Origin of the sequence: Streptomyces acidicola (genome assembly GCF_009377235.1) — a bacterium.
Taxonomy (GTDB): Bacteria; Actinomycetota; Actinomycetes; order Streptomycetales; family Streptomycetaceae; genus Streptomyces; species Streptomyces acidicola.
In genome coordinates, this window is the sequence record NZ_VMNX01000030.1 from 1 (window position 1) to 55,863 (window position 55,863).

Annotated in this window: 48 protein-coding genes, 1 tRNA gene and 1 pseudogene; 33 read left to right on the plus strand and 17 right to left on the minus strand. The window is 70.4% G+C overall.

Features of this window, described 5'->3' with window-relative positions:
- The first annotated feature begins 56 nt into the window (after positions 1-56).
- Together FPZ41_RS11370 and FPZ41_RS11375 are read left to right on the plus strand one after the other, a co-directional pair.
- A complete protein-coding gene (locus FPZ41_RS11370; protein ID WP_152861655.1) occupies positions 57-2,198 on the plus strand; it encodes a PTS fructose transporter subunit IIABC in 2,142 nt (713 codons plus the stop codon).
- A gap of 297 nt (positions 2,199-2,495) precedes the next feature.
- Positions 2,496-2,768 carry a hypothetical protein gene (locus FPZ41_RS11375; RefSeq protein ID WP_131571984.1) on the plus strand — a complete coding sequence of 91 codons (273 nt, stop codon included), beginning with the start codon at positions 2,496-2,498 and terminating at the stop codon, positions 2,766-2,768.
- Positions 2,769-2,816: 48 nt separating this feature from the next.
- Here the strand turns inward: FPZ41_RS11375 and FPZ41_RS11380 are convergent, their stop codons facing one another.
- Both FPZ41_RS11380 and FPZ41_RS11385 read right to left on the minus strand, forming a co-directional pair.
- Entirely contained in the window at positions 2,817-3,572 is a 756-nt protein-coding gene (locus FPZ41_RS11380) for a DUF6227 family protein (protein WP_152861657.1), read from the minus strand.
- Between the two features lie 224 nt (positions 3,573-3,796).
- The gene (locus FPZ41_RS11385; RefSeq protein WP_152861716.1) at positions 3,797-4,984 is read right to left on the minus strand and encodes a L,D-transpeptidase; all 1,188 of its coding nucleotides are present in this window, start codon (positions 4,982-4,984) and stop codon (positions 3,797-3,799) included.
- A gap of 401 nt (positions 4,985-5,385) precedes the next feature.
- On the opposite strand from FPZ41_RS11385, the gene FPZ41_RS11390 reads away from it, so the two are divergent.
- The gene (locus FPZ41_RS11390) at positions 5,386-5,787 is read left to right on the plus strand and encodes a DoxX family protein (RefSeq protein WP_152861659.1); all 402 of its coding nucleotides are present in this window, start codon (positions 5,386-5,388) and stop codon (positions 5,785-5,787) included.
- 68 nt (positions 5,788-5,855) lie between these two features.
- Here FPZ41_RS11390 and FPZ41_RS11395 read toward each other — a convergent pair whose 3' ends face one another.
- Positions 5,856-6,887, minus strand: a complete 1,032-nt coding sequence (locus FPZ41_RS11395; protein WP_152861661.1) for a P1 family peptidase — start codon at positions 6,885-6,887, stop codon at positions 5,856-5,858.
- Positions 6,888-6,921: 34 nt separating this feature from the next.
- Positions 6,922-8,151, minus strand: a complete 1,230-nt coding sequence (locus FPZ41_RS11400; protein WP_152861663.1) for a low temperature requirement protein A — start codon at positions 8,149-8,151, stop codon at positions 6,922-6,924.
- Positions 8,152-8,281: 130 nt separating this feature from the next.
- Between FPZ41_RS11400 and FPZ41_RS11405 the strand changes: the two genes are divergently transcribed.
- Entirely contained in the window at positions 8,282-8,464 is a 183-nt protein-coding gene (locus tag FPZ41_RS11405) for a hypothetical protein (RefSeq protein WP_152861665.1), read from the plus strand.
- A gap of 28 nt (positions 8,465-8,492) precedes the next feature.
- Here FPZ41_RS11405 and mscL read toward each other — a convergent pair whose 3' ends face one another.
- A complete protein-coding gene (gene mscL, locus FPZ41_RS11410) occupies positions 8,493-8,963 on the minus strand; it encodes a large conductance mechanosensitive channel protein MscL (protein ID WP_322620097.1) in 471 nt (156 codons plus the stop codon).
- A 123-nt stretch (positions 8,964-9,086) separates the two neighbouring features.
- Entirely contained in the window at positions 9,087-9,713 is a 627-nt protein-coding gene (locus tag FPZ41_RS11415; RefSeq protein WP_228022682.1) for a CpaB family protein, read from the minus strand.
- Between FPZ41_RS11415 and FPZ41_RS47010 the strand changes: the two genes are divergently transcribed.
- Positions 9,622-9,810, plus strand: a complete 189-nt coding sequence (locus FPZ41_RS47010; RefSeq protein ID WP_194236066.1) for a hypothetical protein — start codon at positions 9,622-9,624, stop codon at positions 9,808-9,810. The two genes, FPZ41_RS11415 and FPZ41_RS47010, sit on opposite strands and share 92 nt — an antisense overlap.
- A 143-nt stretch (positions 9,811-9,953) precedes the next feature.
- Here FPZ41_RS47010 and FPZ41_RS11420 read toward each other — a convergent pair whose 3' ends face one another.
- The 4 genes from FPZ41_RS11420 to FPZ41_RS11435 form a co-directional block, all read right to left on the minus strand.
- Positions 9,954-10,796, minus strand: a complete 843-nt coding sequence (locus FPZ41_RS11420) for an S-methyl-5'-thioadenosine phosphorylase (protein ID WP_152861667.1) — start codon at positions 10,794-10,796, stop codon at positions 9,954-9,956.
- 109 nt (positions 10,797-10,905) lie between these two features.
- Entirely contained in the window at positions 10,906-11,250 is a 345-nt protein-coding gene (locus FPZ41_RS11425) for an FmdB family zinc ribbon protein (RefSeq protein ID WP_322620098.1), read from the minus strand.
- Between the two features lie 68 nt (positions 11,251-11,318).
- Positions 11,319-12,599 (minus strand): MFS transporter, encoded by a 1,281-nt coding sequence (locus tag FPZ41_RS11430; protein WP_322620099.1) that lies wholly within the window; start codon positions 12,597-12,599, stop codon positions 11,319-11,321.
- A gap of 262 nt (positions 12,600-12,861) precedes the next feature.
- A complete protein-coding gene (locus tag FPZ41_RS11435) occupies positions 12,862-14,397 on the minus strand; it encodes a potassium/proton antiporter (protein ID WP_152861669.1) in 1,536 nt (511 codons plus the stop codon).
- A 235-nt stretch (positions 14,398-14,632) separates the two neighbouring features.
- On the opposite strand from FPZ41_RS11435, the gene FPZ41_RS11440 reads away from it, so the two are divergent.
- Positions 14,633-17,455 (plus strand): penicillin acylase family protein, encoded by a 2,823-nt coding sequence (locus FPZ41_RS11440; RefSeq protein WP_152861671.1) that lies wholly within the window; start codon positions 14,633-14,635, stop codon positions 17,453-17,455.
- Between the two features lie 77 nt (positions 17,456-17,532).
- On the opposite strand, the gene FPZ41_RS11445 is transcribed toward FPZ41_RS11440, so the two are convergent.
- Positions 17,533-18,120 (minus strand): 5-formyltetrahydrofolate cyclo-ligase, encoded by a 588-nt coding sequence (locus tag FPZ41_RS11445; RefSeq protein WP_152861673.1) that lies wholly within the window; start codon positions 18,118-18,120, stop codon positions 17,533-17,535.
- Positions 18,121-18,253: 133 nt separating this feature from the next.
- Between FPZ41_RS11445 and galU the strand changes: the two genes are divergently transcribed.
- From galU to FPZ41_RS11485, 7 genes are all read left to right on the plus strand, one after another.
- Positions 18,254-19,156, plus strand: a complete 903-nt coding sequence (gene galU, locus FPZ41_RS11450) for a UTP--glucose-1-phosphate uridylyltransferase GalU (RefSeq protein WP_152861675.1) — start codon at positions 18,254-18,256, stop codon at positions 19,154-19,156.
- Positions 19,157-19,161: 5 nt separating this feature from the next.
- A complete protein-coding gene (gene glp, locus FPZ41_RS11455) occupies positions 19,162-20,484 on the plus strand; it encodes a molybdotransferase-like divisome protein Glp (RefSeq protein WP_152861677.1) in 1,323 nt (440 codons plus the stop codon).
- Between the two features lie 321 nt (positions 20,485-20,805).
- The gene (gene moaC, locus FPZ41_RS11465; RefSeq protein ID WP_152861679.1) at positions 20,806-21,318 is read left to right on the plus strand and encodes a cyclic pyranopterin monophosphate synthase MoaC; all 513 of its coding nucleotides are present in this window, start codon (positions 20,806-20,808) and stop codon (positions 21,316-21,318) included.
- Positions 21,315-21,986 (plus strand): MogA/MoaB family molybdenum cofactor biosynthesis protein, encoded by a 672-nt coding sequence (locus FPZ41_RS11470; RefSeq protein ID WP_228022683.1) that lies wholly within the window; start codon positions 21,315-21,317, stop codon positions 21,984-21,986. Before moaC ends, FPZ41_RS11470 begins: the two co-directional genes overlap by 4 nt.
- A 20-nt stretch (positions 21,987-22,006) precedes the next feature.
- Positions 22,007-22,651 carry a GNAT family N-acetyltransferase gene (locus FPZ41_RS11475; RefSeq protein WP_322620100.1) on the plus strand — a complete coding sequence of 215 codons (645 nt, stop codon included), beginning with the start codon at positions 22,007-22,009 and terminating at the stop codon, positions 22,649-22,651.
- A 173-nt stretch (positions 22,652-22,824) separates the two neighbouring features.
- On the plus strand, positions 22,825-24,234 hold the full coding sequence (gene sepX, locus FPZ41_RS11480) for a divisome protein SepX/GlpR (protein ID WP_322620101.1): 1,410 nt from the start codon (positions 22,825-22,827) through the stop codon (positions 24,232-24,234).
- Positions 24,235-24,413: 179 nt separating this feature from the next.
- Positions 24,414-24,487 (plus strand) — tRNA-Ala (locus tag FPZ41_RS11485).
- 239 nt (positions 24,488-24,726) lie between these two features.
- On the opposite strand, the gene FPZ41_RS11490 is transcribed toward FPZ41_RS11485, so the two are convergent.
- Together FPZ41_RS11490 and FPZ41_RS11500 are read right to left on the minus strand one after the other, a co-directional pair.
- Positions 24,727-25,323 carry a hypothetical protein gene (locus FPZ41_RS11490; RefSeq protein WP_152861683.1) on the minus strand — a complete coding sequence of 199 codons (597 nt, stop codon included), beginning with the start codon at positions 25,321-25,323 and terminating at the stop codon, positions 24,727-24,729.
- Positions 25,324-25,762: 439 nt separating this feature from the next.
- Positions 25,763-26,806: a LacI family DNA-binding transcriptional regulator gene (locus FPZ41_RS11500; RefSeq protein ID WP_322620102.1), complete on the minus strand. Its 1,044-nt coding sequence runs from the start codon at positions 26,804-26,806 to the stop codon at positions 25,763-25,765.
- A gap of 430 nt (positions 26,807-27,236) precedes the next feature.
- Between FPZ41_RS11500 and FPZ41_RS11505 the strand changes: the two genes are divergently transcribed.
- The 8 genes from FPZ41_RS11505 to FPZ41_RS11540 all read left to right on the plus strand — a co-directional run bounded on the left by FPZ41_RS11505 (position 27,237) and on the right by FPZ41_RS11540 (position 39,359).
- Positions 27,237-27,731 (plus strand): hypothetical protein, encoded by a 495-nt coding sequence (locus FPZ41_RS11505; RefSeq protein ID WP_194236065.1) that lies wholly within the window; start codon positions 27,237-27,239, stop codon positions 27,729-27,731.
- Positions 27,644-28,978 carry an ABC transporter substrate-binding protein gene (locus FPZ41_RS11510; RefSeq protein ID WP_152861687.1) on the plus strand — a complete coding sequence of 445 codons (1,335 nt, stop codon included), beginning with the start codon at positions 27,644-27,646 and terminating at the stop codon, positions 28,976-28,978. The genes FPZ41_RS11505 and FPZ41_RS11510 overlap by 88 nt, the downstream gene beginning before the upstream one ends.
- Before the next feature lie 5 nt (positions 28,979-28,983).
- Positions 28,984-29,955 carry a carbohydrate ABC transporter permease gene (locus FPZ41_RS11515; RefSeq protein WP_152861728.1) on the plus strand — a complete coding sequence of 324 codons (972 nt, stop codon included), beginning with the start codon at positions 28,984-28,986 and terminating at the stop codon, positions 29,953-29,955.
- On the plus strand, positions 29,952-30,788 hold the full coding sequence (locus FPZ41_RS11520; protein WP_152861689.1) for a carbohydrate ABC transporter permease: 837 nt from the start codon (positions 29,952-29,954) through the stop codon (positions 30,786-30,788). Before FPZ41_RS11515 ends, FPZ41_RS11520 begins: the two co-directional genes overlap by 4 nt.
- A gap of 8 nt (positions 30,789-30,796) precedes the next feature.
- Positions 30,797-31,411 (plus strand): hypothetical protein, encoded by a 615-nt coding sequence (locus tag FPZ41_RS11525; protein WP_152861691.1) that lies wholly within the window; start codon positions 30,797-30,799, stop codon positions 31,409-31,411.
- A gap of 58 nt (positions 31,412-31,469) precedes the next feature.
- Complete coding sequence (locus tag FPZ41_RS11530) at positions 31,470-33,266, plus strand: sugar-binding domain-containing protein (RefSeq protein ID WP_152861693.1); 1,797 nt, start codon at positions 31,470-31,472, stop codon at positions 33,264-33,266.
- Between the two features lie 63 nt (positions 33,267-33,329).
- Positions 33,330-36,986: an alpha-glucuronidase family glycosyl hydrolase gene (locus tag FPZ41_RS11535; RefSeq protein ID WP_152861695.1), complete on the plus strand. Its 3,657-nt coding sequence runs from the start codon at positions 33,330-33,332 to the stop codon at positions 36,984-36,986.
- 96 nt (positions 36,987-37,082) lie between these two features.
- Positions 37,083-39,359 carry a family 43 glycosylhydrolase gene (locus tag FPZ41_RS11540; protein WP_152861697.1) on the plus strand — a complete coding sequence of 759 codons (2,277 nt, stop codon included), beginning with the start codon at positions 37,083-37,085 and terminating at the stop codon, positions 39,357-39,359.
- A 45-nt stretch (positions 39,360-39,404) separates the two neighbouring features.
- On the opposite strand, the pseudogene FPZ41_RS50200 reads toward FPZ41_RS11540, so the two are convergent.
- Positions 39,405-39,917: pseudogene (locus tag FPZ41_RS50200) on the minus strand (helix-turn-helix domain-containing protein); the annotation flags it as partial.
- A gap of 241 nt (positions 39,918-40,158) precedes the next feature.
- Here FPZ41_RS50200 and FPZ41_RS11550 point away from each other — a divergent pair.
- The 3 genes from FPZ41_RS11550 (at position 40,159) to FPZ41_RS11560 (ending at position 43,741) form a co-directional block, all read left to right on the plus strand.
- Positions 40,159-41,427 (plus strand): sensor histidine kinase, encoded by a 1,269-nt coding sequence (locus FPZ41_RS11550; RefSeq protein ID WP_152861732.1) that lies wholly within the window; start codon positions 40,159-40,161, stop codon positions 41,425-41,427.
- Positions 41,427-42,071 carry a response regulator transcription factor gene (locus FPZ41_RS11555; protein WP_322620108.1) on the plus strand — a complete coding sequence of 215 codons (645 nt, stop codon included), beginning with the start codon at positions 41,427-41,429 and terminating at the stop codon, positions 42,069-42,071. Before FPZ41_RS11550 ends, FPZ41_RS11555 begins: the two co-directional genes overlap by 1 nt.
- Positions 42,072-42,217: 146 nt before the next feature.
- Positions 42,218-43,741, plus strand: coding sequence for a family 43 glycosylhydrolase (locus FPZ41_RS11560; protein WP_322620103.1), 1,524 nt, complete (start codon positions 42,218-42,220; stop codon positions 43,739-43,741).
- A 36-nt stretch (positions 43,742-43,777) separates the two neighbouring features.
- On the opposite strand, the gene FPZ41_RS11565 is transcribed toward FPZ41_RS11560, so the two are convergent.
- Entirely contained in the window at positions 43,778-44,254 is a 477-nt protein-coding gene (locus tag FPZ41_RS11565; protein WP_152861701.1) for a GNAT family N-acetyltransferase, read from the minus strand.
- Between the two features lie 201 nt (positions 44,255-44,455).
- On the opposite strand from FPZ41_RS11565, the gene FPZ41_RS11570 reads away from it, so the two are divergent.
- Positions 44,456-44,797, plus strand: a complete 342-nt coding sequence (locus FPZ41_RS11570; RefSeq protein WP_152861703.1) for a hypothetical protein — start codon at positions 44,456-44,458, stop codon at positions 44,795-44,797.
- Between the two features lie 190 nt (positions 44,798-44,987).
- The gene (locus FPZ41_RS11575; protein ID WP_152861705.1) at positions 44,988-45,791 is read left to right on the plus strand and encodes an exodeoxyribonuclease III; all 804 of its coding nucleotides are present in this window, start codon (positions 44,988-44,990) and stop codon (positions 45,789-45,791) included.
- Between the two features lie 82 nt (positions 45,792-45,873).
- Here the strand turns inward: FPZ41_RS11575 and FPZ41_RS11580 are convergent, their stop codons facing one another.
- A complete protein-coding gene (locus tag FPZ41_RS11580; RefSeq protein WP_152861736.1) occupies positions 45,874-46,500 on the minus strand; it encodes a MerR family transcriptional regulator in 627 nt (208 codons plus the stop codon).
- Positions 46,501-46,684: 184 nt separating this feature from the next.
- On the opposite strand from FPZ41_RS11580, the gene FPZ41_RS11585 reads away from it, so the two are divergent.
- The 6 genes from FPZ41_RS11585 (at position 46,685) to FPZ41_RS11610 (ending at position 54,423) form a co-directional block, all read left to right on the plus strand.
- Entirely contained in the window at positions 46,685-48,373 is a 1,689-nt protein-coding gene (locus FPZ41_RS11585; protein WP_152861707.1) for a flavin-containing monooxygenase, read from the plus strand.
- Positions 48,370-49,365: an alpha/beta fold hydrolase gene (locus FPZ41_RS11590; RefSeq protein WP_322620105.1), complete on the plus strand. Its 996-nt coding sequence runs from the start codon at positions 48,370-48,372 to the stop codon at positions 49,363-49,365. Before FPZ41_RS11585 ends, FPZ41_RS11590 begins: the two co-directional genes overlap by 4 nt.
- Complete coding sequence (locus tag FPZ41_RS11595) at positions 49,362-50,279, plus strand: SDR family oxidoreductase (protein WP_322620106.1); 918 nt, start codon at positions 49,362-49,364, stop codon at positions 50,277-50,279. Before FPZ41_RS11590 ends, FPZ41_RS11595 begins: the two co-directional genes overlap by 4 nt.
- Positions 50,280-50,435: 156 nt before the next feature.
- Entirely contained in the window at positions 50,436-51,035 is a 600-nt protein-coding gene (locus FPZ41_RS11600) for a TetR/AcrR family transcriptional regulator (protein ID WP_152861709.1), read from the plus strand.
- A 228-nt stretch (positions 51,036-51,263) separates the two neighbouring features.
- On the plus strand, positions 51,264-53,642 hold the full coding sequence (locus FPZ41_RS11605; protein ID WP_322620107.1) for an MMPL family transporter: 2,379 nt from the start codon (positions 51,264-51,266) through the stop codon (positions 53,640-53,642).
- 226 nt (positions 53,643-53,868) lie between these two features.
- A complete protein-coding gene (locus tag FPZ41_RS11610) occupies positions 53,869-54,423 on the plus strand; it encodes a cysteine hydrolase family protein (RefSeq protein ID WP_152861711.1) in 555 nt (184 codons plus the stop codon).
- A gap of 48 nt (positions 54,424-54,471) precedes the next feature.
- Here the strand turns inward: FPZ41_RS11610 and FPZ41_RS11615 are convergent, their stop codons facing one another.
- Entirely contained in the window at positions 54,472-54,819 is a 348-nt protein-coding gene (locus tag FPZ41_RS11615; RefSeq protein ID WP_152861713.1) for an SsgA family sporulation/cell division regulator, read from the minus strand.
- A gap of 280 nt (positions 54,820-55,099) precedes the next feature.
- Between FPZ41_RS11615 and FPZ41_RS11620 the strand changes: the two genes are divergently transcribed.
- Positions 55,100-55,863, plus strand: a 764-nt coding sequence (locus FPZ41_RS11620) for an energy-coupling factor ABC transporter permease (RefSeq protein WP_152861714.1), incomplete at its 3' end; no start/stop codon positions are given.

The following is a 55,863-nucleotide window of genomic DNA, read 5'->3' on the forward strand; positions in this document are numbered from 1 at the left end:
GTTCCCAGCCCCGCCCACGACTCCCCACGGGCGATACGCGTGCGAAGGAGCCCGCGATGAGCGAGATGATCACCGCGGACCTGGTCGACCTCGACCTGTCCGCCGACACCAAGGAAGCGGCGGCCCGTGCGCTCGCCGAGCGGATGGTGGCCAAGGGCCGGGTGACCGACCTGGACGGCTTCCTCGCCGATGTGGCCGCTCGCGAGGCGCAGATGCCGACCGGCCTCGACGGCGGCATCGGCATCCCGCACTGCCGCAGCGAGCACGTCACCGAGCCGACTCTCGCTTTCGGGCGCAGCGCGGCGGGTATCGACTTCGGCGCGGCCGACGGGCCCGCCGACCTGATCTTCCTGATCGCGGCTCCGGCCGGCGCGGACGACGCCCACCTCACCATCCTGTCGTCCCTCGCCCGCCAGCTGATGAACGCCGAGTTCACCTCCGCACTGCGGTCCGTGGACGACGCGGAGCGGGCCGCGGCGCTCATCCGGGGCGACGACGACGCCCAGGGCACCGAAGACTCCGCGGCGGCGCCGGCCGGAACGGCCTCCGCCGACGCCGCCGCGGTCAGCACGGACGACGACCGCGCGGGCGACGAGGGCGCGGGCGACAGCCGGGGCGCGGCGGGGGCCAAGGGTGCCGCGAGCGCCGATGGCGCCGTGAGCGCTGCGGGTGCCGCGAGTGCGGCCGGCGCCGAGGAGGCCCGTCCGTTCCGTATCGTCGCCGTCACCTCCTGCCCCACCGGCATCGCGCACACCTATATGGCAGCCGAGGCGCTGGAGAACACGGGCCGTGACACCGATGGTGTCGAGGTCGTCGTCGAGACGCAGGGTTCGGCCGGATTCTCCCGGCTCGACCCGGCCGTCATCGCCGCAGCCGACGGCGTGATCTTCGCCCACGACGTCCCCGTACGCGAGAAGGAGCGGTTCGCGGGCAAGCCCACCGTGGATGTGGGTGTGAAGGCGGGTATCAACCGGCCCGCCGAGCTGATCGCCGAGGTCCGCGACAAGGCCGCGCGCGGCGAGGGCACCGAGTCCGCCCGGCCCGGCTCCACCCCGGTCGAACGCGCGGGCGAGCCCGGCGACGGCTACGGCACCAAGCTCCGCAAGTGGCTGATGTCCGGCGTGAGCTACATGGTTCCGTTCGTCGCGGCGGGCGGTCTGCTCATCGCGCTGGGCTTCGCACTCGGCGGTTACGAGATCAACGGGGCCAAGCCGGTCACCGAGCACTTCGACTGGGGACAGGTCGACAGCTGGGCAGCGCTGCTGTTCCAGATCGGCGGCGTCGCCTTCGGCTTCCTGATCCCCGTCCTCGCGGGTTACATCGCCTATGGCATGGCCGACCGCCCCGGCCTCGTCCCTGGCTTCGTCGGCGGAATGATCGCCTCCAACATCGCCGCCGGCTTCCTCGGCGGTCTGGTCGCCGGTCTGTTGGCCGGTGCGGTGGTCCTCGGCATCCAGCGGATCAAGATCCCGCCGGTGCTGCGCGGCATCATGCCGGTGGTCGTGATACCGCTGGTCTCCTCGATCGTCGTCGGCTTCCTGATGTTCGTCGTGGTCGGCAAGCCCATCGCCGAGGCGCAGAAGGCCATGACCGACTGGCTGGGCGGCCTCTCCGGGACCAACGCCGTCCTGCTCGGCATCCTGCTCGGCCTGATGATGTGCTTCGACCTGGGCGGTCCCGTCAACAAGGTCGCGTACGCCTTCGCCACGGGCGGTATCGCCGTCCAGGACCCGAGCGGTTCCGCGATGAAGATCATGGCCGCCGTGATGGCCGCCGGGATGGTCCCGCCGCTGGGCATGGCCCTGGCGACCACGATCCGCAAGAAGCTGTTCACCCCCGCCGAGCGCGAGAACGGCAAGGCGGCCTGGGTCCTCGGCGCCTCCTTCATCTCCGAGGGCGCGATCCCGTTCGCCGCCGCCGACCCGCTGCGGGTCATCCCGGCCTCCATGGCGGGCGGCGCGGTCACCGGCGCGCTGACCATGGCCTTCGGCTCGACCCTGCGCGCCCCGCACGGCGGCATCTGGGTCACCTTCCTGATCGGCAAGCCGCTCCTGTACCTGCTGGCCATCGCGGTCGGTACGGCGGTCACGGCCGGCCTGGTCATCGTCCTGAAGGGCATGCGGAAGACAGAGCCGGCCACGGTCACGGAAGCGGCCCCGGCCACCGGCACCGAAACGAAGCAGCCGGTCGCGGCCTGAACCCGCGACCGGCCCGCACAACGGCCGATGGGGCGCACGACGGCCGATGGGATGTACCACGGCCGATGGGGCGTGCGACACGACAGCCCATCGCCATACGGCGAGCCCATCGCCACACGGCGGCCGCAGCCCGTTGGACAGGGGGCTGCGGCCGCCGTGCTTCGTCCGCTTACTCACCGCGGTGTGTATTTGGTGTGTATTTGCCGGTTTTACATCGGCGGTGAGTTTTTCGGGTCACCTGCGAGATGCGTCACGGTCCGGGCCAAAAAGCCCGGACCGTGGTGTCTACTGGGAGGCATGCCTGAGCCCGTGTCGATCCTCCATTTGCTGGGCGTGACCGCCCTCGCCGTGGCGGCGGTCATCTGGGTCGCCATGCTGGTCTGCGTCATGCGCCGCGACCTTCCTGTGCACCGCCGGCAGTTCGCAGCCCTGACCCGCCGCGGCAGGATCCTGCGGGTCCTGCCCTACCAGCGCCACTCCGCCCCCTACATCGAGCACGTCGAACTGACCCCGGCGGAACGCGACGCCTTCGCGGTCCTCGTACGACGGCTCAGCGACGGCCGCCCCTGACCGCAGGGCAGTCAGGAACGACCCCGTGGTCGCCCTGATCGTCTGCGGTCAGCACGGCTCGCCGCTTGCCGCCCGCCGCTCCATCGCGTCCCGGGCCGCGTCCTCCGTCGCGTAGACCTCGCACATGTGGCGCCCGTCCGGCGTCGCCGTGTGCTCGACCTCCCACAGGGAGATCTCCCGGCCGTCCGTGAGCAAGAACGCGTGCTCGTACAGCGAGAAGTTCGGCCCGACGCGGCCCGAGCGGCCGGTGCGGCCGAACGCCTGGGTGATCTCGTGCGCGAACGCCGTCCGCAGCAGCAGCGTGGCGAGCTCGTCCCCCGGCGGGTCCGGGTTCTCGGCGCGTCGCAGCAGCCGCCGGGCGTGGTCGGCCGAGTCGTCCGGCACGTACTCGTGGCGGGGCTCGGGGACCGGCGCCAGTTCCACCGTGACGGGCAGTTCGAACTCCGGCGTGTCCGACGGCAGCGGCAGCCGCGCCGTGGCGGCCCGCAACTCCTCCTCGTCCACGTACACCTCGTGCTGTGGATCGCTGCCCGGCGCCGTGTTGTGCGCCAGCTCCCACAGCGTGAGCGCGCAGCCGTCGGCCAGCAGCCACGTGTGCCGGTACGTCGCCCGGTGCAGCCCCGCGCTGTAGTGCGCCGAGTGCAGCGAACTGTCGTACGCGAGCGCGCAGTCGAGCCGCCGTATGGTCTCGTCGGGCAGCTCGAAGGAGTTCAGGGCGCGACCGAGGAGTCGCGCGAGGTGCTCCTCCGGAGACTCGGGCGACTCGGGTGGCTCGTACGCTGCCGTCTCGTACGGAACGCTCAAGGCTTCTCCCGGCGTTGCTGCATGTCACCTTGTGGGTGCATACCGTAGCCCCTCGGTCGGACATCATGTCCGGGAACCGAGAAAACGTACGTTCTGAAAACGCCAGGGCCGCGCGGATGGTTCCCGCGCGGCCCGCTTGTTTTTGCCGAAGATCTTGGCGTCGTGTCACCAAAGAGTGCTTGTCATGGCCGAGTTGGCCGTGACGTCATCTGCCGTGGCACGGCTCAGAGGGCGCTGCCCGCCGTCCAGGCGCTCCACGGCATGTTCCAGCCGTTGAGGCCGTTGTCCGGGGCGACCGTCTTGTCGGGGGAGTTCTTGACCGTCACGACGTCGCCGATGAGCGTGTTGTCGTAGAACCACTTGGCGGGGGTGTCGCCCTGGGCGCCCTGCACGTCCTGGAGCCCGACGCAGCCGTGGCTGGTGCCCTGCCTGCCGAAGGGCGGGTTGCCCTTGGCGTACCAGTAGTTGCCGTGGATGAAGGTGCCCGACGTCGTCAGCCGCATCGCGTGCGGCACATCCGGGATGTCGTACTCGCCGCCGAAGCCGACCGTCGATCCGTTCATCCGCGTCTGCACGAACTTCTCCGAGACCACCATCTGCCCGTTGTATGTGGTGTTATCCGGGCTGCCCGCGGAGATCGGGATCGTCCTGATCGTCTTCCCGTCACGCACGACCGTCATGGTCTGCGTGCCGGCGTCGACCGTGGAGACCTGGGACCGCCCGACGGTGAAGCGGACCGTCCTGTCCTGCACGCCGTGGATGCCCTTGGCGCCCTCCACCCCGTCCAGGTCGATCTTCATCGTGACCTCGGAGCCGGCCTTCCAGTACTCCTCGGGCCGGAAGTCGAGCCGCTGCGCCCCGAACCAGTGCCCGACCACCTTCTGCCCACTGCTCGACGACACCGTGATGCCCGACTGCACGGCCTTCTTGTCGGTGATCGCCTTGTCGAACGTGAACGACACCGGCATCCCCACACCGACCGTGCTCCCGTCGTCCGGCGTGTACGTCCCGATGAAACTGTTGGCCGTAGTCACGGTGGTGAAGATCGAGTTGGCGGCGGACGTGCGCCCGTCGGTGTTCTTCGCGATGGCCGAGATCTGGTACTTCGTGCCCCGCTCCAACCGCTCCTTCGGCTTCCATGCCTTGTTGTCCGCGGACAACGCCCCGGGCACGGCCTGCTCCGTCCCCGCCACCGTCATCTTCACCTCGGTCAGCTCGCCACCGCTGACCTTCACACCGGTCGCGTTGATGGACGCACCCGTCGAGCCGTCCTTCGCCGAGATCGTGATCCTCGCCGCGGAGCCCTCGGCGGGGCCCTTGTCGTTGTCGGCCTTGGCGCTGCCACCGCAGGCGGTGAGCGTCAGGGAACCGACCACCAGGACGGCCCAGGCCCCCAGCGTGCGTCGCACCATCTTGTCCGGCGATGTCACGGGCTGCTCCATCTTCTCGCTTCGTACGTGATCCGCTTCAGTACGAGGAGAAAGAGCGCTCGGGGCTCAGTGGGGTTCCGGCGGTCCCACCGCTGCAGCCGTCGCGTGACAGAACCCGGACAATCGCCTTACGGGGCCCGCTTGATGGACTCCGCCCGGTGGACTCCGCCCGGTGGACTCCGCCCGGTGGGCTCCTCCCGCTGGATTCCTCTCTCTGGGCTCCTCCCGATGGACTCCTCCCTCTGGGTTTCTCCCTCTGCGCTCCTTCCTCAGCGTTCTCCCTTACCTCGTTCCCCCTTCCGGGCCCGCGGCCATGTCACACTCGTCGGCCCCCGCTCCGTCCCCGTTGGTGTACCGGCACGCCACGACAAGGAGCCCTGTCCATGAACGCGCTGTTGTGGACCGCGCAGATCCTGCTCGCCGCGATCTTCCTCCTCTCGGGGACGCTCAAGGCGACCCTGCCCAAGGAGCGCCTGCTCGCCACCGGGCAGAGCGGGGTCGCACCCTTTCCCCCTTCCGTGATCAAGCTGACGGCCTGGGCGGAACTGGCCGCCGTCCTCGGTCTGGTCCTGCCACAGCTCACCGGCATCGCCCCCACCCTCACCGCGGTTGCCGCCGCCGGTCTGATGCTCGTCATGACCGGCGCGCTGATCAGCCACTCGACCCTGCTGCGAGCCGATCTCCGGGCAGGACGCCGTCTCCACGAGTCCATCGAGTCGGTCGCCGTCCTCACCTGTCTCGCACTCCTCGGCCTGTGCACCCTCGTCGTCACCGGCCGCACTTGACCTCCTGACCTCCTGACCCCCTGGCCCCCTGCCCCCTGACCCACGTCAGGCGCGCCCCGGAACGACTCTCAGTCCCCGTACAACTCCCTGTACGCCGGCCACACCCCGCCCGGCCCCTCCACCGATTCGGCAGCCCGCACCGCTCGGACGATCGCCCGCGTCACCAGGTCCGCGCCCGCCGCGAGTACCTCGTTCAGGGCGAGGGGGTTGTCCGAGGGCAGGGGGTGGGCGGCGGTGGCCAGGGTGAAGACCGTGTCGCCGTCGTTGAGGAGGTGCACCGGGCGTATGGCGCGGGCGATGCCGTCGTGCGCCGTGCCTGCCAGCTTCTGCGCCTGGGCGCGGGTGAGATCGGCGTCGGTGGCGACGACCGCGAGGGTCGTGTTCAGCGAGGGTGCGGCTTTCTTGGCGGTGGCCTCCGCGAGCCGCTGCCGTGCCGCCTCGTGCACCTCGGCCGCCGGGTGGGCCGTACGGCCGCCTCCCTGGAACAACTCCCCGTAGAGCACACCCGTTTCCGGATCCATCACCGACCCCGCAGCGTTGACCACCACCAGGGCGGCCACCGTGACACCTGAGCCGAGCACGACGCTCGCGGTGCCGACGCCGCCCTTCAGCTGCCCGACCGTCGCCCCGGTACCGGCACCCACGCAGCCCTCCTCGACCGGTACGCCCGGCTCGCTCGCGGCGGCCGCCTCCACCGCGGCCCGTCCCGTCGCCGCGTCCGGCCTGGCACGGAAGTCACCGCCACGGCCAAGGTCGAAGACACAGGCCGCAGGCACGACCGGCACGACGTGCGTCGGATCGGGACCCACTCGCACTCCGCGTCCCCGCTCCTCCAGCCAGGCCATCACCCCCGACGCCGAGTCCAGCCCGTATGCGCTGCCCCCGGTCAGGACGACCGCCTCGATCTTCTGCACCAGGTTCCGCGGATCGAGCGCGTCCGTCTCCTTGGTCCCCGGCCCGCCGCCGCGTACGTCCACGGCCGCCACCGCTCCGCCCTCCGGGGCGAGCACGACCGTCGTCCCGGTGAGCCAGCCGTCGCCGATCCGGGTGGCGTGTCCGACCCGCAGCCCCACGACATCTGTCAAAGCGTCAACTGTCATGGACCCAGTGTGGTCCGGCGCGGCTCATCCCGCCTCACCCGGCCGATGCCGTCGCTCCCCCCTCTCTCGCCGCCATCCGCGCCGTGAATACCCCTGCGGCTACGGCCAGCGCTGTCACGATGCCCGTCGCGAACACCGCCCAGTCCCCGAGGAACGTGCACGCGATCACCGTCAGCGCGGTGGTGGGCAGCACGGCCTGCTGGGCGATCCCCACCTTGAAGTGGCGCGCGTGCAACGCCCACACGGTCAGGAGGTACAGCGCCGTCGGCAGCGTCACCGCGGCCGACGCGACGAGCGCCGAGATGTGCGCCTTGCCGACCGACTGCTCCACCGCGACCTCCAGTCCGGCACCGATCGCGGCCGCCGACGCGAAGATCAGGTAGTGCCCGTACCCCCACAGGAAGCTGTCCCTGCTGGAGCGCAGCCGCCCGTGGATCGGCACGACGAAGTAGATCCACCACGCCGAGAACACGGTCAGCAGCCCGCCCGCCGCGATCGGCAGCAGCTCACCCAGCGCTTTGCTCTCCTGCACGCCCGACTTCACGGCGAGCGTGGCCGCGGCGATCGTCTCGCCGAGCACGATGATCGTGAACAGTCCGTAGCGCTCGGCGATGTGGTGCGGATGCCACGCCGTGACACAGGCCCTCTCCGCGTACAGCGGCACGCACATCTCCGCCAGCACCATCACCAGGTACACCCAGGGACGGTCCGGGGCAGGGAAGAAGAGGAGCCCCGTCCAGCCGATCTGGCACAGCGCCACACCGCCCGCGTACCGCAGCGCCATGGTTCTCTCGGCGCCCCGGGCCGACCGAGCCACCCGCAGCCACTGGGCCGCCATCGCCAACCGCATGATCACATAGCCGATCCAGACGACCAGGAAATCGTGGTGTTCGAACGCCTGGGACACTCCGGCCGCGAGCACCAGCACACCGGCGATCTGGACCAGCGTCACGATCCGGTACAGCACGTCGTCGTTGTCGTACGCCGAGGCGAACCAGGTGAAGTTCATCCAGGCCCACCAGATCGCGAAGAAGATCATCGCGTAGTCGAGGATGCCCTCGCCCACGTGGTTCTCCGCCACCACGTGGACCAGTTGGAGGCCCGCCTGGGCGACCGCCACGACGAAGCACAGGTCGAAGAAGAGCTCAAGCGGTGACGCGACCCGGTGCTCCTCGTCGCGCCCCCGCGCGACCAGCCGCCGCACAGGACCGCCGCCGGAGGCATGAGCGGAGTCCGAAGCTGATCGGGCAGAACGGGATGTCATGGGGCCAAGCACACCAGAAAACCCAGAGAGCTTCCCCGAACCGCGCGCACCGGCGGGCGAGCCCTCACGGACACCGTGTCCTCCCGTGGCGCCCGGGTCTCGCCCGACTGCAGGGCCGTACCCTGGGGGCATGAGTACCGCTTCCGCCCCCGAACCGCGCGAGCAGGCGAAGGCCGCGCTGGTCTTCGACGACCCGCTCGACCAGCAGTCGTCGGACGACACGGACCGCGGGTGGGGCGAGCGGCCCGCGGCCGGCGACAGCGTCGCCGACCTGAAGCGCTTCCTCGACGAGAAGCCGCCCCACCACCTCTGAAGACGCTGAATGCGGTCCGTGAACCGCGTTACTCGCGGTCGTGGCCCGAGCCTCGCTGCGCGACCAGGGCGTCGCGTATCTCCTTCAGGACCTCCAGCTCGGTCACCTCGATGACCTCCTGCGTGCCCTCCTTGGCCTTGCGACGGGCCTCCAGCCGTGAGAGGTACTTGGCCATCGGCAGCACCATCAGGAAGTAGACGACGGCCGCCGTGATCACGAAGCTGAGGGTCGCTCCCAGGACGGAGCCCCACATGATGGTGATGCCCGTCGCGGCGTCGCCGCTGCCCGTGCAGGGGTCCTGGAGGCAGTAGCTGTAGTGGTCGAGGTTCTTGGTGCCGACCGCCCCCACCAGGGGGTTGATGACGCCCTTCACCACCGAGTTCACGATGTTGGTGAAAGCCGCGCCGATGACCACGGCCACCGCCAGGTCGACGACGTTCCCCCGCATCAGGAAGGCCTTGAAGCCCTCCCAGATGCTCGGCTCCTTCTTCTTGCTCACCGCGACGCCTTTCCGTGCAAGTCGTGGAACAAATGACTCCGCAACTTACGGCACGGCGTCCGGGACCTGTCCAGTCGCACCTCTCGAACGAGAAGTGTGACCGGCGCTCGACGGTCCCCCTCGTCACGGTCGGCACAGTGTCACCGCCAGCCGTGAGGTCGCGCCCGCGCCCGCCAGCCGTGCCGCCGTGGCCCGGGGCACGGTCAGGACCACCAGCGCCCCGCTCTCGGTGGCGCTCGCCGCCGGCACCCTCGTCACCCGGGCCCCGCGCGCGACCACCCGGGCGCCGCCGCCATTCGTCGACGACTCCTCGGCCGCGATCACGTCGACCCGGTTGCCGGGCCGCAGCAGCCGCACCGTGGCGCCGTCGGCGATGCGCACCGGCGCCGCCACCGTCTCGACGACTCGTCGCCGCTCCGGCACGGCCTCGGCCATCGGATGCCCGCGGGCTCGCTGGCCATCCTGAGCCGGCGCCGCATCCCGCGGACCCGCCGCCACCAGCGCCGCAGCGGTCACGGCCAGCCCGGCAGCCACGGCCCGCCTCCGGCACCGCACGAGCCGCCGCAACTGGTACCGGGCACCCCCCACCCGCAATGGGGCGAAGTGCGGAACCTCGCAGGTCGGGGGAGCGCCGGAACCGGGCGGGCCATGGAGGGACGTGGACAGGGGTCCCGTAGACGAAGACGCAGACGACGACGGAAAAGACGAAGACGAGCCCGAGGACGAGCCCAAGCCCGAGGACGAGCCCATGGACGAACCCGTGCCCACGGACAACGAAGACGAGGACAACGAAGACGAGGACAGGGAAGGAAACGGAAGGGACATGAGGCCACCACCTGCTGCGTGAGATCGGCTTGCGGTCCCACGATGAGGCTTCGCGGCAGAGTCGGCCGACGCCCGTGGACAACCCACGAGCTGTGGATAACTCCCTCCCCCGAACGGGAAGTTCCGCCGACCGGCGCCCCTGCCGCAGCCCCCGCGCCCCACCCATCACGGCATGGCGAACCCCGGATCCATCCCGCCCAGCGCCGTCGTGCACAGGCAGTCGCGCTTCTCGGTCGGCGGCAGTGCGGCGACCGCGTCGAAGAGGACGCCCCGCAGCCGGTCGACGTTCGCCGCGAACACCTGGAGCACCTCCTCGTGCGAGACACCCTCGCCGGTCCCGGCGCCCGCGTCGAGGTCGGTGACGAGGGTCAACGACGTGTAGCAGAGCTCCAGTTCACGGGCGAGCGCGGCCTCGGGATGACCGGTCATGCCGACCACGGACCAGCCCTGAGCCTGGTGCCAGAGCGACTCGGCGCGCGTTGAGAACCGCGGCCCCTCCACGACGACCAGCGTGCCGCCGTCCACCGGTTCCCAGTCCCGCCCGCGGGCCGCCTCCAGCGCGATTCTGCGGCCCGTGGGGCAGTACGGGTCGGCCAGCGACACGTGCACCACGTTCGGGGCGTCGCCGCCCGGCAGCGGCAGCCCGTCGAAGTACGTCTGCGTCCGCGCCTTCGTACGGTCCACCAGTTGGTCCGGCACGAGCAGCGTGCCCGGCCCGTACTCCGGCCGCAGTCCGCCTACGGCGCAGGGTCCCAGCACCTGGCGCGCCCCGACCGACCGCAGCGCCCACAGGTTGGCGCGGTAGTTGATGCGGTGCGGCGGCAGGTGGTGGCCGCGCCCGTGGCGGGGGAGGAAGGCGACCCGCCGCCCCGCGATCTCGCCGAGGAAGAGGGAGTCGCTGGGCTGCCCGTACGGGGTGTCGACCTGTATCTCGGTCACGTCGTCGAGGAAGGAGTAGAAGCCCGAACCGCCGATGACACCGATCTCAGCGTTTTCCGTGTTCGCCATGCCCGCACCCTAACCGGGGCCCCGGAAACGCCGAAAACCCTGTCGCCGAACGACGACAGGGTCCCGTAACCCTTTTGCTGCGGAGCCTTTTGGCGCGGCCGACCGGCCCCTACGCCGCCGAGCTGCTGCTGGAGGCGGAAGAGCCCGAGGCCGACGAGCTCGACGACGAGCCGGAAGACGACTTCGAGTCGGACGACGACTTCGAGTCCGTCGAGGACTTCGAGTCCGACGACGTCGAGGACTTCGAGGACGACGACGTGCTGCTGCTCGACGACGAACCACGGCTGTCGTTCCGGTAGAAGCCGGAGCCCTTGAAGACGATGCCGACCGCGGAGAACACCTTCTTGAGGCGGCCATTGCAGTTGGGGCACTCGGTCAGGGCGTCGTCGGTGAACTTCTGCACCGCTTCGAGGCCCTCACCGCACTCGGTGCACTGGTACTGGTACGTCGGCACTGGTCTTCCTCCTGGCACTCTCACTCGATGAGTGCTAACGACGGTCCATAGTGACGTATTCCGTCGGTTCAGTCCACTGCCACTTGTGAGCGGTGACCGATGCCACGTGCGACGGTGCGGTTCCGGGGCCGTGGCGCGAGCCGTGACCGCAGTGCGGCCAGGACCGCCAGCGCCAGCGCCGTACCGGCCGCCGGCGCCAGGAATCCGGCACCGTCCCAGAGGCGGTCCTCCAGCTGTCCGGCGACCGTGACGGCGGCGGCCTGACCGAGCGCGACCGCACCGGTCAGCCAGGTGAAGGCCTCCGTGCGGGCGGCCGCCGGCACCAGATCGTCGACCAGCGTGTAGCCGATGACCAGGGTGGGTGCGACGCACATGCCGACCAGCAGGCCGAGACCGCCGAGGACCAGCACGGACATCGCGGAGTGGGCGGCCCACAGGCCGGCGGCGGTCAGGGCGAGGGCCGTGTACGCGACGACCAGTCGCCGCTGCGGGGCCGCCTTCCAGGCGATCGCACCGCAGGCGAGGCCGGACAGCATGTTGCCCGCCGCGAAGACGCCGTACAGGACACCGTTCAGACCGGGCTCGCCGATCGACTCGGAGAACGCGGCGAGCGAGACCTGCATGCCGCCGAAGACGGAGCCGATCCCCAGGAAGGCCACGATCAGAACGCGCACTCCGGGGACCCGCAGTGCCGAAACGTGCTCCACGCGCGCGTGCCCGTCGAGAACGGGAGCGGGTTGCGTGCCCCTCTGGGCGGCGAAGAGCAGACCGCCGATCAAGGTGAGGGCGGCCTCCGTCACCAGGCCGGCCGCCGGGTCCACGGTCGTGCACAGCGCGGTCGCCAGCAGCGGGCCGAGGACGAAGGTCAGCTCGTCCGTGACGGACTCGAAGGCGGTCGCGGTCGTCATCAGGGGCGTGCCCTGGAGCTTCATGCCCCAGCGGGCGCGCACCATGGGGCCGATCTGCGGCACCGAGGCACCGGTGGGAACGGCGGCGGCGAAGAGCGCCCACAAGGGGGCGTCCGCCAGTGCCAGCGCCGTCAGGGTGAGGCCCGCCAGGGAGTGCAGGACGACGCCGGGCACCAGCACGGCCCGCTGTCCGTGGCGGTCGGCCAGACGCCCGCTGAACGGGGCGAACAGTGCCATGGAGACACCGGTCACGGCGGCCACGGCACCGGCCGCCCCGTACGAGCCGGTGGTGTGCTGTACCAGCAGCACCAGGGAGATGGTCAGCATCGCGAACGGCTGGCGCGCCGCGAAGCCGGGGAGCAGGAACGTCCAGGCGCCACGGGTGCGCAGCAGCTGCCCGTAGCCCGGGCGGGACGACGTCGAGGTGACCGTGGACGCCACGGCCCATGCCTTTCGCCGCCTGGTAGCACGCGCCCCGTTGTCCGGTCATCCGGGAGGCGTGCCGAGAGCTGTCCTCTTGCGCGTACTGCGGTAGATACCGGAGTCCACTGCGAGGAGGCGTCCCGGCCGCCATACGGTCGCGCCAGCTCTGCGTCAGGCAGAGGTGGTTCGATCAGGGTGCGCCTTCATAGTACAGAGGTGATGTTGCCGTTCTCCTGTGAAAGCGAGCACCACCAGACAGTCGACCTGGGATTGCGGCGGCCTATGAGCGCGCCCCGCCGTTCGGTGTCCCCAGCCAGCCGGCCAGCTTTCCGCCCAGGCCGACCGCCCGCAGGCGCCGTTCCGCCGCGTCCCGGACAGGGTCCGTGGCCACCACGAGCAACTCGTCGCCGCGTCTCAGCACCGTGCTCGGCAGGGGGACGAACGACGTGCCCTCCCGGACGACGAGCGTGACGGCCGCGCCGGCGGGCAGCCGGAGCTCGCTGATCTCGACGCCGTGCATCTTCGAGCCCTCGGGGATCGCCACGGACAGCAGGTGCCCGCGCAGCCGCTCCAGGGGTGCCGACTCGATGCCGAGGTCGGCCGCCTCGGGGCCTTCGCCCAGGCGCAGCTTCCGCGCCAGCCAGGGCAGTGTGGGTCCCTGGACGAGGGTGTAGACGACCACGAGCACGAAGACGATGTTGAAGATCCGGCGGCTTCCCTCGACCTGATTCACCATGGGGATGGTGGCCAGGATGATGGGCACCGCGCCGCGCAGCCCGGCCCAGGACAGCAGCGCCTGCTCCGGCCAGGGCACCCGGAACGGCAGCAGCGCGACGACGACGCTCACCGGCCGGGCCACTATCGTCAGCACCAGGCCGATGATGAGCGCGGGCACGATGTCGTCGCCCATCCCGTGCGGGGTCACGAGCAGGCCGAGCAGGACGAACATGCCGATCTGGGCGATCCAGCCGACTCCCTCGGCGAAGCCGCGGGTGGCGGGCCAGTGCGGCAGCCTGGCGTTGCCGAGCACCATGGAGGCCAGGTAGACGGCGAGGAAGCCGCTGCCGTGGGCGAGCGCACCGGCCGCGTACGCCGTGACGGCGATGGCCATGACGGCGATCGGGTAGAGACCGGAGGCGGGCAGGGCCACGTGCCGCAGCCCGAACGCGCCGAGCCAGCCCACCGCGAGACCGATGGCCGCGCCGATGGCCAGCTCCAGGGCTATCTCCCCGACCAGTACGTACCAGTGCTCCACCGGTCCGGCCATGGAGAAGGAGACGACGAGGATGACCACCGGGGCGTCGTTGAAGCCGGACTCGGCCTCCAGGGTGCCCGTCAGATGCGCGGGCAGGGGGATCCTCCGCAGGACGGAGAAGACCGCCGCCGCGTCCGTCGAGGACACCACCGCGCCGATGATGAGCGACTGCCGCCATTCCAGCCCGATCAGGTAGTGCGCGCCCGCGGCTGTCACGCCGACGCTCACCGCGACGCCGACCAGCGCCAGTGAGGTGGCGGCCGGGAGGGCCGGTTTGATCTCCTTCCACTTCGTGCTGAGGCCGCCCTCCGCGAGGATCACGACGAGGGCCGCGTACCCGATGACCTGGGTCATCGCGGCGTTGTTGAACTGGATGTCCCCGAGCCCGTCCTGGCCCATGGCGACGCCTATGCCCAGGTAGACGAGCAGGCTGGGGAGCCCGCTGCGCGAAGAGATACGAACCGCTGCCACCGCGACGAGCAGAACGAGCGAGCACACGAGCAGGAGCTGGTTGAGGTGGTGGACAGTCAGCGGCTGGTCCCTTCTCGCGGGTCCGGGCAGTTGGATACCAGCACGTGAAGGCGATCGTCCGCACGCGCTTCAGTGCAAGTACTTCGTTACCTTACCTAACTCTTGACGTTTTCTTGACGCTCGGGAGTGGCAAGATCGAACGCCCGTACGTGCTGGTTGCCGACTCCGCGTCAAGTTGTCTCGCGCCCTGCGCCTATGGTTGCTCCTGCGCTCAGTTAAAAGCACAGCCCGGCCTGCCGCTCGCATTAGGACAGCAAGGACAGCGATGCCCCCCAACACCACCGCCTCTTCCGGTCAGCAGCCCGGCAAGTCCGGCAGGAAGAAGGGGCGCAGAGCCCGCCTGCTCGTGATCGTCCTGGTCCTGGCCATCATCGGGGGCGTCGGCTACGGGTCGTACTGGTCGATCGACACCGTGCGCGCCTCGTTCCCGCAGACCAAGGGTTCGATCAAGCTGGACGGCCTGTCCGGGCAGGTCGACGTCCAGCGCGACGACTACGGGATCCCGCAGATCTACGCGTCCACCGACGAGGACCTGTTCATGGCACAGGGTTACGTCCAGGCGCAGGACCGGTTCTACGAGATGGACGTGCGCCGCCACATGACCGCGGGCCGTCTGTCCGAGATGTTCGGCAAGGGCCAGATCGCCAACGACGCGTTCCTGCGCACCATGGGCTGGGACAGGGTGGCGCAGAAGGAGTACGACACCAAGCTGTCCGCCGAGACGAAGAAGTACCTCCAGGCCTACGCGAAGGGTGTCAACGCCTACCTGCGGGGCAAGGACGGCAAGGACATCTCCCTGGAGTACGCGGCCCTCGGTTTCAGCAACGAGTACAAGCCCGAGGAGTGGACCCCGGTCGACTCGATCTCGTGGCTGAAGGCGATGGCCTGGGACCTGCGCGGCAACATGCAGGACGAGATCGACCGCGCCCTGATGACCAGCCGCCTGGGCCCGAAGCAGATCGCCGACCTGTACCCGGAGTACCCGTACAACCGGAACAAGGCGATCATCCGCGAGGGCGGGTACGACGAGTTCGCCGGAACCTGGAGCCAGGGGGCGCAGGGCACACAGGGGGCGCAGGGAACGCAGAGCGCCGGAAGCTCCGCGCAGAGCGGTGCGGGCACGGGCGGCGGCGGAATCCCCGCAGGGACCGCGGGGACCGCGGGAACCGCAGGGACGGCCGGCACCTCCTCGGCCCTCCAGTCGCAGCTCTCGGGCCTCTACAGGGTGCTGGAGGACGTGCCCGAGGCCGTCGGCGTGAACGGCAACGGCATCGGCTCGAACTCCTGGGTCGTCTCCGGCGACCACACCATCAGCGGCAAGCCGCTGCTCGCCAACGACCCGCACCTGTCGGCCTCGCTGCCGTCCGTCTGGTACCAGATGGGTCTGCACTGCAAGGCGATCTCCCAGAAGTGCCAGTACAACGTGTCCGGCTACACGTTCGCCGGTATGCCCGGCGTGATAATCGGCCACAACGAGGACATCGCCTGGGGCATGACCAACTCAGGCGTCGACGTCACGGACCTCTACCTGGAGAAGCTCACCGGGAACGGTTACGAGTACGACGGCAAGGTGCGCTCCTTCGAATCCCGCGAGGAGACCATCGCGGTCGCCGGCGGCGGGTCCAAGAAGATCGTCGTCCGCACGACCAACAACGGCCCCCTCCTGTCGGACCGGGACGACGAGCTCCTGAAGGTCGGCAAGAAGGCCACCGTCAACACCGCCGCCCCCGACCGCGGCGACGGCTACGCCATCGCGCTGCGCTGGACCGCGCTGGACCCGGGCACCTCCATGGACGCCGTGTTCGCCATCAACAAGGCCAAGAACTGGGCAGGCTTCCGCAAGGCCGCCGCCCTGTTCGACGTGCCCTCGCAGAACCTGGTCTACGCCGACAGGGAGGACAACATCGGCTACCAGCTGCCGGGCAGGATCCCGATCCGCGGCGAGGGCGACGGCTCGCTCCCGGCGCCGGGCTGGGACTCCAAGTACCGCTGGACCGGCTACATCAAGCAGGACGAACTGCCGTACGAGTACAACCCGGACCGCGGCTACATCGTCACCGCCAACCAGGCCGTCGTCGACAAGGACAAGTACCCCTACACGCTCACCACGGACTGGGGCTACGGCACGCGCAGCCAGCGGCTCGCCGACCTGATCGACTCGAAGATCAAGGGCGGCGGGAAGATCTCGACCGAGGACATGCGGCAGATGCAGCTGGACAACAGCAGCGAGGTCGCCCGGCTGCTGGTGCCCAAGCTGCTGAAGATCGACGTCGAGGACAAGAGCGTCCGGGAGACGCAGAAGCTGCTGGAGGGCTGGGACTACACCCAGGACGCCGACTCGGCGGCGGCCGCGTACTTCAACGCGGTCTGGCGCAACATCCTCAAGCTCGCCTTCGGCAACAAGCTGCCCAAGGAGCTGCGGGTCAAGGGGCAGTGCCTCACGGTCGATCCGGTCGACACGACCGGCCCCGCGGACGAGGACCAGAAGGTGCGCGAGTGCGGTGAGCGCGACGCGGACCAGGCACAGCCGGACGGCGGCGACCGCTGGTTCGAGACGGTCCGCAGGATCATCGACGACGAGGACAACGACTGGTGGTCGGCGCCCGGCACGCGGACCGAGGAGCCGGCCACGACCCGTGACGAGCTGTTCGAGCGGGCCATGGACGACGCCCGCTGGGAGCTGACCGCCAAGCTCGGCAAGGACATCGACACCTGGAACTGGGGCCGGCTGCACCGCCTGTTCCTGAAGAACCAGACCCTGGGCACCGACGGCCCCGGCTTCCTGCAGTACATGCTCAACCGCGGCCCCTGGAATCTCGGCGGCGGCGAGGCCACGGTCAACGCGACCGGCTGGAACGCGGCCGGCGGCTACGGCGTCGTCTGGGTGCCGTCGATGCGCATGGTGGTCAACCTCGGGGACCTCGACAAGTCCAAGTGGATCAACCTCACCGGTGCCTCCGGACACGCCTACAGCGCCCACTACACGGACCAGACGGACAAGTGGGCCAAGGGCGAGCTGCTGACCTGGCCCTTCTCGCAGAAGGCGGTCGACGCGAACACGAGCGACACGCTGCTGCTGAAGCCGTGACGCCGCTCGCCTGACGCACGCCGGTGGAAGGGCCCTCTACGCGCGCGTAGAGGGCCCTTTCCGTGCGCGAGGGGCACCTAAGGGCGGGCGGTTCGGAAGCGCCGTACTCCCGAAGGGGTCACCACCGCGTGCACCGGACGGTCATGGGGCTCCTCCGGCACGCGGTCGACGACCTCCGTGTCGTACAGGAGCACCACCAGCGCCGGATCGGCCCCCGCGCGCTCCAGACGGGCGAGAACACGGTCGTACGAGCCACCGCCGCGCCCCAGGCGCATCCCGCGGGTGTCCACGGCGAGACCGGGCAGCAGGACGGCGTCGGCCCGCTCGACGGCCGCGGGGTCGAGGCGCTCGCCGGCCGGCTCCAACAGGGCCATCTTTCCGCCGTGCTGGACACGCACCAGGGAACCCTCACCCTCGTACGCGCCCCAGTCGAGATCGTTGTCCTCCATCAGGACCGGCAGCAGAACACGCACCCCGCGCGCGTGGAGCGCGTCGAGAAGCGTGAGAGTGCCCGGTTCATTCCCGACAGAGACGTATGCCGCGACCGTGCGGGCCTGTGCCAGTTCGGGCAGGCCGAGCGCACGGACGGCAAGAGCGTCTGCGGCTCTCCTGACGTCATCCGCCGTCAACCCTTTCCTCACCGTGAGGAAGCCCTGCCGCAACATTCGCTTGGCAGCGTTGCTTCCACGCCTCATCCGGCTCACAGACTGCTCCCGTAGTGTTCATGGCGGGCTCATATGAGTGCGAATTAACCGGAGCCACAGATTCTGCACAAAGGCACCGGATAGGGTTGCGCGCATGACTGACTCGAACCTCAGGATCACCAAGGCTGTCATCCCCGCAGCCGGCCTCGGCACCCGGTTCCTGCCCGCCACCAAAGCCACTCCCAAAGAAATGCTGCCGGTCGTCGACAAGCCGGCGATCCAGTATGTGGTCGAAGAGGCGGTGTCTGCGGGGCTCGACGACGTCCTCATGATCACCGGTCGTAACAAGCGTCCCCTGGAGGACCACTTCGACCGCAACTACGAGCTGGAGTCCGCCCTCCAGAGGAAGGGCGACGCCGGCCGGCTCGCCCGGGTCCAGGAGTCCAGCGACCTCGCCACCATGCACTACGTCCGCCAGGGCGACCCCAAGGGCCTCGGCCACGCCGTCCTGTGCGCGGCCCCGCACGTCGGCCAGGAGCCCTTCGCCGTCCTCCTCGGCGACGACCTCATCGACCCGCGCGACCCCCTGCTCCAGCGCATGGTCGAGGTCCAGGCGCAGCACGGCGGCAGCGTCGTCGCGCTCCTGGAGGTCGCCCCCGAGCAGATCCACCTCTACGGGTGCGCGGCCATCGACGCCACCGAGGACAGTGACGTCGTCAGGGTCACGGGCATGGTCGAGAAGCCCGAGCAGGCCGACGCCCCCTCGAACTACGCGATCATCGGCCGCTACGTCCTCGACCCGCAGATCTTCGAGATCCTCCGCAAGACCGAGCCCGGCCGCGGCGGCGAGATCCAGCTCACCGACGCCCTCCAGCAACTCGCCGCCGACGAGGAGCTGGGCGGCCCCGTCCACGGCGTCGTATTCAAGGGCCGCCGCTATGACACCGGTGACCGCGGCGACTACCTGCGTGCCATTGTCCGACTCGCATGCGAACGTGAAGACCTGGGCCCGGACTTCCGGACCTGGCTTCGCAGTTACGTAGCCGAGGAGATGTAGCGACTTTGAGCAGCGCCCCGACCCGCGACACCGGCCAGGACCACGTCTGGACGGTGACCGAGCACCTGGAGGACATCCTCGCCACCGTCCGCCCCCTGGAACCCATCGAGCTGCAACTCCTCGACGCCTTGGGCTGCGTCCTGGTCGAGGACGTCACGGTGCCACTGTCACTGCCGCCGTTCGACAACAGCTCGATGGACGGGTACGCGGTGCGGGTCGCGGACATCGCGGGCGCGAGCGAGGAGTACCCCGCCGTCCTGACGGTGATCGGCGACGTGGCCGCGGGCCAGGGCGAGCAGCCGCACGTGGGACCCGGCGAGGCCGCCCGCATCATGACCGGCGCCCCGCTGCCGCCCGGCGCCGAGACCGTCGTCCCCGTGGAGTGGACCGACGGCGGCCTCGGCCAGGGGCCCGTCTCCCGGATGCGCGCCCACAGCGCCAGCCCCGAGGGCGCCTCCGGGCAGGTCGCCGTCCACCGCGCGGCCGAGGCACGCGCGCACGTGCGGGACAAGGGCAGCGACGTGAAGGCCGGCGACCGGGCCCTGGCGGCGGGCACGATCCTCGGCCCGCCGCAGATCGGGCTGCTCGCCGCGATCGGCCGCGCCATGGTCCGCGTGCGCCCCCGCCCGCGCGTGGTCGTCCTGTCCACCGGCAGCGAACTCGTCCAGCCCGGCGAGAAGTTGGACCCCGGCCAGATCTACGACTCCAACAGCTTCGCCCTGACCGCCGCCGCCCGCGACGCCGGAGCGATCGCCTACCGTGTCGGCGCCGTCACCGACGACGCCGAGATCCTCCGCGCCACCATCGAGGACCAGCTCGTCCGTGCCGACCTGCTCGTCACCACGGGCGGGGTGAGCGTTGGAGCGTACGACGTCGTCAAGGAGGCCCTCCAGTCCGTCGGCGACGAGGACGAGGCCGGCAGCGGCGTCGAGTTCCGCAAGCTCGCCATGCAGCCCGGCAAGCCCCAGGGCTTCGGCTCCATCGGCCCCGACCACACCCCGCTGCTCGCCCTGCCGGGCAACCCGGTGTCGTCGTACGTCTCCTTCGAGCTGTTCGTACGGCCCGCCATCCGCGCCCTGATGGGACTGGAGGACCTCCATCGGCCCTCCACCCGCGCGACGCTGGAGGCGCCCAAGGCGCTGACCTCGCCCGCCGGGCGCCGGCAGTTCCTGCGCGGGACGTACGCCGACGGGAAGGTCACCCCCGTAGGGGGTGCCGGATCGCACCTGGTCGCGGCCCTCGCCCTTGCCGATGCGCTGATCGTGGTCCCCGAGGACGTGGAGTCGGTCGAGCCCGGCAGCGAGGTCCAGGTCGTCCTCCTCGGCTGACCACCGGGGCCCTGTCGTCAAAATCCCTCCGCCACTGCCTTGAGGGCGTGGGAGGTACCCCACTCGCCGCACCGGGCGAAAGCCCAAGTACGTCCAGGGCGAAAGCCCAAGTACGTCCAGTACGAGGGCTTCCGCCCGGCACGCCGAGAGCACGCACCTGACGCCGCGAGGCCCGCCCTTCGGGCGGACGACGGGAGTTTGACGACAGGACCCGGGGCCAGGGAGAACCGGCTCCGCGGGGCCGCTGAAGTTGGCGTACCGTGTCGCGCACAACAGGCCGTTCGCCCACCGCGACGGCCCTGACCGGGAGCGCCACACCACATGACTGTGTCTTCCCGGGGGGAGACCCCCGGACCGCCTGCGGACGACCGACTGACGCACATCGACGAGGCGGGAGCCGCCCGCATGGTCGATGTGTCCGGGAAGGACGTGACCGCGCGCACCGCCCGCGCCAGCGGCCGGGTCCTGGTCTCACCGCGCGTGGTCGAGTTGCTGCGTGGCGAGGGGGTGCCCAAGGGCGACGCCCTCGCCACCGCGCGTATCGCGGGGATCATGGGCGCCAAGCGCACCCCCGAACTCATCCCGCTCTGCCACCCGTTGTCGGTGTCGGGTGTCAAGCTTGATCTGTCGGTCGCGGACGACGCCGTCGAGATCCTGGCCACCGTGAAGACGACTGACCGCACCGGCGTGGAGATGGAGGCCCTCACCGCGGTCAGCGTGGCGGCGCTCACCGTGGTCGACATGGTCAAGGCAGTCGACAAGGGGGCGGTCATCACGGACGTACGCGTCGAGGAGAAGACCGGCGGGAAGTCCGGCGACTGGAGCCGGGAATGACCGGTTCCCCGTCTCTGGGCGGCGCCCTGGTCGCGCCGTACGCGGCCCTGGTGGTGACCGCCTCCAACCGGGCGGCCGCCGGGGTGTACGAGGACAAGGGCGGCCCCCTGATCGTGGAGGGGCTCGGCAGGCTGGGCTTCGCCGTCGACGGCCCGCAGGTCGTCCCCGACGGTGACCCGGTGGCGCAGGCGCTGAGGGCGGGTGTGGACGCCGGGTACGACCTCATCGTGACCACCGGCGGAACCGGCATCTCACCCACCGACCGGACCCCCGAGGCCACCCGGAGCGTCCTCGACCACGAGGTGCCGGGCATCGCCGAGGCCATCAGGGCGTTCGGCCGTCAGAAGGTGCCCACGGCGGCGCTGTCCCGTGGGCTCGCGGGCGTCGCGCGCGGGACACTGATCGTGAACCTTCCGGGCTCCACCGGCGGCGTGAAGGACGGGCTGGCGGTGCTGGAGCCCCTGCTGGTCCACGCCGTCGACCAGATCCGAGGCGGGGACCACCCCAGACCCGGCGGGGGTACGGAAGCCGCCGGGCACAGACCCGGCGGGGGCACGGAGGCCGCCGGGCACAGACCCGGCGGGGCCGCCATGGACGGCCCCGGAGCCGCCCCGGAGCGTCCCGGAGCCGACACGGACCGTCCCGGACCGAGTGGGGGTGCGAGCTGAACAGCCCATCCTGGCCCGCCGTGCTGGTGGACGGCGACATCGTCCTCCGGCCCATAAAGCTGCGCGACCAGCGGGCCTGGCGCGAGGTCAACCGGCGCAACCGGGACTGGCTGCGGCCCTGGGAGGCGACGATTCCGCCGCCCACGCCCGGCGGCCCGATCACCCACCGGCCGACCTACCGCCAGATGGTCCGCCATCTGCGGGCGGAGGCGAACGCGGGCCGGATGCTGCCGTTCGTGATCGAGTACCAGGGCCGGCTCGTCGGACAGCTGACGGTCGCCGGGATCACCTGGGGCTCGATGTGCTCCGGACACATCGGCTACTGGGTGGACGAGACGGTCGCCGGGCGGGGCGTGATGCCGACGGCCGTGGCCCTCGTGGTCGACCACTGCTTTCGCGCCGTCGGTCTGCACCGCATCGAAGTCTGTATTCGCCCCGAGAACGGGCCCAGCCGCCGGGTCGTGGAGAAACTCGGATTCCGCGAGGAAGGGCTTCGTCCACGATATCTTCACATCGACGGGGCCTGGCGCGACCATCTCGTCTTCGCACTCACCGCCGAAGAGGTCCCCGACGGCCTGCTGGCCCGCTGGCAGCGGGTACGCGCGGGGAACACTCCGCGGAGCAGCACATCGCAGAACACTTCCGGCGAGTCTCCCCGCAAATGAAATACATGTTCGAAATTGATCGCTCGTCGATCGTCCGAGGGCGTTAATTTCGCACTCTCAGTGTCCTGTTGATCACATCGGTCGCAAAAAAAGCTCGAAATATCAGCCAGATCGTGCGACACACCGGAGCAATTGGCAGATGGCCCCAAGCAAACCCCTCTACCGTGTGAGGCGTGAGCAGCAGCGGCCTCATCTACGCAGTCATCGTCGGGGCCTGGGCCGCCTACTTGGTGCCGATGTGGCTCCGTAGGCAGGACGAGCTGAACGAAGCCCGTCCGACGGAACGCTTCAGCACCGCCATCCGGCTGCTTTCCGGACGGGCGGGCATGGAGCGCCGGTACGCCAAGGACCTGCAGGCGCGCTCCACCGACGAGGGGGAGCGCAACGCCGACCCGGATGCCGTCACCGACTCGGTGGACGTCCGGGCCTACGCCATGCCTCCGTACCGTCCGCAGACCAGGACGCAGCTTCCGGTGGAGCCGGGCGAGCCCAAGGGCAAGAGCGGCACACCTCAGGGTGGTGCGCCCCAGGGGAGCGCCAGGTCCGGGGTGTCCACGGGTGCCAGGCCGGTGCCGCAGCAGGCGCAGCCGGGCAGCAAGGCACAGCCGGGCGGCAAGGCGCAGCCAGGCAGCAAGGCACAGCCTCAGTCGTCGCACGCTTCGCCGCCGTCCAAGGTCGCCGGGAAGTCGGCATCGGGTGTGCGCGGGCCACGTGGGACCTCGGCGGAGTCGGCCGCACGCGCCCGGCGCTTGAAGGTGCTCGCGCGCCGGCGGCGTACGACCGTCATGCTCTTCGTCGCCTTCACATGCGGAGCGATCGTCGCGGCGGTCGGAGGGCTCGCCTTCCTGTGGGCGCCCGGCGTACCGGCGGTGCTGCTGAGCGCGTACATCGCGTACCTGCGCACCCAGGAGCGGCGGCGGTTCGCGTACACGATGGACCGGCGCCGGGCCGAGGTGGCGGCACAGCGGCTGCGTGAGCGCCAGCCCCGGCGGCGCCCGACGCCCGACGTGGACGCCGACGAGCCGGAGGACGGACCAGAGACCGGGACGAACCCGGGCCTCTCCGCGCTCGCGGCAGACCGCCGCGCCCTCGTCGAGCAGACCGACCACGCGGAGTGGGTCGACCAGCAGCGCGAGCGGCAGCGCCGCCCCGGCCAAGGGGACAGCTGGGACCCGGTTCCGGTACCGCTCCCCACGTATGTGACCGCGCCGGTCGCACCGCGGGCCACACCGGACGTGGACCTGGGCGCGCCGGACTCCTGGAGCTCGGCGCGGTCGAGTGCGGTGGGATCGGGCGCTGCGGGAGCGGCGGGTACGGCGGCTGGTACCGGAAGGGGCGCCGGCACCAGCACCGGCAGCGGCACCAGCATCAGCACCGGTGCCGCCTCCGGGCAGGAGCCGGAGTCCTCCACGCCCGTGGCCGCCGATACGGCCGAGGAGGGCCCGGCGGGCACCGGCTCCTCCGGCGACAGCCGCTGCGATGCCCGCCGTGCCGCGTCCGCGCGCCGGGCCCGGGAGCGGGGGCGCACCCCGCTGTTCGACCAGTACGAGGACGGCGACCGGCCGCGGGCCGCCAACGAGTAGGTCCGCGGTGTGCCGGAGGACCGACGGCGTGTGCGCTGACGCCCCGGCAGGTCGGGCGGTGTGTCCTCGCCCGTCCCCTTCCCGGCCGTCGCCGGGGCGCGCGAGCGGGGTGCCGTTGACCAGCGCGGAACGGATTTCCAAGCAGCCGGATGGGGATGCTAGAGTTTCACTCGTTGCAAGGGCCTGTGGCGCAGTCCGGTAGCGCACCTCGTTCGCATCGAGGGGGCCAGGGGTTCAAATCCCCTCAGGTCCACGCACGACTGTTCTTGAGTTCGCTCAAGGTCGGTTGACGAGATCCCGGCGATCATGATGATCGCGCGGGATCTTTGTCGTTTCCGGGGTCTGTTCGAGCCTGTTCGGTGGTGGATGGCGGCGGTCCTTGGTGGGCGCAGGGGCGGCGGGCTGCCGTCGGCTGCTGAAGGCACCGCGGCCGGCCCCGGGGTTCCGGGGCCGGCCGCGTTCAGGTGTGGGGGATGTTCTTCTCGTGGGGCTTCATTCGGTGAGCGGAGGTGGCCGGCTGATCCCGGCGGGCGAGTCTTTCTCCGGCTGCGTCGGTTGCTGGGAGAGCGTGTCGGTGTAGTCGGTGTAGTCGGTGTAGTCGGTGTGCGTGAGGTGGGTGCCGGTGCGCTGGTAGAGCCAGGTTTCGAGGATGTCGAGGTTGCCGGCGGTGACCATGAGGGCGACGAGGAGGGTCTGGGCTACTTGTCCTCGTGCCTGGCGGTGTTTGGGGCTGCCGATGTCGAGTTCGTCGCTCTTGAGGCGGCCGCGGATCCCCTCGTTGCGGGAGCGGATGGGCTTGTAGGCGGCGGTCCAGTCGTCGGAGAGGTAGTGCCTGTCCTGCCGGAACTTGGCGGTCTTGAGATCGTCGGCGGCGTCGGCGGGAATCGTGATGTCCGACTTGCGGCAGACTGGGGGAAGTTCGTCTGCTGGTGGCGGGTCGAGCCACTCGTTCTGTGGCAGTTGGACGGTGGGCAGGGCGGCGGGGTGCGCGGCGAGTGTGCGGCGGTCGCTGAAGTCGACGACCGAGGTGGGCGGGCCTGGGGTGCGGGGTGTGCGCGGGCGGAGCCGGTCGCGGCGTGCGCAGTTCACCGACGGCGACGGTCCTGCGGCTGGGCACTGCAGGCGGACGGCGCCCCGGGCGTCAGGGCCCTGCTTGGTCTTCAGGAAGTGCGGTTCTCGGGCGGCGATGTGTTCGGTGAGCTGCTGATTGTCCCGGATTTCGCGGACTGGGACAGCACGCCCAGCTCGTCGCGGATCCGCATCGCCAGACAGCCCTTGGGGAAAGCCGCACGAGCAACCCGAGCAGTCATCTCAGGGATCTCGGGAGCGGGGACAGGATGCAGCGACACCGCCGATCCTCCTCACTTCCCCGCGAACAGACCGATCCCCAACACCATCCCACCCCGAGAACCCGCAGGTCAGCAGATTCTCAAGAATCGGGCGACACAGTCCGACACGTCACCAGAAGCGGCTGGGCGCTCGTGCGCCGAGGGGACCGTCCTTCGTCCGACGGTGCCCTCGGCCCGGATCAGCGAAAGAGCTGTTGGCGCCCGCCGTTCGTGGACTCCCGGGCGTGCAGCCAGTGCGGAGCCGTGTGCACCTCGAACGGCAGGGGCTCGTCCGAGCGGATGCGGGCCGCCAGGCACTTTACGGCCAGCGAGGCGATGGCGGTCTTGTCGGGGACCACGGACGTGAGGGACGGCGTGCTGTAGAGCGCCTCGTCGGAGCCGTCGATGCTCGCCACGGCGACATCGTCCGGGATGGCCAACCCCGCTTCGAACAGGGCGCGTTGGGCACCGACGGCCAGCAGGTCGCTGAAGCAGAAGACCGCGTCGGGGCGTACGCCGGCCGGCAGGGCGGTCAGGGCGCGCATCGCCAGCAGGCCATTGCGCCGGTCGAACTCCTTGATGGCGGGGGTGAGCCGGGGGTCGTAGATCACCCCGGCTTCGTGCAGGGCGAGTTGGAAACCCTCCAGGCGCTGACGACTGGTCGCCGACGCCTGCTGGTCCACACCGATGGCGGCGATCCGCGTACGGCCGAGAGCGGCCAGGTGCGCGGTAGCATCGCGTGCCGCCGCGACGTTGTCGATCAGGACGTGGTCGGCGCCCACCTGGTCGCGCTCATAGCTGCGCTCCCCGAGCAGGACCAGCGGGAACTCGTTGGCCACGGCGGCGAGTTCGTCGGGCGAGACACGCAGGGGCGACAGGATCACACCGTCCAGCAGGGACGCTCCGACGCCGGTCGCCAGGCGCAGTTCCTCCGTCGCGTCGCCCAGCGTCTCCTCGATCAGGACGGTCAGGCCCAGGTGCGCGGCCTCGGCCCGTACGTGCTGGGCGAGTTCGGCGAAGTACGGCGTGGCCAGATCCGGGACGGCGAGGCCGATCAGGCCGCTGTGTCCGGTGCGCAGGCGGCGGGCCGACGGGTTGGGCCGGTAGCCGAGCTCGTGCACGGCCTTCAGTACGCGCTTCCGCGTGGCCTCGGATACGCGGGGAGCATTGCGTACAACGTTGGACACGGTCTTGATCGAAACCCCCGCCCGCTCCGCCACGTCCTTGAGTGTCACCGCGGCCACTGGCCAACCTCCTCACCTGTGTTTCTCCGCATTATGCAGGGGCTGTGGCGGGCTGTCAGCTCCGGGGTGGCTCGGAATCCCGTTCCGGACGAGGGGTTGACCGTGGCGAGATATCGCGATTACAACGTTGGAATCCCTCGGTAGCAAGCGATTGCTACCGAGGGCCTCACGCGGGCAGCCGACTGCTGTCCGTCGGACGGGTCCGGGCTGCCGGCCCGTGCCCACGGCGTCGACGCTCACCGCACATCTCATGAGAGGGCCCGCATGTCTCCGCACCGCTCCACCACCCCGCTGCGCACAGCCGTGGTCGGCACCGGGGGCATCGCGCGCTCCAGCCACCTGCCCGAGGCGGGCGACGCCGTGCTCACGCTGCCGCCCGACCTGCTCACCGACGCCGAGACCGACGCGGACGCGATCCGGATCCCCTCCGATGTCCGCCGAGGCCGAACAGGTGGCGGTCGCCCGCGCCCGCCGCGATCCGGCGACGCGCTGGTTCATGGAGATGCGCGACGCCACCGAGAGCGGGGACCCTGGGGCGCTTCTGACGGAGTTCCAGCGTGCCGCCGCCGATCCCGTGCGCCCCCTGGTGGACGCCTGGGGGCGGCGTCGGCGTGATGGCGCGCAGGCCGCCACGTCGGCGACCGCGGCCCACCTCGCCGCCCTGCGCGACAAGGACGAGCGGCACCTGACCGAGGCCCAGGTCGCCGCGACCGGGCCCACCGCACGCGGACGCTTCGGCATGTGCGGCCGCCTGGACGTCCATCCGGGATCTGACGTCCCTCCGACTGCCTTGCGCAGCACTCCCCTTCACATCCTCTCCTCCCCTGGAAGGTCCCCATGCCCGAGCCTCCGAACGGCCCGTTCCCACGCCCGAGCCGCCGGGCCGTCCTGGCCGTTGCCGCCGTCGGCCTCAGCACCGCTCTGACCGGGACGCTGTCCGCGTGCTCCGCCGCGAGCGGCGACACGTCCGGCATCACCGTCCGGTTCTCCTGGTGGGGCAACGACGACCGTGCCGCGCGCACCGAGAAGGCGGTCCGCCTCTTCGAGAAGGAACACCCCGGTGTCACCGTGCGCACATCGAACAGCGACTTCGGGTCGTATCTCCAGAAGCTGGCCACGCAGGCCGCCGGCGGCGGGGTACCCGACGTGGTACAGCTCGACTACCGGCAGATCTCCCAGTACGCGGGCGGCAAGGCGATCATGCCGCTGGACGGTGTCGTCAAGGACCTGACGATCCGCACCTCCGACATGGACAAGGACTTCCTGCGCACCGGCACCTACAAGGGCAGGCAGTTCGCCCTGCCCATGGGGCGTGGCATCACCGGATACGCCTACGACTCCGCCGTCTACAAGAGGGCCGGTATCCCCACGCCCCGGCCCGGCTGGACCTGGCAGGACTGGGCGAAGGCCAACAAGAAGATCGCCGCCCTGGGGCTGAAGTCCCCCGACGGACGCCCCTACACGGGCTCCAACGACGGCGGCGACAACGAGGACGTCTTCGAGACCTGGCTGCGCAGCCGCGGCAAGAACCTCTACGCGAACCAGACGAAACTCGGCTTCACCGAGGACGACCTGACCGCTTTCTGGTCGTTCCGCGACCGGCTCCGCAGGGAGGGAGCCATCGCTCAGGCCCGGGACACCGTGCAGGCCAAGAGCACCGAGACCAGCCCCATCGGCCGACGTCTCGCGGCCGCCGACTTCACCTGGGACGCGCCGTTCCCCGGATACACGGCCCTGCTCGGCGAGGACATCCACTTCGCGCCCGTGCCCACGACCGACGGCCGGCAGGGCGCGTACTTCAAGCCGAGCATGCTCCTCGGCATCGGCTCGCAAAGCGGACACCCCAAGGAGGCGGCCCAGTTGATCGACTTCCTCCTGAACGACCCACGGGCCGGCGACATCCTCGGCTTCTCCCGGTCCACCCCGCCCAACCGCAAGATCGCCGCCCGCGTCGCCAGGACGCTCGAGGGACCGGAGCGGGAGATCTACGACTACGCGCAGACGATGGAGAAGTACGGCCTGGACGCCCCGCCGACCGCACCGCCGCCCGGCGACCTCGCGATCCAGACCGCGCTCAAACGGGGCTACCAGCGCGTGATCCACGGCATGGCCACACCGCGGCAGGCGGCACGTGAACTCATCGACGAGGCGAACCGGGAGCTGGAGTCATGAGAGTCATGAGCACGGTCTCGACGACGAGGGCGCCCGAACGCGCCGCCCGCACGACGCGGCCGGGCCCGCGGAAGAGCAAGCGGCGCCAGATCCGTGAACGGCAGTGGCCCGCCTATGTGTTCCTGTCCCCGTGGATGATCGGCGCGGTCGTGTTGACCCTCGTGCCGATGGCCGTGTCCCTGTACCTGTCGTTCACGGACTACAACCTGTTCGACCCGCCGCACTGGGTGGGGCTGCGCAACTACCAGGAGATGCTGACCGAGGACCCCCGCTACTGGCGGTCGGTCGGCACCACGATGCTGTACGTCGTCGTGGCCGTCCCGCTGAAGCTGGGCCTCGCCCTCGGCGTGGCGATGCTGCTGAGGAACCTCAGCCGGGGCCGGGGCTTCTACCGCTCCGCGTTCTACGCGCCGTCCCTGCTCGGCGCGAGCATGTCCATCGCCCTGGTGTGGAAGGCGCTGTTCAACGACGGCGGCACCGTCGCAGGCGTCCTGGACTCGGTCGGCATCCACACCGGCGGCTGGGTCGGCAATCCCGACCTCGCGGTGTATGTGATCGTCCTGCTGACGGTGTGGCAGTTCGGTGCGCCCATGGTGATCTTCCTGGCGGGCCTCCAGCAGATCTCGCCCGACCTCTACGAGGCCGCGGCGCTCGACGGCGCGGGCCGCCGGCGGCAGTTCGTGTCCATCACCGTGCCGATGCTGTCCCCGGTCGTCTTCTTCAACCTGGTCCTGGAGGTCATCAACTCCTTCCAGGTCTTCACCCCGGCCTTCGCCGTCAGCGGCGGCGACGGCGGCCCCGCCGACTCCACGATGTTCTACACGCTGTACCTGTACGAGCGCGGCTTCACGGCCTCTCACATGGGATACGCGGCGGCGATGGCCTGGCTGCTGCTGATCGCCATCGGCGCGATCACCCTGATCCTGTTCCGGACCTCCCGGTCCTGGGTCTTCTACGCGGACGAGGAGGGCCGATGAACATCGCCACGAAGCGGTGGCTGCCGCACACGGTCTCGGCCGCCGCGCTGCTCGTCCTGCTGTATCCGCTGGCCTGGCTGCTGGCCACCTCGCTGAAGCCGGCCGACGAGGTGATGACGAGCCTCGACCTGTGGCCCAGCCACCTGGAGTGGTCGAACTACACGACCGCCCTGGACGGGGTCTCGGGCGTCACCGTCACCCAGCTGCTCGGCAACACCCTGCTGATCGCGGGGGGCGCCGTCCTCGGCAACGTCCTGTCCTGCTCGCTGGCCGCCTACGCCTTCGCCCGGCTGCGCTTCCGCATGAGCAAGGTGATGTTCGCCTTCATGGTGGCGACGCTGATGCTGCCGCACCACGTCGTACTGATCCCGCAGTACATCATCTTCAACCGGCTCGGCCTGGTGGACAGTTACTGGCCGCTGATCCTGCCGAAGTTCCTGGCCACCGAGGCGTTCTTCGTCTTCCTCATCGTCCAGTTCATGCGCGGCCTGCCGCGTGAGCTGGAGGAGTCCGCGCGGATCGACGGCTGCGGTCCCTTCCGTACGTACTGGTCGATCACACTGCCGCTGGCCCGGCCCGCGCTGATCACCACGGCCATCTTCACGTTCATCTGGACGTGGAACGACTTCTTCACGCAGATGATCTATCTCTTCGCGCCGGAGAAGTACACCATCACCCTCGCCCTGAGCAGCTTCGTCGACCAGTCCAGCACCTCCGCGTACGGGCCCATGTTCGCCATGTCGGTGATCTCGGTGCTGCCGATCGTGCTGTTCTTCTTCGTCTTCCAGCGCTACCTGGTGCAGGGCATGGCCACGTCCGGACTGAAGGGGTGAGGCACACCATGGCCCACGCACCGATCGCGCCCCGGCGCGAGCGCCGGGAACCCGGAGAGGTCTTCGGCTCCGGCTTCACCCTCTTCGCCGACATGCTGCTCGTCGGCCTGCTCACCAGCCTCGCCTGCCTGCCGGTCGTCACGGCCCCGGCCGCGTTCGCCGCGGCGTCCGCGACGCTCCGGCAGGCCGCGGGCAACGGCGCGCAGGTCAGGGCCGGTACGTACGGCGCTCATCTCCGTGCCCACCTGTCCGCGCGGTCGACGGCCCTCGGTCTGGTGCCGCCACTGCTCGCGCTGGTCGTCCTGATCGATGCCGCGCTGATGCGTGCCGCGCTGCCCGGAGCGGCCGTCATGGTGCCCGCCCTCGCGCTGCTCATCCTGGGCGCCACGGTCGTGGCGCTACGGGCGGCAGCGCTGGAGGCACCGCACGTCCTGTCCGCTCGCGAAGCGCTGCTCCGCTCGGCCGCGAACCCGCGCGGCAGTCTCCTGCTGGCCGGTGCCGTGATCCTCAGCGCGCTCCTGGCCTGGTCGATTCCGCTGCTGATCCCGCTGCTGCCGGGGCCGCTGGCGTTCGCCGCCACGGTCGTGGACCTCCGTTCCCCCGCGGACGCCCAGGAGAACTGAACGGTGGCGCGGCACCTTCCCATCCCCCACCCACGCACCACACCACCGGAGTTCACGCATGCCCCACCCGCACCTGGACGCCGCAGGCCATCCGAGGCCGCAGCTGATCCGCGATCCCGACTGGCGCGACCTCGGCGGTCCCTGGCAGTTCGCCCACGACGACGAGGACCGCGGTCGCGCCGACCGCTGGATGGACCCGGCGAACTCCGCACCGTTCACCGGCACCGTCACCGTGCCCTACCCGCCTGAGTCCGCGGCCTCGGGCGTGGCGAACACCGCCTTCCACCCCGTGCTCTGGTATCGGCGCACGATCGACGTGCCCCGGCCGGCCGCCGGGCGGCGGCTCCTGCTGCACTTCGGTGCGGTCGACCACCGCGCCGAGGTCTGGCTGGGCGGCCGCCTGGTGGGACGGCACGAGGGCGGGCACACCGGCTTCACCTGTGATCTGACCGACGCCATCGACCGGGACGGCGAGCAGACCGTCGTCGTCCGAGCCGAGGACCAGCCGCTCGACGCCGCACAGCCCCGCGGCAAGCAGGACTGGCGCCGGGATCCGCATGTCATCTGGTACCACCGCACCTCCGGGATCTGGCAGCCGGTGTGGCTGGAAGAGGTCCCGGCCGAGCACATCGCACTCCTGCACTGGACCCCCGAGGTCGCCCACGCCCGCGTCCGCTGCCGGCTGCGGCTCGGCCACTGGCCGCGGCGCCCGCTCACCGTGACGGTCCGCCTCACGCGGGGTGAGCGGGTGCTCGCCGAGCAGCGGACGCTGATCGAGGGCCAGGAGACGGAGTTCGATGTCGCGGTGCCCGCCCTGCGCCACGCGCAGGATCTCGACGAACTGCTCTGGAGTCCGGAGCGGCCGCAACTCGTCGACGCCGTGGTGGAGTTGCGCAACGCGGCCGAGGACACACCGGTCGACCGTGCGACGTCCTACCTCGGCCTGCGTGACATCGGCTGGGACGACGGCGTCTTCCTCCTCAACCACAAGCCGTACTTCCTCCGGTTCGCGCTCCAGCAGGGCTACTGGCCCGCATCGCATCTGTCGGCCTCGGCCGAGGAACTGCGCCGCGACGTCGAACTGGCGAAGGAGATCGGCCTGAACGGGCTGCGTATCCACCAGAAGGTCGAGGACCCGCGCTTCCTGTACTGGGCCGACCGGCTCGGGCTGCTGCTGTGGGAGGAGATGCCGTCGGCGTACGCCTTCGGCGCACAGACCGTCGAGCGCGTGGTCGCCGAGTGGACCGAAGCCATCTCCCGCGACCTCAGCCACCCCTCGATCGTGGCCTGGGTCCCGATCAACGAGTCCTGGTCCGTGCCGAACCCGGCGCTCGTCCCCGCGCAGCGCCACTTCATGGACGCCCTGTACCACCTGACCAAGGCCCTGGACCCGTCCCGGCCCGCCGTCTCCAACGACGGCTGGGAGATCTCCGCCGCCGATATCTGGGGCGTCCACGACTACACCCAGCACGGGGACGTACTGCGCAGGCGCTACGGCCACGCCTCGCTGCGGCGGGGCGAGCTCGCCGAGCAGTGGCCCGGCGCCAAACGGCTGACCCTGGACGGCGTCCGCCACCAAGGGCAGCCCGTCGTTCTCAGCGAGTTCGGCGGCGCGACCTTCGAGCCGGCCGAGGGCGCCGAGTGGTTCGGCTACGACACCGTGGCCACCAAGGAGGACTTCGCGGAACGCCTCGCCGAGCTGGTGACCGCCGCGGTGGACTCCGGGCTCGCGGGCTACTGCTACACCCAGTTCACCGACACGGAGCAAGAGACCAACGGCCTGCTCACACCGGAACGCCAACCGAAGATTCCCCTGGCCGAACTGCGCGAAATTCTCACCCGAACCCGCACATAGCGCCGCTCGCCGGCTGAGGGCTCGGGGCAATTCCCTTCGTTCTTCCGCAGAGGAGAAACCGCAATGGCGCGATCCGAGTACGAGTACAGCCGTCGCCGAGTGCTCCAGGCATCCGCTCTCGCCTTCGCCACCGTACTGAGCCCGTGGAGCACGGCGGCCGGCTTCGCCCCATCGGCAGGCACCCCCGATGAGGACGGCTACGATCTCTGGCTGCGCTACCGCCCCACCACCGATCCCCGCCGGCTCGCCGAGTACCGGGAGGTCCTGGCCGGTCTGGCACGTCAGGGCGAGGGCCGGGTCATGGGCAACGCCGAGTCGGAACTGCGGCGAGCCGCCCGGGGCTTCACCGGCAGCGCACCGGCCCGGGTTCCCGCCGATCGCGCCTCGGTCGTCATCGGCACGGTGGACGAGTCACCGGTCGTGCGCTCCCAGGTGAGCCCCGGTCGGCTGGCCCGGATCGGTGAGCAGGGGTACGTGATCGAGATGACCGGCCCGCCGGGCAGGCGGCGTCTGGTCGTCGGGGCCCGCAGTGATCGGGGCGTGCTGGCCGGGGTCTTCCATCTCATCCGTCTGCTCCAGCTCGAGCGGCCACTGCACAAGCTGTCCATCGTGGAGAAACCGCGCACCGCACTGCGCATGATGAATCACTGGGACAACTTCGACGGGTCCATCGAGCGTGGCTACGCGGGCACTTCGCTCTTCGAGTGGGACAAGCTGCCGGACATCTCCGACCGGCTCGTCGACTACGCGCGGTCCATGGCATCGATCGGCATCAACGCCTCGGTGCTCAACAATGTGAACGCCGACGCCGACTTCATCACCGGCGAGATGCTGACCGGACTCAGACCCCTGGCGGCACTTCTCCACTCATGGGGCATCTCCGTCTGGCTGTCCGTCAACTACGCCAGTCCGATGAGCCTGACCGCGGACGACGCGGATCCGATCACGACGGCCGACCCCGCCGATCGACGGGTCCAGCGGTGGTGGCAGGACAAGAGCGCCGAAATCTTCAACAGCCTGCCCGGATTCGGCGGGTTCCTGGTGAAGGCGAACTCGGAGGGGCAGCCCGGCCCGCTGGATTACGGACGCACCCATGCCGAGGGCGCGAACATGCTGGCCCGCACGGTCGCCCCGCACGACGGGCAGATCGTCTGGCGCAGCTTCGTCCACGAGGATTTCAGCGACTGGGCGGAGTACCAGTACCGGGTGTTCGCCCCGCTGGACGGCACGTTCGACGACAACGTCATCCTCCAGACCAAGTACGGACCGATCGACTTCCAGATCCGCGAGCCCGTACACCCCCTGTTCGGCGCGATGCGGCACACGAACCAGATGCTGGAACTCCAGCTCACACAGGAATACACGGGCCACACGCTCCACACGACCTATCTGGCTCCGCTGTGGCGGGAGGTGCTGACCTTCCCGACGCGGGGGCCCGGCACCGGACCGACCGTCGCCGACATCCTCGCGGACGGCGACGGCCGTGCGCCGCGGGCGGGCATCGCCGGGGTCAGCAACTTCGGCAACGCCCGCAACTGGACCGGCTATCTGATGGGAGCGGCGAACACCTATGCCTTCGGCAGGATGTGCTGGGACCCGGACGCCGATCCCCGGGACCTGGCCGCGGAGTGGGCCGGGCTGACCTTCGGCACCGACGACGCGGTCACCGAGGTCGTGGCCGACATCCTCGTGCACTCGCGCCGGACGTACGAGGACTACACCTCGCCGCTGGGGATGGGCTATCTCACCGACCCCGGTGGCGACCATCTCGACCCGAGCCCGCTGGGCACCCTCTTCCAGTCACACCACTCCACGACCGAGGGCACCGGCTTCGACCGCACCGAGGCGACCGGCAGCGGCTTCACCGGGCTCTACCCACGGCCGTGGCAGGAGCACTACGCGTCCACGGCGACCTGTCCCGACGACCTGCTGCTGTTCATGCACTGGGTGCCGTACGACCATCGACTGCGGTCGGGCAAGACGGTCATCCAGCACATCTACGATACGCACTTCACCGGGGTCGACCGCATCGACCGGTTCCTCGCCGGGTGGAGCAAACTGTCCGGGGAGGTCGACCGGCAGCGCCATGCCGCCGTCAAGGCGGGCTTCGAGGCCCAGCGGGAGCACGCGACGTTCTGGCGCGACACGGTGGTCGGATTCTTCTTCGACAAGAGCCGCATCGTCGATGCGCGGCGGGAATGGCTGCGAGCGGCGCTGAACGGCTCACGGGTGCTGCTCGGCGGCCGGCCCAACCTCCTGCCGGTCACCGTCACCAACGCCTCGGCGCGGGACCGCGACCTGACGGTCTCGCTGCGGCCACCGGCGGCGGACTGGCGCACCGAGCCTGCCGAACAGTCCGCGGCCGGCGCCGCGACCGCCGAGCTCGAACTGCCGGTCACGCCCCCCTTGTCGGGCACCGTCGCCGCCCTGGACCTGGATGTGGCGCCGAAGGTCACCCGGCTCGACGGCCGCCCGCCGTCCCTGGTCGTGGCCCCCGAGGGCAGTCGCTGCCTCCTGGCACTCAACGCCGGTCCGCGGAACGGGACTTCGATGCCCGGCTACGACGCGCTGACCCCCGAGTCGGCCTGGTCCGCGTCGGCCGGCCACGGCTGGGTCGGCGCCGCCCCGTCGGCCAGGGACCGTGGTGGCGAGCCCCTGTTGCGCGACCACCTCTGGCACAACTCGTCCCGGGTGCTGCGCGTCGCCCTGCCGGCCGGCGAGCACACCGGGTACGCGCTGGTCGGTGACACCGGGGCCACGGCCTCGCCGACCCGGGTCGCGGTGGACGGCGCCGCCGTCGCCACCAGTCCGAAGCAGCCCGGCGGAACCTTCACCTGGCTGGAGCTCCCCCTCGACGGAGGTGCCACCGGCCGCACCACGGACATCACGTTCACGGGGGTGGGCGGCCCCTGGCGGCTGTCCGCGTTCGCCGTCACGGACCCCGGCGCCCCGGTGCCGTCCCTGGTCGTCATGCGGGCGGTGGCGGATCCGGTGTGGTGGGCGGGCCGGGCCAACCCGGTCACGGTGCTGGTACGCAACACCGGCACCGAGGACCGCGATGTCACCGCCCGCCTCGTCACCCCCGACGGCTGGTCCGGCACCGAGCGGACCGTGACCGTCACCGCCGGAGCCGAGCGAGAGCTGACCGTCACCGCGACCCCGGTGCCCACTCCGGGATTCGCCACCGTCGAGATCCGGCTCACCAGCGGCGACGAGGAGACCGAGCGCGGCCGGTCGGTGCCCGTCGTCACCACGCCGCACCCCGATGACGCGGCCACGGCGTTCGACGCCGGCCCGCCGGCCAGCCCGCTGCTGACCGGATACACCAGACTGTCCCCCGAGGACGGCTACAGCGCCGACCGCGGCTTCGGTTGGGTCGGCGACCGGCCGAACACCCGTGACCGGGGCAACGCCGACGATCTGCGCCGCGACATCGTCATGCAGCGGGGCAAGCCCACCGTCCTGCGCGTCCCGGTGCCGGCCGGCAAGCACACGGTGTGGGTGCTGACCGGCGACTCCCTCACCGATTCGGGTGTCACCACCATCTCCGAGGGCGGCACGGTCCTCGGACGCTCCGGCGACGACAGCCTGCCGAGCCGAGCCTTCGTCTGGTTCTCCTTCGCCCTCGATGGTGGAGCCCATGGGCGCACCGCCGACCTGGAGATCACCGGCTCGAAGCTGAACGGCCTCTGGCGCATCGCGGCCCTCGTCGTCGTCTGAGCCACCTCCGCGCCGTACACCCATCTGTTCTTCCGGGCGCGGCCCGCGACCCGGCGTCTCCAGCATCTCCGGTATCCGCAAAGGAGAGTTCCCGACATGACATCGAAGCCGACACGATTCCCCTCGCTCCGGGGCAGATCCGGCGCCGCCCTCCTTGCCCTGCTCATGGTCCTCGGCCTCGGCAGTGCGCATCCCGGACCGGCCGCGGCCGATCCCGCCGATCCGCCCGGGACGTACCAGAACCCCGTGATGGACAACGTCGCGGACGCCTTCTCCGACCCGTCGATCATCCGCGGTAAGGACGGCTACTGGTACGCCTATGCGACCCAGACCAGCATGCGCCGGGACAACCAGGGAGGCCCCTGGGAGTCACAGCACTTCATGCCGATCACACGCTCGGCCGACCTCGTCAACTGGACCTACGTCGGTGACGTCTTCGGGCCCGACAACCACCCGGAGTGGCGCGACTTCGCGAGCACCTACTACTGGGCACCCGACATCCGCTACATCAACGGCACGTACTACCTCTACTACTCGGTCGCCGGCGGCGACAAGAACACCATCGCGCTGGCCACGTCGGACCATCCGGCCGGCCCGTGGAAGGACATCGGTCACCCCGTGCTGCCGTACGGGACGACGGTCAATCAGATCGATCCGTCGGTGTTCGTCGACGCCGACGGCCAGAAGTACCTCTACTACGGCTCGTTCCGCGACGGCGGAATCCAGGCGGTGCGTCTGAACGAGGAGGGCACCGCGCCGGCCGGCGATCCGGTGCAGGTGGTCGGCGCCCGGCGCGGCGAGGCCGCGTACGCGGTGAAGCGCGACGGCTGGTACTACCTGTTCTACTCCGGCCTGGGCTGCTGCGCCCGGGACGAGGGCGCCTATCCGGTGTTCGTCGGGCGGGCCAGGAACCCCATGGGCCCGTTCAAGGACGCCGAGGGCGTCGGCCTGGCCGACCTGCACCCGGGCGGCACGCTCGTCAACGCACCGAACGGCAACAAGTGGGTCGCGACCGGCCATTCGGCGAACGTGGTCGACAAGTCGGGCCAGGACTGGATCCTCACCAATGGATTCGACCGCCACGAGAGTGATCCCAACTGGGGCGGACGGCCGACCATGATGGACCGGCTCGACTGGATCGACGGCTGGCCGACGGTCCGCGCGGGGGCCTGGACCAGCGAGGACCGGCAGACCGCGCCGACGGGCGCATGGGACGCGGGCAGCACCTTCGAGGACGGCCTCGTCCACTTCGACATCCCCGGACACGGCTCCTGGACCACGGGTTCGGATCCCGACTCGGGACGCTATGCCCGCAGCCGGTCCCGGGCCGCGGTCCCGCAGCTGCTGCTGCCGCGTCGGGCCCCGGACGGCGATGTGAGGCTCGAGGCCGACGTCCGGCTGCGCGACGACGAAGGCCGGGTCGGCCTGGTCCTGGCGTCCGCGGGCCCGTCCGACCACGCCGTGGCCTGGCTGGATTCCATCGGCACACTCTCCGTCGAGGTCACCCGGGACCGGAAGGTGGTGCGGAAGCGGACCGCTCGTCTGCACACGAACGCCGATCCGCGGACCTGGCACTCGCTCACGGCCGAGATCCGCGACGGGGCGGCGCATGTACAGGTCAGCTCGGCCATGCTCGACATGCCGCTGGCCGAGCTGACGGTGGACGTGCCCGAGGACTGGCGCCGTGGCGGTGCCGCCTCGACCCGCGGCGCCGGCGAGGTGGACAACGTCGGCGTGACCCGGCTCTACCAGCCGGTGACCGTCAAACAGCCGGACCCCCACATCGGAGCCCGGCTGCCGGAGTACGACGAGGACTTCGACGACAACCAGCTGGACGGCTGGACGTGGTTCGGCCCCGCCGACGGGAAGGTCACCGACGGCCAGTACGTGTGGCCGACGCAGGATGCCGACTTCTCCGGCAAGGGCACCATGGCATCGGCGCTGCTTCGTGACGCTCCGACCGGCACCTACACGGTCGAGACCAAGCTGCACTTCCCGATCACCGACGCCCCCGACGGGCGCAGCCAGGCCGGGATGATCGCCTTCCGGAGCCCGGAGGACTCGATCCATCTGGCCCCGACACGGACCGGCCCGTCACGGCAGGCTTTCCTGTGGATCGGCCGAGACCGTGACAGCTGGCCGGAGATGCAGTTGGGCCCGTCGGCCGACACCATGTGGCTGCGGCTGCGCCACACCGTCGATCCGAAGACCGGCGAACACACATTCCAGCCGGCCACGAGCCGGGACGGGAAGCACTACATCTGGGGTGGGGTCTGGCATCTGCCCGCCGGCTCCGACCCGCGCATCGGCCTCGTCTCCCTGGCCGGTAAGGGCGTGACCGCACGCTTCGACTACGTGCGCTTCTACTCCTGACGAGCTCCGAAGGGTTTCCGACAGGGTGTGCAGGCGCACCGCCACCGAGATATGGAAGAACGACTCCGAGTCCCGCCACGTGCTGCCGAGAAGTCGGGTGATCCTGTCGAGCCGCTCGAGCACGGTGTTGCTGTGCACGCCCATCAGCCGCGCGGTGCGGGCGGGGCCGGCGTCGCAGTCCACGAAGTGATGGAGCGTGGCGAGCAGATCGGTCCCCCGTTCGGCGTCCCAGCGCCGGACGGGGCCGATGATGCGATCGATGAACTGCCGCACGCTGGTGGGGGCGTGCGCGAACAGGGTCGTGTACGGCAGGTAGGCGTCGGCCGCGACCGCGGCCGCCTCGATGCCCGGAGCGGTCAGCACCCGGCTGCAATCCCGGGCCGTGGTGAAACGGCCGCTCAGTTCGTCGAGGCTCTCCGCGGGGGTGCGGCCACGGCCAGCACTTCGCCGACCCCCGTCGCGGCACACAGGCGGTCGCGGACGGCGGTCGCCGCGCGTTGCGGGTCTCTTTCCGGTACGACTGCGAGGACTACGCAGGGCGAGCCGGAACCCGGCCACGGACAGGCCACGCGGAACGCGGGGAGCGGACCGCGGTCGTCATCACGACGCGTCGAAGGAGTTCACCCGTCACGACCGGTGGGCGCCTTCGAACCACCCTCGGCCGTCCCTGGATGTTGTGGTAGGGCCACCTCCACCCCTGCCCCACCCACTGGGCCCATGGCCGCGCGCCCTTCGCCCTTCTACGGTGACCCGTGTGATCCGAACGACCCGTACGCAGCCTCGGAACGTGTGGCAGGCCATGGCCCGGCCGCGCTATCTCGTGTCGTCGTGGCCGTGGCGGGCCGTCGGGTATCTGGTGTCCGGAGTGCTCGCCGGGGCCCTGGTCCTGGTGGGGATCGTGGTGCTCGTGGCGGCCGGCGGGGTGCTGGCCGTCGTGCTGGTCGGGGTGCCCCTTCTCGGGCTCACCGTGCTCGTCGGGGTGCCCGTGGCGTCGATGGAGCGGCGTCGGCTGGGGCTGATCGACCGGGACCCGGTGGCCGGCGCGCATGACGTGCCCACCGGGCCGGGGCCGTGGGTCTGGTACACCACCCGGCTGCGCGAGCAGCTGACCTGGCGGGAACTCGGCTACGCGGTGCTGTTCGCCGGCCTGCTGTGGCCGGTCGAGGCGCTCGTGGCCACGGTGGCCCTGCTCTTCCCGGGGTCGATGGTCGCCGCCCCGCTGCTGATGGCCACGGTGGGCGACGGCCAGGAGGTGAAGGTGCTCAAGCAGTGGACGGTCACCACATGGCCGGGCGCCTTCGGGGTCGCCGTGCTGGGTGTCGTACTGCTGACTGCCGGGGCGTACGTCCTCGGGGTCGCCGCCGGGGCCAGGACCGGGCTGACCCGGCTGCTGATCGCCCCGCGTGACGTGGACCTGGGGGCGAAGGTCGTCGAACTGACCCGTTCCCGGGTGCGGTTGGTGGACGCCTTCGAGGCGGAGCGGCGCCGTATCGAGCGCGATCTCCACGACGGCGCCCAACAGCGCCTGGTCGCACTGACGATGACGCTGGGTCTGGCCCGGCTGGACGCGCCGCCGGGACCGTTGGCCGACCAGCTCGCCCGGGCCCACGCGGAGGCCGGCAACGCCCTGGCCGAACTGCGCGAGCTCGTCCACGGCATCCACCCCAAGGTCCTCGCCGACTTCGGGCTGGAAGCCGCGGTCGGCGACGCAGCGGACCGCAGCCCCGTGCCCGTGGACGTCGACCTGGACCTGGGCCTGTCCGGACGTCTGCCCAGGGCCGTGGAGACGGCCGCGTACTTCGTGGTCTGTGAGGCCCTCGCCAACGTGGCCAGGCACAGCGGGGCGAGCCGGGCGGAGGTGAGCGGCAGGCACGAGGACGGGCGGCTCCACCTCCGGGTGAGCGATGACGGGTGCGGTGGGGCGAGCGCGGACGGCGGCAGCGGGCTGACCGGACTCGCCGACCGGGTGTCGGTCCTCGATGGCAGACTTTCCCTGTCCAGCCCGCCGGGCGGACCGACCCTGCTGAGCGTGGAGATTCCTTGCCGGACCGCCGATCGCTTCGCGTAGTGCTGGCCGAGGACAGCGTGCTGTTGCGGGACGGGCTCACCGGTCTGCTCACCCGCTTCGGCCACGAGGTGGTGGCGGCGGTCGGGGACGCCGAGGCACTGCTCGCCGCGGTCGCCGAGCACGAGCCGGACATCGTGGTCGCGGACGTACGGATGCCCCCGGGCTTCCAGGACGAAGGACTGCGGGCGGCGGTGCGACTGCGCACCCCGGCCGAGGAGGGCCGGCCCGCGCTGCCGGTGCTGGTCCTCAGTCAGTACGTGCAGCGGGAGTACGCCGCCGAGTTGCTGGACTCCGGCGACGGGTCGGGCGTCGGCTATCTGCTCAAGGACCGGGTCGGGCAGGTCGAGGAGTTCGTGGACGCGCTGTGCGAGGTCGCGTCCGGCGGGACGGTCGTCGACCCCGAGGTCGTACGGCAGTTGCTGCGCCGCCGACGCGATCCGCTGTCCCGGCTCACCCCGCGCGAGCGGGAGGTGCTGGCGCTGGTTGCGCAGGGCAGGTCCAACGGCGCCATCGCACGCGAGTTGGTCGTCACCGAGGCCGCCGTCGGCAAGCACATCGGCAGCATCCTCGCCAAGCTGGACCTGCCCCCGGCCGACGACACCCACCGCCGGGTCCTGGCGGTGCTGGCGTTTCTGAGGGCCTGACGACGTGAGGGTGTGAGCGTTCGGGAGTTCTTGTTCCGTCGTCGTATCCATTGACGCCACTCCCGACTCACCTCTACCTTCTGGCCGAAGTTACGCACGAAGTTCGAGATGTCGAACGAACGAGTCGCCGCCGGAAGGGACTTGCCGTGCTCCGCACCCGTACCCGCGCCCGTATCAGCGCCCGCACCCGTCACTGGTCGATCCTCGGGGCGGTCCTGCTGTCCCTGCTCGCGTCGCTCTCACTCGTCGTCACGCAGCCCACCGTCGCGGCCGACGGCAAGCCGTACACCAACCCGGTCAAGGCGCAGAAGGGCGCCGACCCCTGGCTGGAGTACTACAACGGCAGCTACTACCTGGTGACGACCTCGTTCACGGGTGAGCTGACCATGCGGAAGTCACCGACGCTGGCCGGGCTGTCCACCGCACCGAGCGTCCAGGTGTGGTCCGACTCCACCACGGGCCGCAACTCCAACTTCTGGGCGCCCGAGATCCACTTCCTCGACGGCAAGTGGTACCTGTACTACTCCGCGGGCAACCGCGGCACCGCGTGCTGTGACTCGCAGCGCACGCACGTGCTGGAGAGCGCGGGCTCCGACCCGATGGGGCCGTACTCGTACAAGAACAGCCTCACCGGGTCCAACCTCGCTCCCGGCGGCTGGCTCATCGACGCCGGCGTGCTGCGTCACGGAGGCAAGCTGTACCTGGTCGGCAGCGGCTTCATCGGCGGCAGCGCGCAGAGCCTGGTCATCGCGCCCATGAGCAACCCGTACACGTTGGCGAGCTCCACCTTCACGATCATCTCCAGCCCCACGCTGAGCTGGGAGACCTCCGGCGCCCCGGTCAACGAGGGCCCCGAGCCGCTGTACCACGACGGCCGGACCTTCCTGACCTTCTCCGCCAGTTCCTGCCAGACCCCCGACTACAAGCTGGGCCGGCTCGAACTCACCGGCAGCGACCCGCTCAACCCCGCGTCCTGGACCAAGAAGCAGACGCCGGTCTTCCAGCGCAACGACGCTGCCGGGGTCTACGGGCCCGGCCACAACGGGTTCTTCACCTCGCCCGACGGCACCGAGAACTGGATCGTCTACCACGGCAACAGCACGTCGAACGGCGGCTGCGGCAACGCCCGCACCACACGCGCCCAGAAGTTCACATGGAACGCCGACGGCACGCCCGACTTCGGTACGCCCGTGGCGCTCGCCACCACCCTGGCCGGCCCCTCCGGGGAGACCGCGACGACCCCGACCGCATACACGCTGGTCAACCGCAACAGCGGCAAGTGCCTGGACGTCAACGGCGGCGGCACCGCCGACGGCGCGAACATCCTCCAGTGGACGTGCAACGGCGGCGCCAACCAGAAGTGGCGCATCGAGGACATGGCCGACGACACCAGCCGCCTGGTGAACGTGGCCACCGGCAAGGTCATGGACGTCGCCGACTGCTCCTCCGCCGACGGCGCCGACATCCGCCAGTGGTCCTGGCTCAACAACGACTGCCAGCGGTACCGGCTCGCCTACACCGGCGGCGACCACGTCCGGATCGTCAACGCCGCCACCGGCAAGGTCGCCGACGTCGCCGACTGCGGCACGGGCGACGGCGTGGACGTGCGCCAGTGGAGCTGGCTGAACAACAACTGCCAGCAGTGGCGGATCGTGCCGACCACCGCCTGAGCCCGGCGGTAGGCAACGGGCGCAAATGACGGGCGCCTACAGCTGCTTCGCGAAGCACATGCTCAGCTCGTGGAAGCGGTAGTAGCCGAACTTGGCGCACGGCTCGTAGCCGCTGGAGGTGTAGAGGCCGACGGCCTCGGGCTGCTTGGCGCCCGTCTCCAGCACCATGCGGATACGGCCCGCCGCGCGGGCGTCGTCCTCCAGGGCGGCCAGGATGCGGCGGGCCAGCCCCTTGCCGCGCGCCTCCTCGACGACGTACATCCGCTTGAGCTCGGCGTCCCCGTCCAGGTTCCCCTCGCTGTTCTCGTCCTGAGCGCGCCAGCCGCCCGTCGCCACGGCCGTGCCGGACTCGTCGTAGGCGATGAGGTACAGGCCCCGCGGTGGCTCGAAGTCGGCCCGGTCGAGCGGGGTGGCGTCGCCGTCGTCCTCGTACCGGACGGCGTACTCGGCCTGCACCTGGTCGTTGAGTCTGACGGCGTCCGGGTGGTCGAAGGAGACGGCACGTATATTCATGCCGGATATCGTACATCTATGCGGTCTGGCGACTGGCGTCGCCCGTCCCGTCTCGTCGCCCCCTCGGTAACGGCGTCGGCGAGGTCGAACAGGTCGCGCCCGACGGCGAGGGTGGCGTCGATGTCGCGGTGAGCTGCTGCTCGGCACGGCGTACGGACCCCGTACCGTTCTCGGCGATGTCGTTGTGCGGGAGAGGCGAGCATGGGGCGCGGGTGGGGTTGGCTGGGCATCGCCGTGGGTGCGGCCGCGGTGCTGGCGCTGCTGGCGATACCCAACGGCAGTGGGGGCAATGCGTACGGCGGCGCCATATGCGCGTCGGTGATCGGGGGTCCGGACGGTGATCAGCCCATCGTCACGCTCGTGAGCGGGGTCGACGAGGCGGACACCAAGGAGGCCATTCGCACCGGCCTGCTGGATTGCGAACGCCTGCGAGGCAGCCGCCTCGGCTGGGCCCTGGCGGTGGCCACCCCCACGGCCGTACTTCTCGGCGGTCTCCTGGCCACCCTCCCGCCCCGGGGCCGTCGGGCGGAGGGCGTCCTGTAGGGCGACGCTCCCCACCCGCGGTGCGAAACTGCGTCCTGCGGCAGCTTGCCCGACCTGTGGTCGTCGAACGCACTGACGGGGGTGTGAGGGTAGCCGTGCATCCCATGTGGGAGCCGGACCCATGGGAGGAGACACAGGGCGACATGCGCGCCGGGTAGCGTACGTGTCCGCTGTTACACGGGAGAGTGCTTTGCTGACTGTGACCTCTGTGAATGTGAACGGGCTCCGGGCCGCCGCGAAGAAGGGCTTCGTGGAGTGGCTCGCGGGAACCTCCGCGGACGTGCTGTGTCTGCAGGAGGTGCGCGCCGAGCCCCAGCAGCTGCCGGCGGAGGTCCGGGAGCCGGACGGCTGGCACGTCGTGCACGCGCCCGCCGCCGCGAAGGGCCGGGCCGGGGTGTCCCTCTACACCCGCCGTGAACCCGAGCGTGTCCAGATCGGTTTCGGCTCGGCCGAGTTCGACGGGAGCGGCCGGTACGTGGAGGCCGACCTGCCCGGCGTCACCGTCGCCAGCCTCTACCTGCCCTCCGGTGAGGTCGGCACCGAGCGGCAGGACGAGAAGGTGCGGTTCATGGGGGAGTTCCTCGCCTACCTGAAGGAACTGCGCGAGCGCTCCGCCGCCGACGGGCGCCATGTCGTGGTCTGCGGCGACTGGAACATCGCCCACCAGCAGGCCGACCTGAAGAACTGGCGCGGGAACCAGAAGAACTCCGGGTTCCTGCCGGAGGAGCGCGAGTGGCTCGGGCGCGTCCTCGACCCCGACGAGGGCGGGTACGTCGATGTCGTCCGGGCTCTTCATCCGGACGTTGAGGGTCCGTACACGTGGTGGTCGTACCGGGGGCGGGCCTTTGACAATGATTCAGGTTGGAGGATCGACCTCGCCGTCGCGACTCCCGGACTTGCCCGGCGTGCGGTCAAGGCATACGTGGAGCGGGCCGCCAGCCATGCGGAGCGCTGGTCGGACCATGCTCCGGTGACCGTGGTCTTCGAGTCCTGAGCCTTTGGACTCTGAGTCCGGGGCCTTGAGCCCTCAGCCCTCAGCCCTCAGCTCTGAGCTCTGAGGGGAACGGTGCGGGGCGTTACCGCTGCCTCTGCAACCACCGGTCCAGCGCCATCGACACCTCCGCTTCCACTACGCTCTTGGCCAGTGGTCGCAGCCTCTGGAGGTCCTCGGTCGTTCGGCCGGGCTGGGCGAGGACGAGTTCGGTGAAGAGTTCGGCCAGCGCGTCGGCGTGGGACCGGACCTGTTTGGCGGCCGCCAGCACGTCGGCGAGCGGGATGCCCTCGCGCACCAGGGCCGCCGAGGTGTCCAGGAGGCGGCGGCTGATGTGGACGATCTCACCGCCGTCGGTGCCGAGATAGCCGAGGTCCAGGGCGGCGGCGAGGTTCTCGGGGGTCGCCTGGCCGCCGAAGCGGTCGGCGAGTTCCTCGGGGGAGAGCCGGACCGGCACCTCCTCGGAGGGGGCGCCCAGGCCGAGCAGTTCGGCCACGTCGCGGCCGTGGTCGAAGGCCTCGGCGAGTTCGGCTATGCCACTGAGGGTGTGGCCGCGTTCCAGGAGGGCCGCGATCGTGTGCAGTCGGGCCAGGTGTGTGTCGTCGTACCAGGCGATACGGCCCTCGCGGCGGGGCGGCGGGATCAGCTTGCGCTCCCGGTAGAAGCGCACGGTGCGCACTGTGATGCCGGCCACCTCGGCCAGTTCCTCCATGCGGTACTCGCGTCGTCCGCCGTGTTCTCCCGATCGGTCAGCCACGCCAGAAGCCTATGTTGTGCCGTCGGTAACTTCGTGGTTCCGCCCCCTACCCAGCAGTACGGTCCTGCCTTACCCTCCCCATTGCGCCAGTGTTCACTGGCGCGGTAGCGAGGCCGGTGCGAGGCAAGGAGGCGTCGGGATGGCCGAGCAGGGGCAGGAACGGGGGCGGGGGCGACAGGGGGATCGCGAGGGCGACGGGCATAACGCGCCTGGCGGGCTTAACGGTCTTAATGGACGTAGCGGACTTAATGGGCGTAATGGCCGTGATGGGCGTGGGCTTGAGCACGGGCGCGAACATGTGCGGGTGGCCGTCGTGGGCACCGGGTTCGGCGGGCTGGGCGCCGCCGTGCGGTTGCGGCGCGCCGGCGTCACCGACTTCGTCGTCCTGGAACGGGCCGACTCCGTAGGCGGCACCTGGCGCGACAACAGCTACCCGGGCTGCGCCTGTGACGTGCCGTCCCACCTCTACTCGTTCTCCTTCGCGCCCAATCCCGACTGGCCGCGCACCTTCTCCGGGCAGGAGCACATCCGCGCCTACCTCGAGCGCGTCGCGGACGTGTTCCGGCTTCGCCCGCACATCCGCTTCAACTCGGAGGTGAAGCGGATGACATGGGACAGCGAGCGGCTCTGGTGGGACATCGAGACCAGCAGCGGTCGGCTGTGCGCCGATGTCGTCGTCTCCGCCACCGGCCCCCTCTCCGACCCGAGAATTCCGGATGTACCCGGGATCGACTCCTTTCCCGGCAAGGTCTTCCACTCGGCCCGCTGGGACCACGACTACGACCTGCGCGGCAAGCGGGTCGCGATGGTCGGCACGGGCGCGTCCGCCATCCAGATCGTGCCGGAGATCCAGCCGAGGGTCGGCCGCCTCACCCTCTTCCAGCGCACGCCGCCGTGGGTGATGCCCCGCGTCGACCGTGCCATCGGCGGCATCGAGCGCCGGCTGCACAGGCAACTGCCTTTCACCACCCGGCTCAGGCGCGGATTCCTGTGGGGGGTAAGGGAGTTGCAGGTCCAGGCGTTCACCAAGCACCCGGGTGAGCTGGGCCTGATCGAGCGCATGGCCGAGCGGAACATGGCCCGCGCCGTCAAGGACCCGGCCCTGCGCGCGAAACTCACGCCCGACTACCGCATCGGCTGCAAGCGCATCCTGCTGTCGAACACCTACTACCCGGCGCTGACGCGGCCCAACGTCGACGTCGTGGCCTCCTCACTCGCCGAGATCGACGGCTCCACCGTCATTGCCGCCGACGGCACCCGCGCCGAGGTCGACGCCATCGTGTTCGGCACCGGCTTCCACGTCACCGACATGCCCATCGCCGAACGGGTCGTGGGCGCGGACGGGCGCACACTCGCCGAAGCCTGGGCGGAGGACGGCATGCGGTCCCTGCGCGGAGCCTCGGCCGCCGGCTTCCCCAACTGGTTGACGGTCATCGGTCCCAACACGGGACTCGGGAACTCCAGCATGATCCTGGTGATCGAGTCCCAGCTGAACTACATGGTCGACTTCCTGCGGCAGTTGGGGGCGCTCGGCGGCCGCGTCGCCCTCGACGCCCGCCCGTCCGCCGTCACCGCCTGGAACCTCAGGGTCCAGGAACGCATGAAGCGCACCGTGTGGAGCACGGGCGGCTGCACCAGTTGGTACCTCGACGCGAGCGGCCGCAACACGACCATCTGGCCGGGCACGACAACGGAGTTCCGGGGTGCCACGCGCCGCGTGCACCTGGGCGAGTACGAGGTGCTGCGCGGGCCGGACCCGTCGGCTGCCGCACTCCGACCGGCCACGGACAAGTCCCGTACGACGAGGAAGACGGAGGCAGGGGCGTGACCCGACTGACGAGTGTGAAGAGCGGCCCGTACGCCCCGCCCGTCCCCGTACGGGAGGTGACCGCGGTCTCCGCCGACGGCGCCCGGCTGCACGTGGAGGTGCACGGTCCGGAGGACGGACCCGCCGTGGTGCTCGCCCATGGCTGGACCTGCTCGACCGCCTTCTGGGCGGCGCAGATCCGGGACCTGGCCGCCGACCACCGGGTGATCGCCTACGACCAGCGCGGCCACGGGCGCACCCCGGCCGCCACCACCTGCAGCACGGACACGCTCGCCGACGACCTGGAGGCGGTGCTGACGGTCACGCTCGCACCCGGTGAACAGGCCGTGGTCGCGGGCCACTCCATGGGCGGGATGACCGTGATGGCCGCCTCCGCGCGGCCGGCTTTCCAGGAGCACGTCTCGGCGGCCCTGCTGCTCAGCACGGGCAGTTCGAACCTCGTCGCCGAGTCACTCGTCGTCCCGATCCGCCCGGGACGGCTGCGCACCTGGCTCACCCGGAAGCTGCTCGGCTTCCGGTTTCCGCTCGGGCCGGTCACACCGGTCGCCAAGGCGGTCCTCAAGTACGGGACGATGGGCGCCGGTGCGTCGCCGCTGATGGTCGAGGCGTGTGCGCGTATCGCGCACGCTTGCCCGAGCCGAGTGCGTTACACCTGGGCGCACGTGCTCGATCTGCTCGACCTCGACGACGGCGTACGGGAGTTGCGGGTGCCCACGGCCATCGTTGTCGGTACGTCGGACCGGCTGACCCCGCCCGTGCACTCGCGTGCGATGGCCGCCGCGCTGCCCGAGTGCGTCGGCCTCACCGAGCTGACGGGCGTCGGGCACATGACGCCGGTGGAGGCGCCCGAGCTGGTGTGCTCGCGGATCAGGGAGCTCGTCACCACGTATGTCACCAGCGCGAGCGGGGCCGGAGCCAGTGCCGGGGCTGGGGCCGGTACCGGCCTCGGTATCGGCATGGGTATGGGCATCGGCGAGGAGGCGAGTGCGTGAGCGACAGGGGGAGGGACAGAGGGAAGGGCAGGGGGAAGGGCAGGGGGAGCCTGGCCGGGCGGGTCGCGGTCGTCACGGGCGCCGCGCGGGGCGTCGGTGAACTCCTCGCCCGCAAGCTCTCGGCGCGTGGCGTCAAGGTCGCCCTCGTCGGCCTCGAACCGGACGCGCTGAAGCAGGTCTCGGAGCGGCTGCACGGTGAGAGCGCGTACTGGCACGCCGACGTCACCGACCAGGAGGCCATGACGCGGGTGGCCCGGGAGGTGAAGGAACGCTTCGGCAGGATCGACGTCGTGGTCGCCAACGCGGGGGTCGCGAGCGCCGGTCCCTTCGCCGCCTCCGACCCCGAGGCGTGGCGCCGGGTCATCGAGGTGAACCTTGTGGGCTCGGCGGTCACGGCCCGCGCCTTCCTGCCCGAGCTGATGGCGAGCCGGGGCTATCTGCTCCAGGTCGCCTCGCTCGCGGCGATCACCCCGGCGCCCATGATGAGCGCGTACTGCGCCTCCAAGTCGGGTGTGGAGGCGTACGCGCACTGCCTGCGCGCCGAGGTGGGACACAAGGGGGTGGGTGTCGGGGTGGCGTACCTGTCGTGGACCGACACGGACATGGTGCGGGGCGCCGATCAGGACGACGTCATGCGGGAGTTGCGGCAGCGGCTGCCGTGGCCGGCCGGGAAGACGTATCCGCCGGGCCCTGCGGTCGACCGGCTCGTGGCGGGCATCGAACGGCGGTCGGCGCACGTCTACGGCCAGTGGTGGCTGCGCGGGATGCAGGGTGTGCGGGGATACCTGCCCGGGATCATCGCGACGGTCGGGCGGCGGGACATTCGGAGGTTCGAGCCGCGGCTGACGGGCGTTCGTACGGGGCTGGTGGGGGCGGGGGGAGCGGCGGACGAGCGGGAGCGCGGCACCGCGTGACCCAGGACACGTACGAAACCGTTTCGTTTCGCTGAGTCTCGGGGTATCGTCATGGGTGTACGAAACCGTTTCGTTCGGAACGGTGTCGGGCGGCAGTGCTCCCACTAGGCTGTCCCCGGGCCGGCCCGAACACGGAGTGGGAAAGAGGAGAGTGGGATGACTGAGACCGCGACGGTGCGCCGCAGTCGGATCACGCCCGAGCGCGAGGCCGAGCTGTACACGGCCGTGCTCGACCTGCTCCGGGAAGTCGGCTACGACGCCCTGACCATGGACGCCGTGGCCGCCCGCACCCGCTCCAGCAAGGCCACCCTCTACCGCCAGTGGGGCGGCAAGGCCGAACTGGTGGCGAAGGCCATGCGGTTCAGCAAGCCGGGCGGCTTCGCCGACGTCGACACCGGGTCGCTGAGAGGCGATCTCCACGCCCTCGTCGGGCGTGCGGACGACTGCGTCATCGAACAGAACTCCGCGCTGATGCGGGGCCTGTTCATGGTGGTGCACACGAACCCCGAACTGCTGCAGGCATTCCGGGAGTTCCTCATCGATCCGGAGATGGCGGAGTTCCGCCGGATGGTCCAGCGTGCCGTCGACCGGGGAGAAGTCCCTGCGGACAGCCCGGCGATCGAGTACGTGGTGCACATGATGCTCGGTGCCTTCGTCACCCGGACGCTGCTCGACGAGCTGCCGCCGACGCAGGAGTTCGCCCTTTCGTACATCGACGCCGTGATCCTCCCCGCCCTCGGCGTGCGAACCCACTGAAAACCCGGACTCACTGAGAACCCGAACTCACTGAAAACCCCACAGTCACTGCCTCACCGGCAGCTGAGTACCACCTGACGCGACCGCTCACGTCGTCGGGCTGATCAGCCCTGTCCCCGCACGGGCACACCGACCCCGCCTCCCCGCGAGTCGATCACCCCTGCCCTCCTACGGGCTGATCTCCCCTGCCCGCATGCTCATCCACGACCTGAACGGGAGTACGCCCCCGTGGCCACGTTCCTCTACAAACTCGGCCGACTCGCCTTCCGGCGACGGCATTTCGTCGCCCTGATCTGGGTGGCCCTGCTGATCCTCGCCGGCGTCGGGGCGGCAAGCGCGCCCGCCGCGGGCTCCGCCTCGTTCTCGATCCCCGGCACCGAGGCCCAGAAGACCTTCGACCTGCTGGAACAGCGGTTCCCCGGCTCCAGCGCCGACGGAGCGACCGCGCGCGTCGTGTTCAAGGCGCCCGCGGGGGAGAAGATGACGGACGCCGGCAACAAGGCGACCGTCGAGCAGGCCGTCAGGGAACTGGGCACCGGCTCCGAGGTCGCCTCCGTGACCGACCCGTACAAGACCAGGTCCCTCAGCAAGGACGGGACGATCGCGTACGCGCAGGTCAGCTACAAGGTCCCCGGCATGGAGCTGGAGGACTCCTCCAAGGGTGCCCTGGAGACGAGCGCGGACGACGCCCGGGATGCCGGGCTGACCGTGGAGATCGGCGGTGACGCGCTCCAGGCGGTCCCGGCCACCGGCGCCGCCGAGATCATCGGCATCGCCGTCGCCGCGGTCGTCCTGGTCGTCACCCTCGGGTCGCTGGTCGCGGCCGGACTGCCGCTGCTGACCGCGATCATCGGTGTGGGTATCGGCGTCGCGACCATCACCGCTCTCGCCAACGCACTCGACCTCGGCAGCACGACCTCGATTCTCGCGTCGATGATCGGCCTCGCCGTCGGCATCGACTACGCGCTGTTCATCGTGTCCCGGTACCGGGGCGAGCTGGCCGAGGGCCGTGAGCGCGAGGACGCGGCCGGGCGGGCCGTCGGCACCGCGGGCTCGGCGGTGGTCTTCGCGGGTCTGACGGTCGTGATCGCCCTCGTCGGCCTCGCCGTCGTCAACATCCCGATGCTGACCAAGATGGGCATCGCGGCGGCGGGCACGGTCGCCATCGCCGTCCTCATCGCGCTGACCATGATCCCGGCGCTGCTCGGGTACGCGGGCCGCAGGGTCCAGCCGGCGGGCGGGAAGAGCAGGCTGCTGGGCCGGGGGAAGGCCGCGAAGAACGCGGGGACCCGGGAGACCACAGGGACTCCGGAGTCCGGGAGGAACGCGGCGAGCCCGGCGACCGCGAAGGACGAGGCCGGTGCGGCCGGTGCGGCCGGAGCGATCGGCACGGAGAACGCTCAGGGCTCCGCGATCCCGCAGCGCTCGGCGACCCCCCAGGCCGACGAGGCCAAGCCCAACATGGGAACCCGCTGGGCGAGGTTCGTCGTCCGCCGTCCGATCGCCGTGCTCGTGCTCGCCGTGGTCGGTCTCGGCGCGGCGGCCCTCCCGGCGGCCCAGCTGGAGCTGGGCCTGCCCGACGACGGCTCGCAGCCGACGTCCACGACGCAGCGCCGGGCGTACGACCTGCTCTCGGAGGGCTTCGGCCCCGGCTTCAACGGTCCGCTGATGGTCGTGGTGGACGCCAAGTCCAGCGACGACCCGAAGGCGGCCGCCACCACGGTGTCGGACGAGATCAAGGGCCTGAAGGGCGTCGTGTCCGTCGCGCCCGCCACGTTCAACAAGTCCGGTGACACCGCGATGATCACCGTGATCCCGGACTCCAAGCCGTCCTCGACGCAGACCGAGGACCTGGTGCACGAGATCCGTGACGCGGGCGCGGACATCAAGGCCGACACGGACGCAACGGTCCTGGTCACCGGCGCCACGGCGATGAACATCGACTTCTCGCAGAAGCTGAACGACGCGCTGCTCCCGTACCTTGCACTGGTGGTGGGCCTCGCGTTCCTGCTCCTGATCGTGGTCTTCCGCTCGATCCTGGTCCCGCTGAAGGCGGCCCTCGGCTTCCTCCTCAGCGTGCTCGCCGCACTCGGCGCGGTGGTGGCCGTCTTCCAGTGGGGCTGGCTGTCCGGCCTCATGGGCGTCGAGGAGACCGGCCCGATCATGTCCATGATGCCGATCTTCATGGTCGGTGTGGTGTTCGGCCTGGCGATGGACTACGAGGTGTTCCTCGTGACCCGGATGCGCGAGGCGTATGTCCACGGTGAGCGCCCCGGGCAGGCGGTGGTGACCGGCTTCAAGCACGGCGCCCGGGTCGTCACGGCCGCGGCGGTCATCATGATGGCGGTCTTCGCGGGCTTCATCGGCTCCACCGAGCAGATGGTCAAGATGATCGGCTTCGGCCTCGCCGTCGCCGTCTTCTTCGACGCCTTCATCGTCCGCATGACCATCGTCCCGGCGGTGCTCGCGCTGCTCGGCAAGAAGGCCTGGTGGCTGCCGAAGTGGCTGGACCGCGCACTGCCGAACGTCGACATCGAGGGCGAGGGCCTGCGCGACACGTCCGACGACCGTCCGAAGGACGAGGACCGGGAGCTCGTGCGCGTCTGACGCGACGGCTTCGGTCCCGGGGAAGACGGCCCCGGTGACGACGGGGCGGTGAGGACCAGCCGGTGAGGGCTCCGTGGGGACGGAGTGCCCTCACCGGCTTCTCTCTGTGCACAGCTGTGCACCAGCGGGGCCGTTGTCAGTGGCCGGGGCTAGCGTGATCCCCGATGGAAGCCCGTTCACAGAACGCAGGCCCGTGCACTGAACCATGCACAGAGGGGACAGCACCATGACCACACTGCCGGACCGACCCAACACCGCCCTGTTGGTGATCGACGTCCAGAAGGGTGTCGTGGACGAGGCGCACCAGCGTGACGCCGTCGTCGCCAACATCGGCAAGCTCGTCGAAAAGGCCCGCTCGGAGGGTGTCACGGTCGTCTGGGTCCAGCACTCCGACGAGCACCTGGCGAAGGGGAGCGACGCCTGGGAGTACGTCCCGGAGCTGACCCGCCAGGAGCCGGAGCCGGTGGTGCACAAGACGTTCGGCGACTCCTTCGAGGACACCGATCTGGAGGAGGTCCTGGCCGGGGCCGGCGTCGGGCGCCTGGTCGTGACCGGCGCGCAGACGGACGCCTGCATCCGGTCCACGATCCACGGCGCCTTCGTCCGCGGCTACGACGTGACCCTCGTCGCCGACGCGCACACGGCATCGGACAACAGCGCGTGGGGCTCCCCGCCGCCGGACCAGGTCATCGCCCACACGAACCTCTACTGGCGGTTCCAGTCGGCACCCGGCCGCACGGCCGTCGTTGCCGGGACGGAGGACGTGGGGTTCGGCGACTGAGCGCACCCGGCGCGGGGGCGGGCGCGGCCGTGGTCGGTCACGCTCCGTTCAGACACGCCCCGTCATGTACGTCCTGCGAAGGAAGCGGATCAGGGTCTTCGCGTCGAACTGCATGACCTCCACGCCCTCGGACGAATGGAACTCCATGATCGCCTGGACGCGGCCGCAGGGCCACATGCTCACGGCGCCGCTGCTGGCGGGGGTGCGCAGGCCGCGTTCCATGAGGTCACGGGAGACCTGCCAGTCCTGGGGTCCCTCGTGGATGCCGGGGAGGTTGACGTGGACGGAGCGGGGATCGGCCTCGGAGTCGTAGCGGAGGAGCACCCGCACCGTGTCCTCGGACCCCACGGAGTCCGTGACGACGTGGGCTCGTGCGTACTGCTCGACAACGGACATCGGACGACTCCCTTGCGCTGAGCGACCCAAGCGGAAGTTGGGATTCCGAAGCTGTGATTCCGCAGCCGTGGACCAACAACCGTGATTCCGCTATTTGTCCAATGTCGCATATTTTGCGAAGCCGGGCCGGGGGGCGCCTGCGCCCGCGACCGGTTATTGGCCGCTGTGCGCTCTTGCGAAAGGTTCGCAACAAGGCTCTATCATCGTACGGTTCCAGCCAGCCCGCCGAACCCTACACAGCCGATCGCGGCCCCACCCGAGCAGGAGAGCGAGCCCTCCCATGCATGTGCCCGACGGATTCATCAACGCCCCCGTCTCGGCGGCCGCCGGAGTCGTCGCGGCGGGTGCCGTGGCCGTGAGCCTCCGTGGCGCCCGGCGTGAACTGGACGAACGGACGGCGCCGCTCGCCGGGCTGGTCGCCGCGTTCATCTTCGCCGTGCAGATGCTGAACTTCCCGGTCGCCGCGGGCACCAGTGGGCATCTGCTGGGTGGGGCACTCGCCGCGATACTCGTGGGCCCCTTCACAGGGGTCCTGTGCGTGTCCGTCGTGCTGCTCATGCAGGGCATCCTGTTCGCGGACGGCGGCCTCACCGCGCTCGGCGTGAACATCACCGTGATGGGGGTCGTGACGACCGTCGTCGGGTACGCCGTCTTCCGCGGACTGGTGAAGGTCCTGCCGAAGAAGCGGCGCTCGGCCACCGTCTCGGCCTTCGCCGCCGCCCTGCTCTCCGTGCCCGCGGCCGCCGCCGCCTTCACGCTCGTCTACGCCGTCGGCGGCACCACGGACGTACCGATCGGGCAGGTCCTCACCGCGATGGTCGGCGTCCACGTCCTCATCGGCATCGGTGAGGCCACGATCACCGCGCTCACGGTCGGCGCCGTCATTGCCGTACGGCCGGACCTGGTGTACGGCGCCCGCGGCCTGACCGCCCCGCTGAAGCTGCGCGTGAACGGCGAACTCGTCGACGCCCCGGCCGCTTCCGCTTCCGCCCAGCCCGTCCCCGTCGCCGCCCTCCCCCACTCTCGGCTTCGCTCGAGCGGGGG

Excerpts from the sequence above, each read along its gene's own strand:
- FPZ41_RS11470 (WP_228022683.1), top strand. The coding sequence starts at position 21,315 with ATGACCGGTTCCCCGTCTCTGGGCGGCGCCCTGGTCGCGCCGTACGCG.
- FPZ41_RS11505 (WP_194236065.1), top strand. The coding sequence starts at position 27,237 with ATGTCCGCCGAGGCCGAACAGGTGGCGGTCGCCCGCGCCCGCCGCGAT.
- FPZ41_RS11530 (WP_152861693.1), top strand. The coding sequence starts at position 31,470 with ATGCCCCACCCGCACCTGGACGCCGCAGGCCATCCGAGGCCGCAGCTG.
- FPZ41_RS11615 (WP_152861713.1), bottom strand. The coding sequence starts at position 54,819 with ATGTCCGTTGTCGAGCAGTACGCACGAGCCCACGTCGTCACGGACTCC.
- FPZ41_RS11535 (WP_152861695.1), top strand. The coding sequence starts at position 33,330 with ATGGCGCGATCCGAGTACGAGTACAGCCGTCGCCGAGTGCTCCAGGCA.
- FPZ41_RS11570 (WP_152861703.1), top strand. The coding sequence starts at position 44,456 with ATGGGGCGCGGGTGGGGTTGGCTGGGCATCGCCGTGGGTGCGGCCGCG.
- FPZ41_RS11565 (WP_152861701.1), bottom strand. The coding sequence starts at position 44,254 with ATGAATATACGTGCCGTCTCCTTCGACCACCCGGACGCCGTCAGACTC.
- FPZ41_RS11550 (WP_152861732.1), top strand. The coding sequence starts at position 40,159 with ATGGCCCGGCCGCGCTATCTCGTGTCGTCGTGGCCGTGGCGGGCCGTC.
- FPZ41_RS11440 (WP_152861671.1), top strand. The coding sequence starts at position 14,633 with ATGCCCCCCAACACCACCGCCTCTTCCGGTCAGCAGCCCGGCAAGTCC.
- FPZ41_RS11415 (WP_228022682.1), bottom strand. The coding sequence starts at position 9,713 with ATGGGCTCGTCCTCGGGCTTGGGCTCGTCCTCGGGCTCGTCTTCGTCT.
- FPZ41_RS11400 (WP_152861663.1), bottom strand. The coding sequence starts at position 8,151 with ATGACATCCCGTTCTGCCCGATCAGCTTCGGACTCCGCTCATGCCTCC.
- FPZ41_RS11600 (WP_152861709.1), top strand. The coding sequence starts at position 50,436 with ATGACTGAGACCGCGACGGTGCGCCGCAGTCGGATCACGCCCGAGCGC.
- FPZ41_RS11375 (WP_131571984.1), top strand. The coding sequence starts at position 2,496 with ATGCCTGAGCCCGTGTCGATCCTCCATTTGCTGGGCGTGACCGCCCTC.
- FPZ41_RS11610 (WP_152861711.1), top strand. The coding sequence starts at position 53,869 with ATGACCACACTGCCGGACCGACCCAACACCGCCCTGTTGGTGATCGAC.
- FPZ41_RS11420 (WP_152861667.1), bottom strand. The coding sequence starts at position 10,796 with ATGGCGAACACGGAAAACGCTGAGATCGGTGTCATCGGCGGTTCGGGC.
- FPZ41_RS11385 (WP_152861716.1), bottom strand. The coding sequence starts at position 4,984 with ATGGTGCGACGCACGCTGGGGGCCTGGGCCGTCCTGGTGGTCGGTTCC.
- FPZ41_RS11525 (WP_152861691.1), top strand. The coding sequence starts at position 30,797 with ATGGCCCACGCACCGATCGCGCCCCGGCGCGAGCGCCGGGAACCCGGA.
- FPZ41_RS11515 (WP_152861728.1), top strand. The coding sequence starts at position 28,984 with ATGAGCACGGTCTCGACGACGAGGGCGCCCGAACGCGCCGCCCGCACG.
- FPZ41_RS11390 (WP_152861659.1), top strand. The coding sequence starts at position 5,386 with ATGAACGCGCTGTTGTGGACCGCGCAGATCCTGCTCGCCGCGATCTTC.
- FPZ41_RS11540 (WP_152861697.1), top strand. The coding sequence starts at position 37,083 with ATGACATCGAAGCCGACACGATTCCCCTCGCTCCGGGGCAGATCCGGC.
- galU (WP_152861675.1), top strand. The coding sequence starts at position 18,254 with ATGACTGACTCGAACCTCAGGATCACCAAGGCTGTCATCCCCGCAGCC.
- FPZ41_RS11580 (WP_152861736.1), bottom strand. The coding sequence starts at position 46,500 with ATGGAGGAACTGGCCGAGGTGGCCGGCATCACAGTGCGCACCGTGCGC.
- FPZ41_RS11520 (WP_152861689.1), top strand. The coding sequence starts at position 29,952 with ATGAACATCGCCACGAAGCGGTGGCTGCCGCACACGGTCTCGGCCGCC.
- FPZ41_RS11585 (WP_152861707.1), top strand. The coding sequence starts at position 46,685 with ATGGCCGAGCAGGGGCAGGAACGGGGGCGGGGGCGACAGGGGGATCGC.
- moaC (WP_152861679.1), top strand. The coding sequence starts at position 20,806 with ATGACTGTGTCTTCCCGGGGGGAGACCCCCGGACCGCCTGCGGACGAC.
- FPZ41_RS11510 (WP_152861687.1), top strand. The coding sequence starts at position 27,644 with ATGCCCGAGCCTCCGAACGGCCCGTTCCCACGCCCGAGCCGCCGGGCC.
- FPZ41_RS11370 (WP_152861655.1), top strand. The coding sequence starts at position 57 with ATGAGCGAGATGATCACCGCGGACCTGGTCGACCTCGACCTGTCCGCC.
- FPZ41_RS11445 (WP_152861673.1), bottom strand. The coding sequence starts at position 18,120 with ATGTTGCGGCAGGGCTTCCTCACGGTGAGGAAAGGGTTGACGGCGGAT.
- FPZ41_RS11395 (WP_152861661.1), bottom strand. The coding sequence starts at position 6,887 with ATGACAGTTGACGCTTTGACAGATGTCGTGGGGCTGCGGGTCGGACAC.
- FPZ41_RS11405 (WP_152861665.1), top strand. The coding sequence starts at position 8,282 with ATGAGTACCGCTTCCGCCCCCGAACCGCGCGAGCAGGCGAAGGCCGCG.